The sequence below is a fragment of the Sphingobacterium sp. MYb388 genome (assembly GCF_037479535.1).
Classification (GTDB): Bacteria; Bacteroidota; Bacteroidia; order Sphingobacteriales; family Sphingobacteriaceae; genus Sphingobacterium; species Sphingobacterium anhuiense.
The window spans coordinates 403,700-461,370 of the sequence record NZ_JBBGYV010000004.1 but is presented as its reverse complement, the minus strand read 5'-3'; the positions used below and the strand labels follow the sequence as shown (position 1 = coordinate 461,370).

Sequence of the window (57,671 nt, the reverse complement as noted above, 5' to 3'; positions counted from 1 at the left end):
ATAGTTTTATAAAATATTTTCATGTAGGGGGTGCTGAATGGTTAGGCTTAATTACATGCTGTTGAAAGAAGCGGTATTGACCGGGCTATATCGATTCATGATTTTTGAAGGAGCCTCGCCAAATGCTTTTTTAAAGGCAAATGAAAAATGGGAAAGGTCTTCGAATCCCAATTCCAAATAAATGTCTGAGGCTGCCTTACCTTTTTCTTTTAAAAGGTAATATGCTTCTTGTAGTCTTTTGTGCAGCAACCAGCGTCCAGGTGTGGTATTGAATGTTTTTTCAAAATCTCTTTTAAAGGTTGCCAGACTTCTACCTGTTAAATAGGCAAATCGTTCTAAATGAACATTAAAATGGTAATTTTTGTTCATAAAGTTTTCTAAGTCTATTTTATGCGGTTCGGTAAAATCAAACAATACATTTTTGAGTTCAGGAATGATCTGTAGGAGGAGTAATATCGCTTCTTTCATTTTAATCTGAACGAGTTTGGGATTGTCAAAACTGTGGGTCTGGTGATACGTCATCAAAGATTGAAAATAGCTATGCAACAGTACATGATCTTCGATATCCAAGACAGGTTGATCATATTGTTTTTGTTCCGCATTAATGCCGTATTCGAGACTGAAATCTTTTAATGTCTGCTGGTCAAGAAAAATAGTCAAAGATCGGAACTCGCCATTTTCAGGCGGTTCCTTTATAAATTTTAACAATTGATTTCTCCTTACCAGACGAAATGCTCCCGCATTGGAAATGTAGGTTTGATTTCCATCATTCAGCACCAGGGAACCAGCTATCTGATAGGTGAAGGTGCATTCTTGGACGAAGTGTTCTCCTTCTCTGCTTTTTGTCGCATAACACGAATAAGCAATGCCCGATGCCTGAATGTTGTCTTTTTTTGTTTCCATCTCTGATGCAAATTTAAGATAAGGATGTTGAATTTTAGCTATTTAGCTTAAAATTGCTTTGGGTTCTAAATATGCGTCTAATCCATAAGTTCCGAACTCTCGGCCGATACCTGACTGCTTGAATCCTCCGAAAGGAGCCTGTGGATCATGTTTAAAGCCATTGATACAGATTCTTCCTGCATCAATCTGTGATGCTATGCGATTGGCACGTGCAAGATCTGGTGAGCTGATATATGCCGCTAGACCGTAAGTGGTGTCATTTGCAATGGAAATAGCGTCTTCGTCATTCTGGTACGGAATGATGGAGAGGACGGGACCGAATATTTCTTCTTGTGCGATACGCATATCATTACGAACGTTTGTAAAGATGGTGGCTTGAACAAAGTTACCTTTTTCCAAACCTGCTGGCTTACCCAGACCTCCTGTTAGTAACGTTGCTCCTTCATCAAGTCCAATCTGAATGAACTGTTGAACTCTTTCATATTGCTTATGGCTTACCATAGGTCCTACATGGGTATCTGGATCTGCAGGATTACCGACTTTTACATGTGCGATGGTGGCTTGTGCTAAAGCATTGGTCTGATCTAGTTTGCTCGCAGGGACTAGCAGTCGGGTAGGAGCAATACAGGCTTGACCACTATTCATATAAGCGCCATAGATAGCCATGGGGATAACGGTTTCTAAATCGGCATCTTCTAAAATAATATTCGGGGATTTACCACCAAGCTCCAAAGTGACACGTTTCATTGTATCTACTGCGCCTTTAGCAATTGTTTTGCCAACCGCAGTTGAACCTGTGAAGGATATTTTGGCAATATCGGGGTGATTGGTTATTGCGGCGCCTACAACATTTCCTAGACCATTTACGATATTGAATAAGCCTTTAGGTAAACCCGCCTCATGGAAACATGTGGCAATAAGCTGTGTCTGTTGGGCACTCATTTCGCTGGGCTTGATGACGACGGTACATCCGGCAGCAATAGCTGTGGCAAGCTTACTGCAGATAAAACCATTGCTGGCGTTCCAGGGGGTGATGATGCCGACAACCCCTAATGACTCCATACGAACCTGTGATTGTCCAACAGTTTTTTCAAAGTCATAGTTTTGAAGTGTTTCGATCATTGTTGGGAATGTCGCGATCGCAATCTGCACACTGGCTTGGCAAAATTGGTAAGTTCCGCCGTATTCTTCGACCATAATAGCAATCAGTTCTTCTTCGCGCTTACTGACAGCATGATGTAGTTTTTCCAGATAAGCAATACGTTCTTCTTTACTTGTTTTAGAGAATGTTTTGAATGCTTCTTTTGCGGCCTGGACCGCAATATGGGTATCCATTTCGTCCCCAAGGGTAACTTCACCCAATTTTTCATTAGTAGTGGGGCTGATGAGATCAAAAGTTTCTGTCCCATGTGGTGTGATAAAGGCACCGTTTACATAAATCTGATTTATCTTTTTCATGTTCTGCTGATTTGTTTATTCAAAGTTAGCGGGATTATAAAGAGGCTGTTTTGCTAAAAAGCTCAATGTTGCTTTGTTGAAAAGCTCATTAATAAATGTATCAAGATGACATAAAGACAACAAATATGGAGCGCTTAATTGTTATGTTTGTTTCGAGATTATTAGATATATAGATATGGTTGATATTTTTAAGATTTTAGCAAATGAACATCGGTTACAGATATTGCAGTGGTTGAAAAATCCGCATGCTAATTTTATCGCCGAAGATATTGAACCGGAGGTAACGGATTATGGTGTTTGTATGAGCGTCATCCAAAAGAAGGCAGGTTTGTCCCAATCAACGATATCATCTTATTTGACATCGATGGTGAATTGTGGTTTGTTGAAATCTGTACGGGAGGGACAGTGGACTTATTATAAGAGAAATGAGGAAAAACTTCAGGAATTGGCTTCTTATATCAAGAATACGCTGTAGTTACTCATTATTTATTTGATGGATGGAGATATAAATATCTTCATTTTTTTTACTCAAGTATATCTATAAATCTAGATATATCGAAATATTTTATCGATTTTAGGGATCAATTTTTAATGCAGTTACGGTGCTGTAAGGAAATCCGGATCTGAACACAATCTCTAAATAAGCTATTGACCATATTAATGTCTATACATACAACTCATTTTATTTGATAATTCATTTCAGAAGGTAAGAAGCCTTCCTTTTTTTAATTAGGTACATCTATAAATCTAGATATATCGAAATCATATAAGGCTTTTATATTAAATTTTTAGAACATGATAAGAAACTTTGAAAATCACCATGCATTTAACCGTGTATTTGCTCCAGATGTGTTGACTATTGGCTTATTTCTTCCCTTAGAAGTATATAGCGGAAAGCTTCCCCTAGTTGAGGAGCATATGGCATATATAAAACAGATCGATCGCTTAGATTTTGCGTCGATATGGGTTCGTGATATTCCGATGTTTGATCCGAGTTTTGGTGATGCTGGTCAAGTGTATGATGCTTTTAGTTATTTATCTTTTATCGCCGGACAGACAAGCAGGGTTGCATTAGGAACAGGAAGTATTGTTTTACCTTTCTGGCACCCGATTTCTTTAGCAAAGACAGCCGCTTCTTTAGATCAGCTATCCAATAACAGATTATTGCTAGGAGTAGGATCGGGGGATAGATCGATTGAATTTCCTGCATTTGGATTAGATTTTGAGCATCGAGGTGAACGTTTTAGACAGGTTTTACAGGATTTTCGACGCTTAAATAAGGAACATTATCCAAAAATTAAGTCTGAGCTGACCCACATTGACGGATTGGATCTTATCCCTAAACCCGTTCAAGAATATATTCCGAGTTTAATAACCGGTGGCAGTCAACAGCCTCTTTCTTGGATTGCTGAACATGGGGATGGCTGGATTACTTATCCGGGAGCAACAACGTCGAAATTACATGTTAGGCCGTTGAGAGAAAAGATAAAAGCTTGGCGTGACTTAATTCCCGATCAGATTTTTAAGCCTCATATGACCAATGAATGGATTGAACTAACGGAAGATCCCAATTTTCCGCGAACGCCATTGCAGGGTGGATTTGTGCTTAAAACAGGAAGGAATGGTTTATTGGAACTGTTACATGAATGGCAGGAAGCGGGTGTCAATCATGCTGCCTTAGGGATTCAATTCAGTAAGAGACCTATTGTCGATGTTATTGATGAGCTGGGAGCAGAAGTGTTGCCGTATTTTCCTTCCTTAGTGAAGGCAAGTCATATTAATATGATCCCATAGTTTAATTTCAGGAGAATAATTCTATTTTAGCCGATAATGAAGTTATCGTTAAGTTTTCTAATGGAGTTATGCAAAAAGTGACAAGTAGAAAAAAGTTTTATATCGCTTATATGCTGATCTCACTGATCATGTTGGTCGATATTACGGTTATACTGATGTGGCAGATCAGTTTGGTGGGGTATTGGAGTGACCGCTTGGTCTTTTGGATATGGTTACTCACTACGCTTCCATTTCTAATTATTTTCTGGAAAAGTATTTATACGAAAATATACTGTATCGTATTAGTATTGGGGCTATTGTTTAGCATAGCCGCGATGATGTTGCCTTTTTTTGGTATTCTATTTTCAAGTACGGGCATGGAAAGACGATCGTACTATACACCAGATACCGGGAAATATAGAGTACAGCTTATTCAAAGTGTGATGGCCCGTCCGCGGTTACAGATTATTGAAAATAAAGGAATTGTTGAGAAGGTGATTTTGTTTACCGATGCTGATTTCCTGAAAAATGATAATCTTAAGGTGGGATATGAAAGTGTGATCGGCCTGGATGTCGTAAAGGATACGCCAGATAGTCTGGTTTTGGAGTTTCATATGCCTGGTCAGAAAATTGTAAAAGGTTTTAAACTAAGCGACGAAAAGGATTAGTTTTCGTGGCACGTTTTGTCTTGAAAGAACAGTTAATATTAATCCCATAGCAGATCTATCATTGGGTAGGTCTGGTATGGGATTAATTTGTTCTGTCATTTTAGTTTTGTAACTGATCTGCATGAAAAATTTCGCTCTACTGCGGCATGACTTGCGTTTACATCTTTTTGCTGTCTTCGTAAGTAGGACCATACAGTCCAGGCACTTTATTTCCGGTTGCTCTAAGGTAGACAATCAATTCTCCGCGATGATGATAAATATGATTAAAAAGGAATCCTCGTACCACAATGCCTCTTTCCATTGGGCCTAAGAGTATGCGTTCACCTGCTTTCATTGTCCAGTGATCGCGTAGTTTTTCTTCTGTAAGTGTTGATAGAGCGGTTCTGGCTCGTGCTACATTTTTTTCAAAAAGTTCGAGCGTGGCTTTGATATCATCAGGTGCACCGCGCTCAAGATGATCGGTGGCCATATCATATACATCTTCTGTAAATGTGCCTACGTACCAATAATAAATGGTTGCGATATGTTGTGCCAGTTCTCCCATTGTCCAGGAAATATCTGCAGGCTTGTAGTGTATGTCTTTTTCAGGCACTGCCTGCAGTAATTTACGGGTGTTGTTGACCTCTTGTTCGAATTCGGTTGTCAAATATTGAATGATCATGTCTTTGGGTTTAATGTTTTTTTATCGGCTATAAAAACAGATGCATGCATGAATATGTTTGGTGTTTAGGAGGTTTTTCTGGGGTAAATAAAACAAATTTATTTAAGTTTGAAGACGCTATAAATGAAAATTCATGTTAGAAGTATTATTTTCTCATATTGAAAAAAAAGTGACGCTCTCTCGTGGTGACAAAGAGGCGATAGCTTCTTTTTTTACATTCAAAAAAATCAGAAAGAAGCAATATATCTTGGAAGAAGGGGCTGTTTGTACGCATCTTTCATTTGTGAAAAAAGGTCTTATCAAATCGTACCGTTTGGATGAGAAAGGAAATGAGCATATCAGCCTGTTTGGCTGGGAAGGCTGGTGGGTGTCTGATTTTAAAAGTTTTATTAATCAGCAACCGGCAATTCTCTATATAGATGCTATTGAAGATACAGAGTTACTGCTTTTATCGCGGGCAGATTATGAACAATTGATGGAAGAGGTCCCGGTGATGGAGCGGTATTTTAGAATGCTCTATCAAAATAGTTTGGTTACAAAAGATGAACGCCTGATCAGTTCGAACAGCTATACTGCTGAAGAAAAATTTCAGCGTATGCTACAGGCTAGTCCTGAAATTATGCAACGTGTGCCGCAACATCTGGTGGCATCTTATCTGGGATTGGCTCCTGAAACCCTGAGTAGAATCCGTAAGAAAATTGCATCTACAGATTAATTCCATTGATCTGGATCAATGGAATTTCTTGATCTGTATCATCTCTTTCAGTTTTTAATGCGGCGAACTTTGTTGTAGAAATTTAAAGAGATATAACAATGGATAAAATTGCATTAGTAGTTGGCGCAACAGGGATCACGGGAAGTCGTTTGGCTGAGGAGCTTGTTGGTCATGGATGGCAAACTTATGGTCTGGCACGTCATCCCGGTCAAACTGATAACGGCGTAATTCCGGTAAAAGCTGATCTTATGGATGTTGAAAATCTGAAGATCGCACTTGAAAATGTTTACCCAACACATGTGTTTTTTACAACATGGATGCGGAAAGACAATGAGGCAGAAAATATTATTGTAAATCGTGCTCTTGTCCGTAATCTTCTCGATGTTCTGTCTGAAAAGAAAACTGTTGCACATGTGGCTTTGGTAACGGGGTTAAAGCATTATTTAGGTCCTTTTGAGTCATACGTAGCTACGGGTGTGTTTCCTGATACACCTATTCGGGAAGAACAGCCTAGACTAAGTCATCCCAATTTTTACTACGCTCAGGAAGATGCGGTATATGAAGCTTCGGCTAGAGATGGATTTACGTGGAGTATACATAGGCCGCATACGGTTATCGGGCATGCGATCGGTAATTTGATGAATCTTGGGGTGACGCTTGCCGTATATGCCAGTATTTGTAAACAAAAAGGGGCGAAATTGATCTGGCCGGGCTCGGAAGCGCAATGGAACGGAATTTCGGATGTAACGGATACTGGTGTTCTGGCGAAGCAGTTAATCTGGGCTTCGACGACTGAGGAAGCTAAAAATATGGCTTTTAATATTGTGAACGGCGATGTCTTTCGTTGGAGTTGGTTATGGGAGCGCATCGCGTCATATTTCGGCATTGAGGCTGAAGGATTTCATGGAGAGCCGAGGCCTCTTGCCGAACAACTTAAAAATGATGGTCAATTGTGGTCTGATATGGTAAAGGAGTATGGACTGGAACAGCATGAACTTTTTCAATTGGCTTCACCATGGCATACAGATCTTGATCTGGGCAGACCTATCGAAGTGATGGTGGATATGGCCAATAGCCGAAAACTGGGATTTACGGCTTACCAGAATACCGAAGAAGCATTTATCCACTTGTTTGAACGTCTTCGGGCAGAGAATGTGATACCCCAATAATTAGATTGATGTGGTGGTAAGGGATAGTAAAACCGGGCTTCTTTATTTTGTGATAGAGGGCTCGGTTTTACTGGCCTTTAATCATCAATCCCTTTGCCGTCAAGGATCTGCTGATAATATTTTTCAATTCGATTTTGCCGTGTTTTGGATTGTTTCGCCTGATTAAAATAAAATAGATATCCCTTTTGTCGTCCAGGTGCTAGGGAATAGAATGCTGTATTTAATTCTTGATCTTGTGCCAGTGCCTGCTGGAATTCTTCAGGAATAGGGTAGTCGTTCACTTTTTTCATTTCCACTTTTAATCCTGCTTTTTCGATCTCAATGGCTTCCCGTATGTAAGCTTGGATAACTGGTCTTAGCGTGATAATCTCTGCTATATGTTTAAATCTGATCTGTCTGCCTGCCTGTACATTTTCTGTTTGCTGGATCAATATACCTTCAGGATCTTTGAGTAAAGCTCCCTTATGAAACAGGAGCGCGCAATATTCTTTAAATCCATGAATAAGAACGATGTTTTTTCCATCGAGCGTGTAGCATGGATGCATCCATTTGTATTCTTCTTCTAAGGATTTGTTTTCAGTAATGATATCGCGAAGTAAATTGAACTCTTCGGACCATTGTTGTGTTTTTTCAAAGAAATGTTCTACCTGTGTGTTCATAATGGTTGTTTTTTAGGTATAAGACCTGATTTATTGTCTGGAACAGCTAGAAGTAATTCATAGACAAAGAAACGGTCTGTTAATAGATTGAGTTGTCCTAATCTTGTTTCTGTGTATTTAAGATCTCCTGTAACCGGTTGTGCGCCATATTGATGCCTTGTGCAAAAGGCATCTTGAGCAGCTGGTCTCTAAAAGCAACAGATTTAAAAATAATCTGGATAGTAAGTTTACTGCTTGCATCTGTATAGGGTTCAAATGTGAGGTATTCAAGCTGAACAGGGAATGGACTATCTTCCATCTCGAATGTTCTTGTGATTTTTTCGTTTGGTACAAATTCATGGATTGTTCCGTTTGCCCGAAACACAACAGTGCCATCGTGTGATGTTTCAAATGCATAGGCACCATGTTTCTTGTTTTCCAGTTTCAGTACTTTTGTACCCATCCATTGTTCAAAGAGATCGGCATCTTCATATGCCTTAAAAAGCAATTCTAGAGGAAGATCAAATTCGCGTGTGATGATGATTTCTTGTTTGTCATGTTCGGCACTGATTTTTGTTTTCTGTTCCATGATTATTTGGCTATATAGTTTTTCATTACGGCTTCTAATTTATTGAATCTGTCATCCCACATCTGGCGGAACGGTTCGATAAAATCTGCAATTTCTTTCATTTTTTGCGGATTGAGATGGTAATAGATTTCCCGGCCATTTTGCTCAGGTTTTAGGAGTTCACATTCGGTCAAAATCTGCAGGTGCTTAGAAACGGTGGGCCTGGATGTGTCAAAATTGGAAGCAATGGCTCCAGCAGGCATCGCATGTGAGGCAACCAGTAGCAATATTGCTCTTCTTGTCGGATCGGCAAGGGCTTGAAAAACGTCTCTTCTTAAGTTCATTGTTATGGTCTTTTTCGCTTTAACACTTCAATCTATTATGATCTGTCCTGTCATTGCTTGATGTGTTTATGATCATGTTTTATTAACGCTATTTGGAACTGTATTTATCGTTTAATCCTATACCGTTTATAATTTGTTGTCGGTATTTTTCAATTCTTCCAATTCTTGTCTGTGCTACTTTGGGTTGTGAAAAATAAATGATGTATCCTCTTTGCCGCCCCGGTGTCAATGCGTAAAATGCTGTTTTTAACTTAGAGTCTTGTTCGAATAGCTGTAGGAGTTCTTCGGGGATAGGTTCTGGATTTTTTTGAAATGTTACCTTTTGACCACTTTCTTCTATCGCTATGGCCTCGGATATATACGATTTTAAGGTATTTTCTAATCTTTTGATTTCTGCTATATTAGTAAATTTGATGATCCTGTCCGATTGTAAATTACCTTGTTGGGTTAAGATTTTATGATCGTCGGATAATAATACACCTTTAAAAAAACCGATATTGGCGGATTGTTTTAATGCAGCAACGGAAACTATATTTTTTCCTTTGGAGGTATATACGGGTGCACCCCATTTTATTTCTTCCTTCAAACCCGCTTCCAGTACAATTTGGCGGAGCATTTCTAATTCTTCCCTCCAGTTATTGACTTTGCATAATGGTGTACCGCCATATTTGCAACGCATACAGCCATCTATCAAATATTTGTCAACTCCTGGATTCAGTTCTATTTTCATCTGGTCTAGACTTTACGTTCAACTGGTCTGAAATACCACGAAATAATCGTGAGCAGGAGTAACAGCGCAGGACCAAAATAGGTGACTGCTTTATCAGCAACTGCAAGGTGGGTGAAAATTGCGCCCGACATTAGAAAGAAAAATCCTGCATATGCCCATTCTTTTACTACTGGGAGTTTTGGAAGGAGAATGGCAATTACTCCTAGTAGCTTCCAAATACCGATAATGGTGAGAAAATAGGAGGGATAGCCTAGATCTTTCATTTTATTAACTTCTTCATCCATGTGGATGATCTGAACAATTCCAGTTGACACCATTCCTAAACTTAGCCAAATGGTAGAAAACCAATAGATGATTTTATCTCTCTTTTTCATAATGTGTTTTTTTAATCGGTACAATTCGTATGTTGATCTGTTTATACTTGAGCGGTTACTTAATACCTTATTTATCGCATGTTAGTTTTCGATCCATTGTTTGATCTTTACGGTTCGGGTATTAAAAAAGTACAACGCTATACGATTTCTTCAATTATATATCGGTTTTTTATGTTCCAAATCTCCATAGTACTGGTTAGTTTTAAATTATGAAGTCATTTGACTACAAATGTAAGTGTAGTTATTTGACTACGCAAATTTTTTCCAAGAATTTTAGATTATTTTGATCACGTGCGGTTGGATATTGGTGAATTTTTATTAATTAATGGTGTTGATCACGAGGTTGGTAGTTTTTTGAGGTTATGAAATGTTTAATAATTAACGAATAGGGTTTAAAGTTGTTTTCTTTGGTCCGAAAGCTAAAAAGCCCAATCTTTCGATTGGGCTTTGCTGTTTATTCCTGATGATTATTTTTGAACCAACTTTTGGGCTGTTGTTTTTAAATTTAGCTTGCTTGTATATCAATCAATATCTTAACTTCAGTAGGATCGTTAACTAAGGCTTCAAATCCGTTCGTGACGATTTCATCTAAAACAATCTTGCGTGTAACCAATTTCTCTACCGGCATCCTACCGCTATCGATCAGTGCAATGACTTGCGGGAAAATATTGCGATAGGCAATAATTCCTTTAATGGTGATTTCACGAAGTACTTGATCGAGCGCATCAGTTGTAACAGGTTTTCCAAATAGTGCTACTAATACAGCGGTTCCTCCATTTTTTAAACTCGTGATACCCGTTGTATAGGAGGCTTGTACACCTGCGCAATCAAGGAAAACATCTACTCCGAGACCTGTTATGGTCTTAATTTTTTCGGGTATACCTTCATCTTTCGCATTGATAATATGGGTAGCACCTATAGATTTTGCTTTTTCAAGACGTTTGTCAGCGATATCGGTTACGATAACTGTACTAGCTCCGGCTGCCAGGGCCGCCTGAACACATAATAAACCAATTGGACCGGCTCCGGAAACTAGAACAGTCCCGCCGATTTTTAGATTACTTTGCATGACCGCATAAACTGCTACTGCTGCGGGTTCTACCAATGCACCTTTCTCGAAGGACATAGTGTCTGGTATTTTGTGCACCATATAATCCTCTACTACAACGTAAGAAGCAAATCCGCCATTGCTAGATAGGCCAACAAAGCCTAATGGTTCTGACAGGTTGTATTCTCCGTTTGCAATAAAGGGGCTATCAAATTTTTTAAAGATTGGTTCTACGACTACCCGGTCGCCAACTTTTAAATGATGTACACCTTCGCCCACGGTATCAATAATTCCGGAGAATTCATGTCCTAATGTGGTTGTACCCTGGTGTCCATTGAGCGGATAGGGTGCGGCCACCGGGATGAGCTGTGGACCATGGACGTATTCATGTAAGTCGGAGCCGCAGATTCCTGCAAACTGAACTGAAATTTTAACTTGTTTCGCTTTTGGAGCTGGGATCTCCGTTGATTCTACCCTGATATCTTTTGCGGCATACCATCGTGCTGCTTTCATTGTATTATCCATATTGTTATGCTTTTTAATTTCATACTAAGTTACTTAAATACTGCCGGCGTGCCAAGATGTTTGAGGTGATAGATGTCACATAAATTGATGAATGTCATCATTTTCATTTGTTGAATAATAACTTATTAATCTGTGGCATCAGATATGCTCGGTAACATGATGATAATCTAAAAGCGATGATACTTAAAGAAACATTTGTGGGGCTATTGAAAAATTATACGAAAGATGAGCAATTGATCGCTTCCTTATGGAGGGAGGTAGAAGCCTATTATGGTGATACTCTCAGACATTACCATACTTTAGATCATCTTGAAAATCTGCTGCTTGAACTTACGGCTGTAAAAGAGAAAATCAAGAATTGGGAAGCTTTATTGTTTACACTTTATTATCATGATATTATCTACGATGCGTCAAAACAGAATAATGAAGATGAAAGTGCTCATTTTGCCGTAAAACGGATGAAAGAGATTGCTGTTTCCGAAGCAATTATCTTGACATGCACCGAACAGATCCTGGCGACAAAATCGCACTTAATTTCTAACGATCAGGACACAAATTATTTTACTGATGCTGATCTTTCTATTTTGGGACAACCATGGGAGAAATATGCAAAATACTATACAAATATCCGCTTGGAATATCAGATTTATCCAGATGTACAGTACCACTCTGGTCGCAAGAAAGCATTAACTCATTTTCTGTCCATGGACCGGATTTTTAAAACAGATTATTTTTATAACCGTTTTGAAGTACGGGCAAAAGAAAACCTGAAAAGAGAAATGGAATTGCTGCAGGACTAGGTATTGATGATAACGACCAGCATATACGGCGTTGTTCCTCCGTAGTGCCGTGATAAAAGGTTGACTGGCTTTCGTTGAAAGCTGGTTTATTGGTGTTTGTTAGTTATTGATCATATTACCGATTCTAGGGTCTTTATTACGAAGGTCGAGACCTCCTTCGTATACTGATTTCAAATTATGTAAATAGAATGCCCAACCATTAGAGCATCCCAGACGAATGTATTGCTTTGAGTGATCGTCCTGTGGAATATGGTGATGCCGTAATTCTACGATAACATACTCATGAAGTGTACTTAATGTCACATCAACCATACTGGTACCTTCAAATGTAAACTGGAGAAAATCTTTACCATTTGCTTTAAGGATTTCTCCATGCATGGGCGTCGGATCCAGGTACCAATACCAATCGTACTGCATGCCGCTTTCTTCTGGGTTGATCTGTTCAAGCTGATTTCCTGCCGCATCACGAAAAATGACACGTTCCAAAAACCATCTTTCTAAATTCGCCGCAACAGACCAAGCTTCATAAATCTCGGAAAGAGAGGCTTTAATCGCGATACGTTTTGTAAATGATGTCCAATCGAAATTATTCATGGTAATCAATTTAGATTTTGAGTGACGATATGATGTCGATAATAAAGATAAAATAATATATCCGTTTATTTTAACGGATTTTCATTGATTTTATTTCTTTTAGTTTATGGTCGATTTGTTTCTATAACTTATTTCTTATTCGATTGACATAAAAAAAGCGCTATCGGGAGATAGCGCTTTTGTGATATTGTTCGTATGTAGGATAGATCGTTCTTAATTATTCTTCGATCTGTTGTTTCGTTTTACTGAAAATAGTAGCGCCCATACTTGCACTTATAACGCAAGCAACGGAAATCCATTGTAATGGTGTAAGACGTTCTGATAAGAATATCATACCTGATAGGGCGGCAAATGCCGGTTGCAAACTTGTTAAAATACTAAATGTTTTTGCTGGAAGTCTTTTTAAAGCCACTAAATCTAGTGAAAATGGTACTGCGCTAGAAAGTACAGCGACGCCCAGTCCTTTTAAAAACAGCATTGGGGTAAGACTAAAAATACCACCATCCCATAGGGCAAAGGGGATAATAATTAGGGTTGCAAATAGCATTCCCGTGCTTACAGCGTCTTTTCCTGGCATAATGCCGGTCACTTTGCTTCCCATAACAATGTAAACTGCCCAAAATATACCCGCTAGAAATGCGAGAAGAAGTCCGATTAAGTCAATGTTGTTACTTTGCCATGGAACGATAAATAGAATACCAGCACAAGCGATTAATCCCCAAAGGACGTCTAGCCATTTTCGGGATAAAGATAAGGCTAGAAAAAGTGGACCTATAAATTCTACCGTTACAGCCAGCCCTAAGGGGATGCGTTGGATGGCTAAATAAAAAATAAGATTCATTGCGGCAATTCCTATTCCATAAATAGCGCAATATAACCATTGTTGTTTCGTGAATTGAAAGAATTTAGGACGATTTATAATATTTAGCAATACGGTAGACAGGCCAATTCTCAACATACTTGTTCCTGTTGCTCCTATGGCAGGAAAAAGCTGTTTAGCGATAGAGGCACCACCTTGGACACTGACCATAGATAGTAATGCCGCTGATATGGCCTTATTTGATTTTTTCATTAGAATAAATTATTTGTCAGGAAAGTTTTCACTTGTACTTAATGAATTCTTTACGCTTCGTTTGTTTTAATAATGAGCATTGGAATTACTCGTATGATTATGCACTCTTGATATTTATATCTTATTTCTACATAACAGCAGTCAACAGATGACTGCATCAAGTTCATTTTTATTGTAAATGGTATAGCTGATGATCGTATCATTTATAGCATTACAAGTTCCAATGATTGATTGATAGAAGCAGGGAGTGATATTCGAATTTAACCGTTTTATACAAAAGAAAAGCTAATCATAAGATTAGCTTTTCTTTTGTGATCCCGCTGGGATTCGAACCCAGGACCCATACATTAAAAGTGTATTGCTCTACCAGCTGAGCTACGGAATCTTACTCTTATGAAGTTTCCTTCGTTGTTTGGAGTGATGCAAAGCTAGAAAAATCTAGCAAAGGGAACAAATATATTTGCTAATTTTTTTGAAATATGTTGTAACGTATTCTTTTTTAAAATCTTATTTTTTCTATTTTCTGTACTGGAGAGGGGCGGGACAAAATAAAAGGGACACTTTTTATTAAAGCGCCCCTTTTATTTTGTTGTGAATGGTAGTGCTATTCAACTACTACACCCATTTTGCTAAATTTCGCTATACGTTCGTCCACCAAAACATCTTCGTCTTTGGCGATCAAAATCGCTAAATCTTCAACCAATTTTGCTTTTAATAACTCGGCCGCTAATTCAGGGTTTTGATGTGCTCCACCTAATGGTTCTTTAATGATACCATCAATAAGACCATTACCTAACATGTCTTTAGAGGTTAATTTTAGTGCCTCTGCCGCCTTTTCTTTGTGGTCCCAGCTTCTCCATAGGATAGAGGAACAAGATTCAGGAGAGATGACAGAATACCAGGTATGCTCTAGCATGTATACACGATCGCCGATACCGATACCCAATGCACCACCAGAAGCACCTTCACCGATTACTACACAGATAATAGGCACCTTTAGTACCGACATTTCCAGTAAGTTACGTGCAATGGCTTCTCCTTGACCTCTTTCTTCAGCTTCCAAACCTGGGTATGCACCCATTGTATCGATCAATGTAACGACAGGTTTGTTGAATTTTTCTGCCATTTTCATTAAGCGAAGAGCTTTACGGTATCCTTCAGGGTTAGCCATACCAAAGTTGCGGTATTGACGCTCTTTGGTGTTTTTTCCTTTTTGATGCCCGATAACCATAACTGATTGACCTCCGATCGATGCAAATCCACCAATGATGGCTTTATCATCTCTTACAGTACGATCTCCGTGTAATTCAATAAAATCATCACAGATCATGTTAATGTAATCCAATGTTTGGGGTCTCTCCGGATGACGCGACATCTGCACATTCTCCCAACCAGACAAATTACCGTATATCTCTTTTTCAGCGTTCGCTAGTTTTTCTTGTAGCTCTAACACAGTTGCACTCATATCGACTTTCGTCTTTACGGCAACTTGTTCCACTTTTTCTATCTGCAATTGCAAATCTGCAATTGGCTTTTCAAATTCAAATGTAGTTTTCATATAAAGTTGTTATGAAAAAATCAGATGGCTAAATTAGTGCATTTTTTCCGAAATTAAAATTACGTATGACATTTACATTGGAAATCCTTTATTACTTTTGTGATTCATTAAAGTATAGATGGCTTACTTTTTGTTTGATGTTTATTATCAATTTATGCGCATGTCAAAAAAATTACTATTCATAATCGGTTTATCTATTTCTACTGCAACAGCCTTGTCTGCACAAACTTATCCTGAAGTTGTGTTTGAGAACAGTCTCTTGTCAGGTAACTATGCCAAAAGCTTGGTGGAATATTCGGGAGACAGTTGGGTACAGAATGTAAAGAAAAATTTACCGACTACAGATTCTTTATTTTTTACTCCAGGAAATTCACTTTCACTCCGTTATTTGTCATCAAATGCTGGAAATTGGAAGGTTGCTTTACTAAATGATCGCCATAAGATCAATTATCAGGTCCTGGCCAGTGATGTGCTGACAATTAAAATGTATGTGCAAACACCGCATACGAAAGAAAAAACTCTTCCGAAAATTCAATTGCTTCAAAATGGTTCTGAAACTAATATTTTAGAACTTTCCCCATTTATAGATGACTTTGATCATGATACTTGGCTTAATATAGAGATACCCTTGTCAAAATTTGGAAATTTAAAAGCAGGGGAAGCAGTTTCTGAAGTGGTTTTTCATCAAAACGGAACTGATGAGATGACGCATCAGTTGTTTTTAGATCAATTGGAGTTTTTGCCTAAAAATCCTTCTCGTGTCAAATTGTCTTCAGGAGCTATTCTGTCACAGGTCTCCAGTATTGATAAGCAGGTGGAGCTTCAATGGCAACTGCCGTTAACACCAAGTATCCGGTATATAAAAATTTACAGATCAACGGATAACGTTGATTTTAAGCCGATTGCCATACGACCGGTATTTATGCAAAAATGTTATGATCTTGTAGAAGAATATAATAAGAAATACTATTATAAGATCGCATGGGTAGATTTTGATTATCTGGAATCTCCATTCTCTACTGTAAAAGAAATTCAAACCAAACCTGCTAGTGATATAGAGCTTTCGAACTTAATCAAATTGACAAATGTCAATTATTTTATTGAGAACTATGATATCAACAGTGGTCTTTTTCTACCAAATAAATCAAATAAGAAGGCTATAGTTTCTATAGAAGAATCGGGTTATGCAATTCTTTCGTTATTGGTTGGTGCTGAAAACAATGTTATTTCGCGTCAAGCTTTATTGTTGCGTTTGAGTAGGATGATCAAGTTTTTAAACAAGGCTCAGCATCATGAGGGTGTATTTACGGCATTTTATGATGGAAGGGAAGGCGTGCCATTTTATACTGATGGCGTACAGATGTATGATGTTAAAGCGACGGCGAAACTTATGGAAGGATTGCTTGTTGCTCGGGAATATTTTTCAAAGGATGTTGCTGATGAACACAATTTTAGAGAGGATGTAACGAAATTATGGAAGCGGGTGAATTGGCAAAAGCTAACATCAAAGTCAAATCCTGATGCACTGATGGATCGGTGGTCAGCTGTAGATAGCACCTATCAGTCTAAAGTTTTAAACGGCCTGAATGATGGTTTAAGTGCTTATTTATTAGCGATGTCTTCTCCGACTTATCCATTGACGGAAGCGAGTTACCTGAATGGATATGCTAAAAAATTACCTCTAGCGGATAGTTTACTTCGTTTATCTCCATCGACAGTTGATCAAGGAGCTGCTTCACATATGAATGGTGGGCTTATCATACCGCAGGTACAACCAGCTACCCCCGTATCCTTTGAAGATAGTTTGATCTTTGAAAAACATATGCTGTATGGTAAAAAAATTGCAATTGGCGATTTAAATAAAAGTTTGATTGAGTTTTATAAACCATTTTTAACCTTAGATCCGAGCGGAAAATACGATGGTTATGTCGATTATGGTGAGCTAGCAAGTAATTATATTTTAGCTTATAAAAGAAGGGATAATGAATTAAACTTGGGATCTAGTTATACAGATATTTGGGGAGTACAGAATCCGAGCGATAGCGTGGGGCATTATTTAGTGAATCCAGCAATCGCAATTTCGGCTGTTGCTTTCGAACAGGAGATCGGTCAAAAATCTTTGCGCAAATTTTATGATCAATATGCTAAGGTGCTGTTTACCCAATATGGTTTTAGATCTTGGATTGATTTGAAAAATAATGATGTTTCCGATGGTTTTAATGCGAAAAATCAGGCGAGTGTGGCTGTTTTAATGGAGAATGCAAAATCTGGATTGATCTGGAAATTGTATAACCAGATACCGGAGATTAATGCAACTATTAAAAAGATCTATCATAAGAAATAAGCGAAACTGCTGAACGAATTAAAGGGATACAAGATCTTGTAGCGTTATGTCTAAGATCTGTATCCCTTTCTGTTTTTCTTGAGTTCACTTTTTTTTATATCTTTACAGTTAGTTTTTGCTTTCATAAATAATCTAAACATTCGATGATTAAAAAAATAAATAGTATTGCTGTTGCTTTGCTTTGTTCAATTTCTTTGTTTTCATGTAAACAACAAGCTGTAATTGTTAATCCAGGTGCTGTTGTTAGTATTGATGGTACTGATGATGGATTGAAAAACGTTAAACGTGATTTTGAAGATGCTACTCGTACAGATGAAGGAATTAAATTTACGATTTCATCAGATTTGCTATTTCCGACAAACTCTTCTTATTTAACAGAAAAAGCTAAAGCGGAATTGAGTAAATTGGCAACACTTTTAAAAGAAAATAAAAGTAAGATCCGTGTTGATGGGCATACAGATGCGACAGGTACTGTGGAGTATAATCAATGGTTAGCTGAAAAGAGAGCTAACTCGGTTAAAAAGTTTTTGGTAGATGCTGGAATTGCAGAGTCTAGAATCGCGGCAAAGGGTATTGGTCAGACTAAACCTGTAGCAGATAATAAAACTCCAGAAGGTCGTCAAAAGAATAGACGAGTTGAGGTTATTATTTTGGACGCAAAATAATTCTTAATTATAACAGGATATAAAGGGCTTTCATTGGAAAGCCTTTTTTGTGATATTAGTTTTTACTTTCGTCCCAATAGTGGGAGTCTGGATATATCCGCTTTCCAAATACTGCTGTCCCTATGCGTACAATTGTTGCTCCTTCGGCAATAGCAATTTCATAATCGCCACTCATACCCATGGACAATTCTCTCATTTCGACGCCAGGGATTTCAGCTTTGATAATGTCTTGCTGGAGGTTTTTCAATAATCCGAAACAGGCACGAATTTTATCTTCTTCTGCGCTGAATAGACCAATGGTCATGAGCCCTTTAATTTTTACATTTTCTAATATGGCTATCTGTCGTATCAGATCAATGGCTTTATCAGGTGATATGCCAAATTTACTTTCTTCCATGGAAGTATTCACCTGGATTAAAATGTCTATCGTTCGATTTTCAAGTTGTAATCTTTGATTTATTTTTTTGGCTAGATCAAACCGGTCTATAGATTGCACACAAGTGACATCATGCTGGAGTATGTATTTGATTTTATTGGTTTGTAAATGGCCTATAAAATGATTGGTATGCGGGATATTTTTTAAATCGTCATATTTGTCCCTTAATTCTTGAACTTTATTTTCTGCAATTAATGTATATCCTGCGAGTAAAGCCGTTTTTATACGATTTGCCGGAACTGTTTTAGTCGCTAACAATAGTTTGACTTCTTTGGGGTCACGATTGTATAGTAGGCAACATGCTTTGATTTTAACTTCAATTACTTTCAGATTCTCTAAGATTGTGTTAGTCATATCATCGTGATTTATTGTTTTTCCAATTTTGCTATCAGACTTGCTTTAACTTGTGTGAAAGCATGATCGCGAGCTTCTGCGTAGGATATCTCGTATTTTCTTTGAAACAGTTTAATATCTGCAGGGAATTTTTCGATAAGCGTATCATAATACTTGTCTAATTCTAACTGTGATGGTAAATCATAGCTGATCTGTAATTGAAATCGACGCAGCAATGCTTTATCAATAATGGATACATGGTTCGTTGCAGCGATCAGTAATACGGTCTGTGGTAAATAATCGATGAGTTGAATCAGTGTATTGACCAGGCGTCTCATCTCCCCAACATCTTTGTCGTCATTACCTCTTGCTTTTGCAATTTGATCAAACTCATCTAGGAATAGGACAGCCTTTTCGCGGGCCGCTTTATCAAATATTTGCTTTATATTTTGTGATGTTTCGCCAATACGGGAACAGACGATTGTACTGAGGTTTAGTGTTAAAATAGGTTTTCCCAGTGTTTGCGCGATTGCTTTGGCGGTTGTTGTTTTACCACATCCGGAACTTCCATGCAAGAGGATTTTATTGTTTACAGGTAGTCCGTATTGAAGGAGCTCTTCGCTGTAGGTATATTCTTTTATTAACTGCTGTATGGAAGCATTGTTCTCTTTATTAAGAAAAATATTAGCCAGTTCAGTCTGCTCGTTCTTAGTAATAATCAGATCGGAAATATTCATGGTGGCAATTTATTAATTTTTGAATAAAGCTTGAGTTTAATTTTTGAAGAATGACGAACGTTTTACGTTCGCCATTCTAGTATACTTATTTCCACCAATGATAATAATTGTGTAATCCATCATATTCAAATCCGCATTTCGGATATAACTTATTGCCGACTACGTTTGTTTTTTCTGTTTCCAGCATTAGTCCACAAGCATTTGTTTCTTCGCACCATAATTTACTTCGATCAATAAGCGCGATAGATAAACCTTGGCCCCGATAGTCCGGGTGTACATATAAGTCGCTTAATAACCATTGTTTAGCTAGTTTGGTATAATGGAAAAGTTTATAAAGCTGTACAAATCCTACTGCTTGATTATCTACATAGATTAAGAAGATCGTCGATTCGCTATTTACAAATCTTTCTTTAAGAAAAGCTTTTCCTTTTTCAAGATCTGGTTGCTGACGATAAAAAACACGGTATAAATCAAATAATACTGCTGTTTCGTCAAGGTTTGCTAATGTTGCTTGTCTAATTTCTGATTTCATATTTTCTTTTTTTAATTGTTATGACAAAATTACTCTTAAATAGGACTACCTTTGTGCTCCAGTTTTAAGTAATTAAGTAGTCCAGTATGCTTCCTTTTGAACATATTATAACCATTGATAAATCGAGTAATATTGCCCTATACAGGCAGATTTCGATTTCAATCATTAATGCGATCAGCGATGGGGTTTTAAAACCTGGGGCACATCTACCCAGCAGTCGTGAATTGGCAAAAAATCTTGCTGTTCACCGTAAAACAGTGATCGCTGCTTACGAAGAGCTCCAGTCTCAGGACTGGATTATTGTGGAGCCGCGTAAATATGTTGCTGTTTCAAACTTTATCCCAATTTTGAAGGCCCAAAAATGGAATAGGCCATTCGTGCGTACGGGGTACGGAAAAGATCTTCCCATTTCGTATAAAAAATCTCAGCCAGAAGTGTCGGTTGAAATCGCGGAAAGATTTGATAAGGTGCTTATTGATGACGGATATCCTGATATACGATTGTCACCAATTGATGATTTATTGAAGACCTATCGGACTTTTACAAACCGGAAAACAATTTCGAAGATTGCAAATATTGGTACGGGGCAAGGTGTGCGCAAGCTTCGCGAGCAATTGGCGAATCATCTGATCGAATCTCGAGGTCTCACTATGGGGGTGGAACATGTGCTGATTACTCATGGAGCGCAAATGAGTATATATTTGGCAGCACAACTTTTACTGGATAATAGTTCGCATGTGCTTGTTGGTGAACCCAACTATCCATTGGCAAATCAGGTTTTTAAAGATACCGGTGCATCGGTTATTTCTGTATCGGTTGATGAGGATGGTATTGATACGGATGCCGTGGAAGCTTGGTGTAAGTTGAAAAAAATCAGCTTGATATATGTTATACCACATCATCATTATCCCACCACAGTTACGCTTTCGGTAGAGCGTAGAATGAAATTATTAGCATTAGCTGAACAGTATGGATTTGTGATTATTGAAGATGATTATGACTATGATTATCATTATACCTCATCTCCTTATTTACCATTGGCCAGTAGTAATCATCAGGGGCATGTTATCTATATCGGTTCTTTTTCCAAAATCTTAGATCCTTCGATCCGTATTGGTTTTATGGTTGCTCCAGAAAAATTCATTGCGCAGTGTACTGCCTATAGAAAGATCATTGATGTGGGAGGAGATGGTTATATGCAACATGCTTTAGCCGAGTTGATTAAAGAGGGGGAGTTGAACAGATACTTAAAAAAAGCACGACGTTGCTATAAAATACGAAGGGATTATTTGGATCAGCTTTTACGGGATCGATTAGGTAATTATATTTATTTCTCCTTGCCTGCTGGTGGAATGGCCATTTGGGTGCGGTTAAAGCCTCCTTTTTTGGTGAATGATTTACTTTTGAACTGTTCGCTTGAAATTGTTCGTATCGATGAAACTCAAAATGCATTTCGATTTGGCTTTGCATCCTTGTCTGAAAATGAATTAGATCAGGCTGTTAGTGAATTAGTAAAAGCTTTTAAAAAGATGGCTTAAGTTCATTGCTTTTTTTGCACAACGCAGTTTTTGTTTGAACAGGATAAGGGCAGGCGAAAAGATGAAAAATGAGCTTATTTTTTTTAGTAAAATGACTTGTTTTTCAGCTTTAGTGAGGAATAAATTTGTAAATTAGTAAACTTTTAAACAGGTCTGTTTTAATCTGTTTGAAAGTCTTTTAGTTGTTGATATTTAGCTGTTTAGGAAAGAATAAAGAATTAAGGTATGTACATTATATTTGATACGGAAACAACAGGATTACCCAAACGTTGGGATGCGCCGATTACAGATACTGATAATTGGCCCAGATGTATTCAAATAGCTTGGCAGTTACATGATGAAATGGGTAATCTGCTTGAGCATGAGGATTATCTGATCAAACCGGATGGTTACAATATTCCTTATGACTCCGAGAAAATTCATGGTATTTCCACCGAGTTAGCGACAGAACAGGGTGTTCCCATTCAAGATGTTCTGGTTAAGTTTAATGAAGCATTAGCTAAAGCCAAATTTATTGTAGGTCAAAATATTGGTTTTGATTTGAATATTATGGGTAGCGAGTTCTATCGTTATGATGTTCAATCTCCTATGGGTGAAATGCCTATCTTGGATACCTGTACTGAGGTTACAGCTGCTTTACTGCAATTGCCTGGTGGACGTGGAGGTCGTTTTAAATTACCAAATTTAACTGAACTTCATTCGTATCTATTTGGAGTTCCCTTTGCTGAAGCACATAATGCAACTGCCGATGTGGAAGCAACTACACGTTGTTTTTTTGAATTAGTTAGAAGGGAAGTTTTTACTGTTGATCAGTTACAGACTGATACAGGGTATTTTGTAGATTTTAAACAACAGAACCCATCAGTAATTCCAACTGTTGGTTTAAAGCACGTGAATCTGAAGGCGGCTTCGGATGAAATTAGAAAGCGCAGTCAGCCAAGTGGTGGTCAAGAAGTTGTGATTGATCATGATGTGCTGAATGATTTTGAAAATGCCGATTTTGCACATCTACATAATCATTCTCAGTTTTCGGTCCTGCAATCAACAATTTCTATTGCTAATTTGGTTGATACTGCTGCGAAGTATCGTATGCCAGCTGTTGCATTGACCGATCACGGTAATATGATGGGGGCTTTTCATTTTGTTTCTAAAGTAGGCGATCATAATAAAGCGGCGAAAGCAAAAAATGAAGAATTAGAAGCTGCTGGAGAAAGTCCTACGGAGAAAATAATCAAACCTATTGTGGGTTGTGAGTTTTTCGTATGTGATGATCATTTTGATAAGAAAAGAAAAGATAATGGTTATCAGATTGTCTTTTTAGCGAAAAATAAAAAAGGTTATCATAACCTGGCTAAAATGGCCTCAGTAGCCTATACGGAAGGGTTTTATTATGTACCTCGTATTGACAGAAAGGTTGTTGAGCAATATAAAGAGGATTTAATTGTCCTGTCTGGTAATCTTCAAGGAGAGGTGCCCAATAAAGTGCTTAATATCGGTGAAAATCAGGCTGAAGAAGCTTTGATCTGGTGGAAAGATCAGTTTGGGGATGATTTTTATATTGAAATGATGCGCCATGGTCAGGAGGATGAAGACCGCGTAAATACGACGCTAGTCAGTTTGGCTCGTAAACATGATGTAAAGCTGATTGCGACGAATAATACCTATTATATCAATAAGCCTGATGCTCACGCCCATGATATTTTGTTGTGTGTGAAGGATGGTGAAAAGTTGAGCACACCGAAAGGACGGGGGCGAGGTTTTAGGTTTGGATTACCTAATCAGGAATATTACTTCAAACCTGCTTCAGAAATGAAGAAGCTATTTAAGGATATACCAGATGCGATTATCAATATTCAGGAGATCGTCGATAAAATTGAAATCTTTACTTTATACCGTGACGTTCTTTTACCGGCTTTTGATATCCCTGAGGAATTTCAGGTTGCAGAAGATCAGGAAGATCATGGTAAGAGGGGTGAAAATAAGTATTTAAGACATCTAACAATAGAAGGAGCTAAGCGTCGTTACAAGCAGGGTGTAACAGACGATATCATGGAGCGCCTGGATTTTGAGTTAACTACCATTGAGAAGACCGGTTATCCAGGATATTTTTTGATTGTACAGGATTTTATTGCTGAAGCTCGTAAAATGGGCGTTTCTGTTGGTCCTGGTCGTGGTTCTGCCGCTGGATCTGCCGTAGCATACTGTTTAGGGATTACAAATTTGGATCCGATACAATACGATTTGCTATTTGAGCGTTTCTTAAATCCCGATCGTGTATCGATGCCCGATATTGATATTGACTTTGACGATGAGGGTCGTGGTCGCGTAATGCAGTATGTAATTGATAAATATGGAGCTTCGCAAGTAGCCCAGATTATTACATATGGTACTATGGCTGCCAAATCGTCTATTAAAGATACGGCTCGTGTACTGGATCTGCCTTTGCAGGAAGCCAATGAAATTGCAAAACTGATTCCAAATTTGAAGCTGGCAAAGATCTTCAATATGGATGAAAAAGCGTTGAAAGAGACTTTGCGCGCAGATGAACTGGAAGCTGTTAATCGTCTGATCGCCATATCGGAAGGTGCGGGTCTTGAAGCGGAAACGATTAAGCAGGCACGCGTATTGGAAGGTTCCATGCGTAATACAGGTATCCATGCTTGTGGGGTAATTATTACTCCTGACGATATCACTAATTTTGTTCCTGTATCATTAGCAAAAGATTCAGATCTGTATGTGACACAGTTTGATAACTCTGTTGTTGAATCTGCAGGTTTGTTGAAAATGGACTTTTTAGGGTTAAAAACATTGACCTTAATAAAGGATACGGTCGCTAACGTGAAGTTGAGTAATGGCCTGGAGTTAGATCCCGATGAATTTCCTATTGATGATCAATTGACTTACGAGTTATTCCAAAGAGGGGAAACGGTTGGGGTATTCCAATATGAATCTCCGGGTATGCAGAAGCATATGAAAGATCTGAAACCAACGGTTTTTGCGGATTTAATTGCTATGAATGCCCTTTATAGACCTGGACCAATGGAGTATATCCCCAGTTTTATCAAGCGTAAGCACGGGACAGAGCCTATTATTTATGATCTAGATGCTTGTGAGGAGTATTTGCAGGAAACATATGGTATTACTGTATATCAAGAGCAGGTAATGCTTCTTTCGCAGAAATTGGCAGGGTTCTCCAAAGGTGATGCCGATGTGTTGCGTAAAGCTATGGGTAAGAAGCAAAAAGCGGTTTTGGATAAGATGAAACCTAAGTTTGTTGCTCAGGCTGCTGAAAAGGGACATAACCCGAAAGTATTAGAAAAAATTTGGACAGATTGGGAGGCTTTTGCAAGTTATGCCTTTAATAAATCGCACTCGACCTGTTATGCTTGGATTGCTTATCAAACTGCTTATCTGAAAGCGCATTTTCCAGCGGAATACATGGCAGCTGTACTTTCAAATAACATGAATGATATCAAACAGGTCACTTTCTTTATGGAGGAGTGTAAGCGCATGGGACTTGAAGTATTGGCTCCAGATGTGAATGAGTCACATTATAAATTTACTGTGAATGATCGTGGTGCGATCCGATTTGGAATGGGAGCTGTTAAAGGTGTGGGAGCAGGAGCGGTTGATACGATTGTACAGACACGTGCAAAGGGACCCTATAAATCGGTTTTTGATTTGGCAAAACGGATTGATCTGCGTGCCGCTAATAAAAAAGCTTTTGAAAGTTTAGCTTATGCAGGTGGATTTGATGGTTTTCAAAATATGCATCGTGCTCAATATTTTCACAGTGAAGATAATTCGACTGGTTTAGAAAAAGCGATTAAGTTTGCACAGCGATTCAAGGAAAATGAAAATTCGGCTCAGGTAAGTTTATTTGGCGGAGATGGCGCAGCTGAGCTTCCAGAACCTGTATTGGCTTCTTGCCCACAATGGGGTTTGATCGAAAAATTAAAGTACGAGAAAGAGGTAATCGGTATTTATCTGACTAGTCATCCCTTGGATAACTATAAGTTTGAGATTAAGCATTTCTGTCAAAACAAAGTGAGTGATCTGCAGTTAATCAATAAGGTTAAGGCTTCTGAAGTTGAAGAAGATGTTTTGTTGGATTTTAATCGGATAAAAAATAAGGAGGTTGTTATCGGTGGTATTATTGCTCTTGCCAACCATCGTATTGCAAAATCGGGTAAGCCTTTTGGTTCTTTCATTATTGAGGATTATTCAGATTCTTATGAAATAATGGTTTTTGGTGAAGATTATGTGAAGTTCAAGGGGTATCTTGAAGAAGGCTATTTTGTGCAGCTCCGAGGTTTGGTGCAGGAAAGGTTTAAACAAGTTGGGAACTGGGGTTTTGAGATCAAGGGTATTCAGCTATTGTCGGATTTGAGAGAGAAAATGGCTAAAATTTTCACCATTAATATTGCATTGCCAGCATTAAATGATCTATTTTTGGAGGAGATGAAGCAAGTGCTGGATTCAAATGAGATCGAAGGGGTGGTTCCGAATTGTCAACTGCGTTTCAAAATTTGGGATCCGCAGGATGAAATTTCTATTGAGATGCCTGCGAAATTAAAGCGTATCAACTTGACAAATGAGTTCTTAGAGGCTATAGAGCAGTTTGAAGGTGTAAATTACCGATTGAATTAAATGGTGTCAATTTAATATTACACTTATATTACGGACATCTTTATTATATTTGTTCTTATAAATGAGTAAATAATAATTATCAAATAACTTCGGTTAAAAAAATAAAAATATGGCTTTAGAAATTACAGATAGCAACTTTGAAGAAGTTGTGTTGAAATCAGACAAACCAGTTTTAATTGACTTTTGGGCAGAGTGGTGTGGTCCATGTCGTATGGTAGGTCCAATTGTAGAAGAGTTGGCTAAGGATTATGCTGATACAGCGGTAATCGGAAAAGTAAATGTAGATGAAAACCCAGAAATTTCAGTTCGTTTTGGAATTCGTAATATTCCTGCGTTATTATTCTTCAAAAATGGTGAGATTGTCGATAAACAAATCGGTGCTGTGCCAAAATCAGTGCTAAGTGAGAAACTGGATAAGCAAATTGGTGCTTAAGCAAGTATTATTAAGATAATATCAAGTAGACAAATGTAGTTTTTTGTTATATAAGTCTTGTTAAAGGGGGTAGAATTAAGTTTCTACCCCCTTTTTCTGTTTTATATTTAGTAAAATGCATTATATATCTGTTGTTGTTTGTGTTTTTGTAGAATTTTGATGTTTTATTTGAAAATATTTGAAATAAATATTGTTTTTACTGTAATTTTTGCCTTAATTTGGATATTGATTAACAAAACAATTAAAAATGATTAAAAAAACAGCGATTCCTTTCTATTTTATGGTAATAATAGTTTTAATGGCACTATTTTTTCCTTCTTTACCTAAAAATGATGGAAATTATGAATATAATGGAGCTGATGTAGCATGGATGTTGACTTCAACGGCATTAGTGCTAATTATGACACCGGGTTTAGCATATTTTTATGGTGGAATGGTTAGAAAGAAGAATGTTATTTCAACGATGCTTCAAAGTTTCATCTGTATGGCTGTTGTTAGTGTTATTTGGGTTGTTTTTGGTTTTAGTTTAGTATTTGGAGATAGTATCGGAGGTTTCATCGGTAATCCGATGACGTATTTTATGTTTGATCATGTAATTGATGGTAAACCTTGGGTGGGTGCTCCAACGATTCCATTTGCACTGTTTGCTATGTTTCAATTGAAATTTGCGATCATTACACCGGCGCTTATTACGGGGGCTTTTGCAGAGCGTATCCGTTTTACATCTTATATTTTGTTCATCTGTTTATTTTTCGTCTTCATATATGCTCCTTTGGCACATGCTACCTGGCATCCTGATGGCTTATTGTTTAAGCTGGGTGTTTTGGATTTTGCCGGAGGAACTGTCGTACATATGTCAGCGGGCTTAACAGCACTGGCTTCAGCGATTTACTTAAAACAGGGTAGAGAGCCTGGTCATCATACACCTGCACGTGTAACCTATGTATTGCTCGGTACCGGTATGCTGTGGTTTGGCTGGTTTGGTTTTAATGCCGGTTCTGCCTTTTCTGCTTCTAGCCTTGCTTCGACGGCACTATCAACAACAATGACGGCTTCGGCAGCAGCTGCACTTACCTGGATTTTCTTTGATGCTATCCGTGGTACTAAACCATCTGCAATGGGAACCTGTATTGGTCTAGTAGTGGGTCTGGTTGCGATTACGCCGGCTGCCGGATTTGTAACTGTTCCGCATTCATTAGTAATTGGTGCTGTAGCCGCAATTGTAAGTCGCCTTGTGGTCGATTGGCGTACCCGTTCAAAGGTCGATGATACGTTAGATGTTTTTCCTTGTCATGGTGTTGGAGGTATTGTAGGGATGATTTTGACGGGTGTATTTGCTCATAAACAAATTAATGGTGTTGTTGAGCATAACGGTTTATTTTTTGGTGAAATAACCCTATTTAAGGCGCATATAATTGGTTTGTTTGCGTCCGCTGCTTTTATTTTAATTGTTGCTTTCTTATTGTTGAAAATAACAGATCTGATTTCACCCCTTCGTGCATCTGAGGAGGAGGAGTTATTAGGTATGGATATTTCACAACATGCAGAGAAATTATAAAGATTCCTTTCAATTCCCTTTCAATTAGAAACGCACACCATCGCTCGATGGGTGCGTTTTCTTTTTAAATGGGCATTTTGTAACAAGGCTTCGCTTTTAGAACGATATGCTATTTGATTTTTTTGTATTGATCCAGAAAGGGTCTGTAGCCAGTACAAATTTTTTGGTTAATGTATAAGGCCGGAAATAATATTTATTGTTAATGCAACAACAAATGTATTTAAAGCGAAAGCGAGTAATCCATGAAACAGAACCACTCTTCTAATTTTTCGTGACGAAACTTCAATATCAGAAACTTGAAATGTACAACCGAGCACAAATGAAAAGTATGCAAAGTCCATATAATCAGGTTTTTCATTTCCTGGGAAATCCAATCCTTTACCAGTGGCACCGTCTGCATAGTACAGATGTGCGTAATGGAAGACATAGGTCGTATGTACCAAAAACCAAGAGCTCATCATACTTAATACACAGATGCTGATGCTTGCGCCCTTGGGCATATCGGTCGTACTATCTGTGATAATAATGAGAAGTACAGCGAACAAACAGGCAAAACTTGCCATTAAAATAAAAATGGATACAAATAGACGGCTTCCGTCTTCGGATGCCGCTTTTCTAACAATTCGGTTTACGGGCATCTGGTAAAAGATAAACCACGACACAGCGCTGTAACTCAAACTAAAGGTAATCCAAAAAAGTATAGCACTCATTAAGAGGTTTATATTTAGACAATAGCAAATAACAGCTGTTAGGATGCTAAAGGAAAATGAAAATATACATTTTTGAACCGGATTGAAATCCTGTATGATCGCCTTTATTTTCATCGTTAACAATCAAATTGGACATCTTGCTTATAGCTGCTTTTCTCCATATCGTTATCTCTTATTTGAGATGAAAGGATAAGCATAATGCTGTTTTCTTCGTAATCGGTCGGGGTTGAAATAATAAAATCAAGTTTTCCATCACGATCAATATCTCCTACAAATAATGTTTTGATAAAAGTGTCATTAAATTGGTCAGCTTTGAACATGTTTATTTCTGAGTTTCCGTTGAATGAACATGTTAATTTATAATTTTTAACATCATGAAAGACTTCTTCATGGTTTTGGTCATTTGTTTGAATATTGGTTCCTACAATGTCACCATATCCTTTTAACAAGTATTTCTGGTTGTTAAAATTATACTGAACAGTTTCTTTAGGCCATATTTCAGCTTTGGTGATCTTTAGATTTTCAATTTTTCCTGCTTTTAAAAAAGGGAAATTGAGAAATAGGATGGAATTTCTTTTTGAAATTACTCCTTTCGTGGGTACTCCCGCACACTCACTGAATCCATCTTCTATTTTATAATCGACCTTTGCAAGGTAATATTCTCCTTTTTCCTCATAAAGATCTAGCCATCCATCATTTAAAATTTTGCTCGGATCTTCTGAATCGTCATAAATCCGATAGGTATCTATCATGAAAATGGATGCTTCTTTATTGGTAGAGGTTTTGATGCTAGGCTTGCTCACTGCATTTGTGTCGCTTGTTATTTCACTAGCGGCAGTGTCATTAGGAATTGTCTTATTAACCGGACTCTGATTTTGACAGGACTGAAAAATAAGTGTTATAAATAGTGCTGTAAGGCTTAAATATTTCATCGTGCATTATAATTTGAATAATTAAATATAGAAATTTTAATGCACGATGTAAATAAACTTTCTTAATCTGTTAATGCTTCTTTCAATATACGGAACGAGTCAAGACATTTTTGATCATCATAAATATAAGATATGGCCATAAGTTCATCGATTTGTAGTTTTTCGATGAACGGTTCCAATTCCTTTCTGATGGTCTCTTTGTCTCCTATAAAGCTGCAGGAAAGCATATTGTCTGCGGCTTGTTCAATACTTGGAATCCCTTTGTAAATAACCTCAAATGTTGGAGGTGACAATGGTGCTCTTGTATTGGTTAGAATCCCCGCAAATAAATTTTTCACACTTGTTGACTGTAATTCGGCTTCTTCTACTGTTTTCGCGGCAATTACATTGACACAAACAATAAAATATGGTGCTGAAAGACTAGCTGACGGTTTGAAGTTCTGGTGGTAGATGGCACTTGCTTGAGCCAGTTGTGCCGGTGCAAAATGTGCGGCAAATGCATAGGGTAGTCCAAGGCTGGCGGCTAAATAGGCACTGTCTGTACTGGATCCTAAAATATATAAAGGAACGTTTAGACCTTCGGCCGGAAAAGCTCTTACTTTGGAGTCAACATTACTGTCACTAAAATATTGTTGCAGTGCCGCAACATCCTGTGGAAATTGGTATGCTGTATTAAAATTATTGCGACGTAATGCCATTGCTGTTTCTTGATCCGTTCCAGGAGCTCTGCCTAATCCAAGATCAATACGATTTGGATAAAGAGTCTCTAAGGTACCGAATTGCTCTGCAATGACAAGGGGCGAATGGTTCGGTAGCATAATACCTCCAGATCCAACACGAATGGTTTTGGTGTTTGCTGCAATGTGCTGAATAACGAGCGAGGTTGCTGAACTGGCAATGTATTCCATATTGTGATGTTCTGCTACCCAGATTCTTTTATATCCTAACTGCTCAATATGTTGCGCTATTTTTATGGTTCTGTTATATGCTTCTGACGTTGTGCAACCTTTTTTGATTGGCGCAAGATCTAAAGCTGATAAAGCAATATTTCTCATATAATAAAATTATGCTTTATTTTAGGAAAATATGTAATGGTATTGTCGCTTTACTATTTTCGTGTCGCGTGGATGACAATCAGTTCTCCTGTATGATCTGTAGTAAAAAAACTATGTAATTCACCGCCGTCCATAATTTTAAATTTCTTTTTTAGTACTTCTGTTTTTAAAGGGAAATTTCTAGCTACAGCGTTTGTTCTTAATTTTTCTTTTGATTTTTTGAAGATGGAAAACGGAATAACTTCGATGATTTCATAAATTTTTCCTAAAAAATCTTCTTGGTAAATTTCTGAACTATATAGGTGCGTATGTTGGTGCAGTTTTTTAAGATCAAATGCTTTGGTTATACTCTTAAAAGCACCAGCTTTAGTAAGACATACATCCGGTTCATAAAGATAACGCAGCGGTGCTGAAAATGAAGTGACCGTTTCAGTTTCTTCTGCCTGTGTGAATGTGAATTGTTGTGTTTTGTCACCAAAAATACGGACAGCGGTAATCTCTGGTTGACCAGAAAAATCTCTTTCTTGAATGAAAAGTAGCTCTTTACAGTCATTTTGCAGACTAATGACATAGATTTGCTTGACATGGTTTAGCTCAGACAATGCTGCTGTGATGTCCAGAAGAGGAGCAACTTTTATCATGATATGGGCTGCTCTTTGTAGAAAGTTTTCCTGTAAGGAAACGATGTTGGGTTCGCAATCACTCAACATAAAAACTTTTTGCTGCGCCACCCTGCGGGAAGGATCTATGTATATATACCCTATGTTAAGATCTTTATTTTTAGCAATATAGTCTACTCCATCTGAAGCGATAACTTCTATGTTTTTAGCTTGTAATTGCTTGGCATTGTATTGAGATATGAGTGCAAGTTGCGGATTGATCTCACAGGAAATTACTTTTTTAGCTCTTTTTGAAAAGTAAAAATCATCAATACCAAAGCCGCTCGTGATATCGATTAAAGTGACGTTTTCCGGAATTAGTGATGCTTTGAATATCGCTGTTTTTTCCGAAGAACATTGTTCTAAGTTTAATTTATCGGGGTAATATATGTTCGCTGTTTCTGCCCAAAGCGGAATTTTTTTGCGACATCGCTGTCTGCCATCTATTTGTGTCGCAAGTTCAGACGAGGTAATTCCTTCAAAAGGAGATTTTTTTAGCGCTAATTTAGCGGAAAATTCTGATTCATTTTGATTAATAAAATCTTGAACCTCCTTTTGAAGGATAAGTGTATTCATTTATATTTTTTTTACAAGAAGCTGGCAAGTATAGGTATCTTTCAGTTCGCTGATCACCTGTTTATCCACTAAAACTCTATTGATTGTTTCTTGGTTATAGTAACGGATGGTGATAAGCTCTAGACCAGTTTCAATATTGACTTTGAATTTTTTCTTTAATTCGTCCAGTACCTCCAGGATGTTTTGACCGGTATCGTCTACAGCAACTGAAAAATTGATAGCACTGTTGTGCATCATATTGATTTTAATGCGGAATTGGTGAAACAAATTGAAAATATCGCGCAGATTATCTTCTACAATAAATGAAAAGTCACGCGGTGAAATGGATACCAAAATTTGATTGACCTTAAAAATAAACGATGGTACAGGTAAAGATATATTTGTGCTCTTGATCTTAGTTCCTGGCACTTCCGGATTTAGAAACGACCGCACATTTAACTGGATATTTTTATTCTGAAGTGGCTTAATTGTTTTCGGATGAATAACGGTTGCTCCATAATAGGTCAATTCAATTGCATCTGTATAAGATAATTCAGGTATCAATTCAGTTTTTTCAAACCATTTTGGATCGGCATTGAGTACACCTGGTACATCCTTCCAGATTGTCACGTGTTCAGCATTTAAACATGCTGCAAAGATTGCAGCCGAATAGTCTGATCCTTCACGACCTAATGTTGTCGTGAAATTTTCGGATGTCGAGCCTATAAATCCTTGTGTGACACCGATATATTCGCTAAGGATTTTTGGGATCTCAGCTTGAATAATAGCTTCTGTCTTTTCCCAGTTAACCTGCGCTTCGGTATAGGTGTTATCGGTCATGATGTAGTTGCGGGCATCTAACCATTGGGATTTTACACCAATGTGATTGAGATAAGCCGCTAGAATTTTGGAAGAAACGATTTCACCCGTAGAAACGATTTGATCAAATAAATAATCAAAAGAATCTTGTGGTTCTTCTTCTAATATCCATTCGATTTCGACAAAACAATTGGCGATTTCATCAAATATAGGATGATTGGAATCTTCGAATAAACCGGATAATATGTTATAATGAAATGCTTTGGCTTTTTCAAGTATTTCAAATGCTTCACCTGTATTTTGGTGATATGCTTTTGTTACGTCTTCTAATAAGTTGGTGGTTTTACCCATGGCCGATACGACGACCAATAAAGCGTCCACTTTATATTTAGAGATAATATGTGCTGAATTTTTTACACTTTCAGCATCTTTGACTGATGCGCCACCAAATTTAAAAACTTGCATCGGATAGGATTACGTTGAGGTTGATTGCTAATTAATACTATTGATATATTCTAGACCCTTGTTTGAAATCAAGTGTTTTATATCCTTATATGGCACTTTTAGTGCTGTGTTTCCCCCAGAATAGGGTTTAATTTCATATACATTGTAATAGAAAAGTAGATCTTCTTTGTCTAAAGCAAAATTGTTTGCAAGGGCAAAATTGCCAGCTTCAAAAAAGAACTTGTCATTTAAAGATTCTTTGTCAGATAGATTTTCCAGTTTGCGAAAGTATTTTTCTGCAATTTTAATCAATTCTTTCTGATTTTCTTCATTTATGATATCGTTTAATGTTATTTTTTGATCTGAATTGATATCATAATGTGTAAAAAGAGTAAAATGGTCACCATGAGCACCACCGGTATATTCGGTTTGGTTGGTTTCTATGCTGATAAACTTAGGGGTATTTTGATATACTTTTGCCTGTAAATCCCGAAACCAGGCTGCAGAAGAACTGCCACTATTTTCTTCTACATATTCATCATATGCATCGACGAATCTTTTGGCTGAAATACTGATTTCAGAATCACCTTCTAAATTAATCGATTGATTGAGTAATGTGTTGATGACGGTATCCTTGAATTGTGGATATTTAGCTCTGAAGAATGTTGTGTCTATTTTTTCACCTTCTTTCACAAAAAAGTTGCTATACCGATGCACTTCTTTCATGTCATAATGAAGCGTATCACCACTAGCTTTTTTTTGTTCTTTTGCCGTATCGTTACCAGTACATGAAGTAATGGCAATTAATGCAAAAATGATCGAGGGGTTGAAATAGTATTTTGGTTTCATGTAATTTAACCGTCCTTTTCTGTTCTAATATGTTATCGATACATTAATCCATTCGGCATCGAAGTCCGCTTTATACTTTCGGTAGAATTGAATAGCAGGTTCATTCCAGTCCAAAACCTGCCAAACCATGCCTTGATATCCTTTAGATTTGCCGTAATTGATAGTTTCTTCGAAAAGTTGTTTGCCAATTCCATAGCCACGCATACTTTCTGTCACAATTAAATCCTCAAGATAGAGCCTTCTTCCTTTCCAAGTGGAATAACGAATGTAATATAGTGAAATTCCGACGATTTTCCCATCAAATTCTGCAATAAAAGCTCCCCATATTGGGTTTTGTCCAAATCCGGCGTCAATAAACTCTTCCATAGAGACCGTTACCTCATTGGGTGCTTTTTCTAATATGGCAAGTTCTTTAATTAATTCCAGCATTGCAGGACAATCTGCTTCAACAGCAGTTCTAATAATTGCTTTAGTCATTGTTTTTAAAATGTTTGATGACGCGTTTTCCAAAAATAGTACTTCCCACCCGGATCATATTAGATCCCTTTTCTATTGCTAATTTGTAATCAGAAGACATACCCATCGACAGCGTATTGAAACTTTCGTTTTTACGATAGAAACTTGCCTTGATACCATCATATAATGATTTTAGCTCATAAAACTCCTCTTTGATCTCTTTTTCATTCTCTGTATTGGTTGCAATACCCATTAAGCCACGGATGTTGACATGTTTTAAAGCTAAAAATTCCTCATCGCGTAACATTTCGATTAATTCTGCATGGTCAAAACCAAATTTAGTATCTTCTTCAGCAATGTGTACCTGAAGTAAGCAGTCGATCACACGCTTGTTTTTAGCGGCTTGTTTATCGATTTCTTTCAGGAGTTTGAAAGAATCAACAGCATGGATTAAGGTCACAAAGGGAGCTACGTATTTAACTTTATTTGTTTGCAAGTGACCAATAAGATGCCATTCGATATCTTTTGGTAAAGATTCATATTTTTCAACAAGTTCTTGAACAAGGTTTTCACCAAAAACACGTTGCCCAGCTTCATAGGCTTCCATGATATCTTCATTCGGTTTTGTTTTTGATACAGCGACTAGTTGAACGCCGAGCGCTTTAACTTCTAAATTAATCGCTTCTAGGTTGCTTGCAATACTCATGATAATTGTATATTTAAGAATTCAAAGGGTGACAAATGTCAGGCCTTTTTATAAATTTGTACAAAATTACGAAATGCAACGATTAATACTGAATGTACTTGCTCTGATTTTTTTATTTGTTTCTTGTAAAAGTACAAATGAGAAAGATATTATTCCAAAAAAGGATTTTGTGAAGGTCCTAACGGAGATTTATATAACTGATGCTTATCTATCAACATTAAACTCGGATAGTGCAAAGCGCGTTATATTTCCGTTATATGACAATACGTTCAAAAAGTATGATTTAGATTCCACTTCTTTTAAGAAAAATCTTTCTTTTTATGGTAGTGATGCCGAAGTGATGAACAAGATATATGAGGAGGTCGGTAAGAATCTGAAAAATATGAATGACGGTTATATCAAAACTGACCAGGTCAGAATGGATTCTATTCGACGAAAAGATTCTATACAGAATGCACATTTTCAAGATAGTTTAACTCGCATTAATGATTTTAAAGAACTTTATGAGTCGCAGAAAAAACTGATCCTAAATTATAAACAAGATAGTGTAAAATGGGATTACAAAAAGGCAGCGCAAGAATTTTATAATAAATCGGGTTTAAAAGGTAATTTGAATCTAGGTACATTTTTACTTAAAAATATGTCTGTACCAGCTACTTCCAAAAGCGATTCGACTGTTACTAAGAAAGTTGAGGCCAAATCCATACGAAATGGCCAGGGACCTAAACTTGAATCGGTCAAGGCTTCTGAAGATATACCTCTTAAAACTGATGTAAAGGAGGTGAGAAATCCGGTCAAACAACCTCTTTTACTGGACCGAAAGGTCAAACAAAAAACGGAGATTCTTTCTCCAGAACCGGTTAAATAAATAGTAATAGAAACATGATTTATCCTAATAACGCAAGTGATAAGCTCGGTTTTGCCGAGATTAAGGAATTGATAAAACAAAAATGTATCAGTGAGTCGGGGCGTAATTTGGTTGATAAGATACAGCCACAAACCCGATTTGATCAGATAGACAAGTTTTTACGTCAAACAAATGAATTTAAAGATTTATTAACAACTGATGATGCTTTGCCAGTTGATCATTTATATCCTATTCGTGCTTTAGTTGAAAAAGCTAAAGTCGAAGGAGCCTTTTTAATGGAGGAGGAGTTTCATCGTGTGCTTCTTTCGTTGAAAACTGTTTATGCTATCATCCGATATTTCAATGATCGGGAAGGGCAGTACCCTAATTTAGAATTACTGTTTGAACATCTTCCTATTGAAAAGCAGATTATCCGTGATATTGAAATGATCATTGATGATCGGGGTAAAATGAAGCACAATGCTTCACGCCTGTTGCTTGATCTCTCTCAAAGCATCTTGAAAGCAGAACAGGAAGCACGTAAAAGAATTGATATCATTTTTAAAAGCGCGCAGAACAGCGGATGGACAGCTGACGGTAATTTGACTATTCGAGACGGCCGTCTTTGTATTCCTATCTTAGCTGAGAATAAGCGTAAGGTGAAAGGACTGATTCATGATGAATCTGCTACGGGACAAACTGCCTACATAGAGCCTGAAGAAGTATTTCACCTGAACAATAAGGTTAGAGATTTGGAGTTTGAAAGACGACGTGAGATTATACGTATTTTAGTCGAGTTAACAACCAAATTGAGACCGCATATACCGTTGATGCTTTCGTATGATGGCTTACTTACTAAGGTAGATTTTGTTCGATCGAAAGCACTTTTTGCGTTAGATATTGAGGCGGAAATGCCTGAATTATCCAAAGAGGCTGAAATAAATTTAGTGAATGCGCGGCATCCTTTACTGACACTAAATGCTGGGCACGACCGCGGGACAATCGTTCCTCTAAATATCAAGATCGACGATGTACAGCGTGTTATAGTGGTGTCAGGACCTAATGCTGGAGGTAAATCTGTCTGTATGAAAACAGTAGGATTGATGCAGCTCATGTTGCAATCCGGATTATTAATACCCGCTGATGCGCACTCCAAAATGGGGATTTATAAGCAAATTTTTGCAGATATTGGTGATGATCAGTCGATAGAGAGTGATTTAAGTACTTATAGCGCTCATCTTTCTAAGATGAAGTATTTTACAGAGTTTGCGAATGCTCGAACGCTTATTTTAATTGATGAGTTTGGTACGGGTACTGATCCATTATTTGGAGGACCAATTGCTGAGGCTGTTTTGGAAACTTTAAATAAAAAGAACATTCGCGGTGTGGTGACGACGCACTATTCGAACCTGAAAGTATTTGCAAATCAAACACCTGGTTTAGAAAATGCTTCGATGCTATTTGATAATGTCGCCATGAAACCGCTTTATATCTTGCAGATCGGAAAACCGGGGAGTTCTTACGCCTTTGAAATTGCGCAAAAAATTGGATTGAATAAAGAGATTATTCATTTAGCAAAACAGAAGGTTGGAAACCATCAGAAAAAAGTAGATACACTTTTGGTAGATCTGGAGCGCGAGAAGAAGGAAATATTTGATACAAAAGCTGCTATAACAAGACGAGAAAAGGAATTGATCCGCATAAAATCTGAATACGAGGATTTACAATCTTATTTGGAGGAGAATAAAAAGACAATTCTCAAAAAAGCAAAGGAAGAAGCCCAGATACTCTTAAAAAACTCTAATAAATTAATTGAAAATACAGTAGCAGAGATTAAGTCTGCTCAGGCTGATAAAGAAAAGACTAAGGAAATTCGTGCCAATTTGGATCGTTCATTCTCGACCATACTACCTAAGGATAAAAAGATCGAGAAGAAACCTATTGCTACCGCTGATTTAACAGAGGAAATTGCTGTTGGCGATTGGGTAAAGATTATCGATTCGGAAAATGAGGCTGTTGTATTAGAGGTTGCAAAAAACAATCTTATTCTAGCGATGGGTGAACTGAGAACTGTGCAGAAGCGCAAAAATGTTATCAAGTTAGCGGGTAAAGATTTGAAGAAAGCAGCAAAAGCTGGATCTAAGACACTTTCTGTACATGCTGTAGCTGATTTCAATCCTGAGATTGATCTTCGCGGTATGCGCACCGAAGATGCGCTATATGAGCTGGAGAAAGTATTGGATAGAGCAGTAATGATCGGTTACCCTTCTTTAAAAATTATTCATGGTAAAGGGGATGGTATTTTACGCAAGTTTATACGTGATTATTTAAGAAAATACAGCCATATTTCCCGATTTGAAGACGAACATCAGGACCGCGGTGGTGATGGTATTACTTATGCATATTTATAATACGTTCGTCAATTATGGACTCTTTGTTGAATTTCTTTGATAATCAATACATCTGGAATGTGCTGGTTGCCATATTTTGTGGCGCTATAATAGGTTTTGAGCGGGAATATAGAAATAAAGCAGCTGGATTTAGAACGATTGTTTTGATCTGTTTTGGTTCAGCTGTTTTTACTGTTGTTTCAAAAATGATGGGTGGCAATGGGAGTGATGATCGTATTGCCGCTAATATCGTTACTGGTATTGGTTTTATCGGTGCGGGTGTTATTTTTAAAGGAAAACTGTCGGTAAAAGGTTTAACGACTTCCGCCGTGATATGGTCAACAGCAGGGTTAGGTATGATCTCGGGAATAGGAGAAACAAAATTAGCAATGTTTTTTACTTTCTTCATGGTTATTATCTTATCCTTATTTCAGGAAATTGAATTGATGCTATCGCGGTATTATTTAATTCGTACCGTGCATGTACGATTTATGGATTGTGACTTTGAACAGGTTACGAATTTCGAAAATGAGGCTCTAAAATTTAAGGTGAAATTCAATCGGAAAACTATTGAAAAGCTAGGTGGTGAATTGGCTGTGATCTATGACTTATCTGGTAAGATGGAGAACATTAATAAATTCAATGAAAGACTCATCCATTTTGAGCCGATTAAGGAATTTTATTATAATTAATCTTAATTTTTTATTTACAAATATATCTTTAATTTGTTGATATATAGGTGGTATTAGATGTGCTGTGTTGAGGGTTTTTTATTGTAGCCGAACGGATTAATTATCGTTGTAGTGAAGGGACTTTGGTTGCAAGTATTTAGGGAATGTCCTATTGAGCCATTTTCTAAATTCTGCTTCATTAAATGCCGAATCTTTTTTTAAGGTAAGTTCTAAATTCAATTCGCTTATCATCATTTCATTTTTAGATACGAGAATTCTAGTTTTGGCAACAGATTCATAACTGTTTATTTTTTCTTCTAATTCACTAAAATGAATAATTTCTCCGCCAATATTAAATGAAGAGTTTGTTCTGCCAAGATAATATAAAAATCCGTTTTTATCCTGGTGTATGCGATCTCCAGTACTTACATATTGATTTTTAGACAGATCGTGTATCCAGGGACATCTTATTTTGAGCTGCTGATCTGCTTGCAAGTGGTATTCGATACCTTTTAGAAATCGGCCAATCGTATTGTTGTTGTTTGTTAAATCCGTGTGGGTAGCAATGCTGCAGATTCCCAATTCTGTGGTTCCATAGAGATTATATATGTTCGTCTCGGTATATTGATTTAGAATAAATGATACCCATGTTGCTTCTAGTTTATCTGCTCCGGAAATAATGCATCGGAACAGGCCCAGTGCATTTTGATCTATTTCAAGGAATTTGGGAATCATAGAAGGTAAAAGAACCAAACAGTCTATTCTGTTGTTCGTGAATTGAGTAATGCATTTAGCGCTAAATTTTGTGGTGAAGTGTAGGTTGTGCTTTAAAAATAGTGCTAAAATCAAACTTGCAAGACCATAACCGTGATAAAATGGAACTGTAATGAAAGTAGAGGAATAGTTAAGTAGCCCAAGTTTTGAAATTAATTCTGTAAATGGACTCCATATTTTTGAGATATTGAGTTTACGTTCAATGGGTTTTGGAATATTTGAAGAACCTGTACTTAAAATTGTTATTTTACCATTGTTTCGTCTTATTTTATGAGAGACTTTATTGATGACGCATGCATTAATTTCCGCAAAAGAATAGATCAAAGACTTTGTACGTAGATTTGCTAATCGGTCTTTGTTATCTGTTAGCATTAGAACCTGAGGATAATTTTCCAAAATTTTCTCTAATTGGAGATCGGATAATTGGGAACTCATGATAATTACCTCTTTTGAAAGTGCGGAAAGGGCAAATAGATAGCTAATAAAATTGAAACTGTTGTCTGCGATGAGAATGACTCGGGAAGATAGCTTGTTTTTGGGTACTATTTTTAATTTTTCAATCGTAAGACAGGTTTCATCATACAGCGCTGCGTAAGTTATGGTACGATTACCATCATTTAAGTAGGAATCTTTTGCTTTCCGAATTGATTTCAATAAAGTAAATAAATTAATACCTGATTGAAGCGTATATAGGAGGGATTTAAATACTTGAATAGCGAAATCAATTTTTTGTCGTAATCTCATAGGAATATGGTTAAAATTTATCCCATATTTTTCGAATAAAAAATCCGATTGTTATAGGAAAGGGAGACCACCATGGCCTAGAATAACTACCAGTACCTAAGATGAGCTTTATAATACGCAAGGCTGCTTCACTACTTTGCATGGCAGGAAAGTTTTTATAAAGATCGTTAGGCGCTATCATTTCTGTTTTTACCAATGGTAAGTAGACTGTTTTTAGCTTTACATTCATTTTTTTCCATTCAGATTGGTTTGATCGGCAATATTGATCAAATGCTGTTTTTGATGCTTGGTATGCAGCCCAATGTGGTGCAGGTGGGAGCAGAACATTGAGCGCAGAAATATTGATAATCTGACCTTTTTGCTGTGATAGAAGAGGAGTAAGTGCTAATGTCAATTTCACTGGAGCCAAATAATTCAGCATGTTTGTTCTTGTAAAATCATGGTAGCGCGGCAAGGATTTTGTCAAACTGCGATGAATCGATTTACCTGCGTTAGAAATAAGGATATCTATCGTCATCTGTCTTGCATGAATATATTCAATAAGTTGATCTATTTGTTGTTCTTGATATAGATCTGTCACGTAGATGGACGCAGTGGAATTGTTTTGGATGGCAATTGCTTTTACTTCTTCTAATTTTTCTTGTGATCGAGCCACTAAAATGAGGTGTACCTGGAATTTGGAAAGAAGTGTTGCACAGGCTTTTCCAATACCTTCACTTGCTCCGGTGATTAAAATAGTTTTTCCTTGGAAATACTTTGTTGCTTTCCGTCTATTTAAAAAAACTTTCGGGTATAAGATATTTTCGATCCAGTTTATTTTCACAATTCCTTCATAATAAAAAAAGGTATACAATAAGCCTGCCTATTGTATACCTTTCTAATTAAGTGAGTGTAATTAATCTTCCAATTCCATAATTTCTTCAGCTAAATCTTCCCAATTTTTTTGCAATTGTTCTAATTCTGCTTTAGAGGAATTATAATTACGCGTGTGTTCTTGTAATTTGATTGCGTTGGAATAGATCTCTTCTTTTGCTAATTCTGTCTCCAGTGCTTTTAGAAGAACTTCTTTTTCAGCTACTTTAACCTCTAATGCCGCTAGTTCTTTATTCTTTTTGCTGATCAGTTTGAATTTATCTTCAGAAGGAGCAGCTTTGACTTTTTTAGGTTCTTCTGCTACAACTTTTTTCTCGACCTTTTTTTCTTCAGGTTTGATCACACGTTTTGAATTCCACTCTTCAAATTCTTGGTATGTACCTGGGTATTCTTTAATTTCTTTATCTTCAATATACCATATTTTGTTGGCAACATTATCCAGAAAGTAACGATCGTGAGAAACGACAATCAGGGTACCTTCAAATTGCTGAAGCGCTTGAATCAAAATATTAACCGATTGCATATCCAAGTGATTGGTAGGCTCATCTAGTGCCAAGAAGTTAGCATCAGCTGTTAATGCTTTTGCTAGTGCAACACGTGATTTTTCGCCTCCAGATAGAACTTTGATCTTTTTGAATGCGTCATCACCGGAAAATAGAAAACAGCCTAAGATTGAACGTAACTCCGTTTCTGTATGTTTGGGCGCAAAAGCTTGCATCTCTGCTATTATGCTGTTTTCCAGATGCAGGGCTTCCAATTGATGCTGTGCAAAGAACGTTTGCAATACATTGTGGCCATGTTCAGATTTCCCTTCATACTCCGTATCTGCACCTGCCACAATACGCAACAAGGTCGATTTACCTTTACCATTGGCACCGATCAAGGCTATTTTATCACCTTTTTCAATGATCCCCTCCGTATTTCTTAAAATTTCGAGGTTTGGATAAGATTTCGATACATTTTCTAAGGTAACAACATGTCTTCCCGATGGTTTTGAAAACTTAAAGCTAAAGTTTACCGTTGGGTTATCATCATCAACATCTTCCACTCTTTCCATTCGATCCAAAGCCTTAATACGGGATTGTGCCATCTTTGCTTTTGAGGCTTTCGCACGGAAACGTTCGATCAAACGTTCTTCTTGTTTGATTTTAGCTTGCTGATTTTTGAATTGACCAGCTTGAATTTCACCTCTTAGTGCTTTCTCTTCCAAATAAAAACTGTAATTACCAGCGTACAGCGTTAATTTACCTTTGCGGGATTCTACCGTTTTTTTAATAATACGGTCTAAGAAGTACCTGTCGTGTGAGACGATAACGATAGCACCTTCAAAGCCTTGCAAGTAATTTTCCAGCCATTTAATAGAAGGTAAATCCATATGGTTGGTAGGCTCATCCAGCAATAAAATGTCTGGAGTCTGCAATAAGATTCTAGCCAGCATGACACGCATGCGCCATCCACCGGAGAAGGTCGCTAACGGACGTTTCTGCTCATCTTCTGAAAAACCTAAACCCGCTAAAATTTCGTGAGCCCTAAATTCGATACTATAGCCATCTAAAGCTTCGAATTCCATCTGCTTGTCACTTAATTTATTTAGAATATCGTCAGAATAGTCTGTTTCTAATTTTTGGAGTAAGTTTTCTATTTCAGTATGTAATTGATTTTGGCGCTCAAACGCCTCCATTGCTACATGTAAAATACTTTTATCAGAATGATAAGATAATAAATCTTGATTTAGGTAACCAATTTTTAAGTCCTTTGCCATCGATATACTTCCTGAAGTAGGCGTATACTGTCCTACGATCAATCGCAACAAAGTAGATTTACCGGTACCGTTGGCTCCAATTAGACCTACCTTATCTCCAGGTTTAATATGCCAGTTGGCCTCATCATACAATGCGCGAGAGCCTATTTCGAATGTTAAGTTATTTATTGATATCATTTCGATTGCAAAAGTAATGAAATTTCTTCTTCTTTGCCTACCTTTGTGCATATGTACAAGTTGGTAAAACCTATTTTCTTTTCAATGGATCCTGAATCTGCTCATCATACGGTGACTGGGGGATTAAAAATGTTTTCAAAAATCTGGGGTGCTAAAAAATTATTAAGCAGTCTGTATACCTATGAAAATCCGAATTTGGCTCGCGAAGTATTTGGCCTTAAATTTAAAAATCCTGTAGGATTGGCTGCAGGCTTTGATAAAAATGCCGAATACATTACTGATATGGCCAATTTTGGTTTTGGTTTTATTGAAATTGGTACTGTAACGCCACGACCTCAACCAGGAAATGATCAACCACGGATGTTTCGTTTAATTCCTGATAAGGCATTAATCAATCGTATGGGTTTTAATAACCAAGGTGCTGACGTTGCGGCTAATCGTCTTAAACATTTAGCTACTGAAGATCGTAAAGGACTTTTAATCGGTGGAAATATCGGTAAAAATAAAATCACTCCAAATGAACAGGCGGTAGATGATTATATTTATTGTTTCAATGCACTTTTTGATTATGTTGATTATTTCGTTGTCAATGTCAGTTCTCCAAATACTCCTGGACTTCGTGATCTGCAGGAAAAGGAGCCTCTGAAACATATTTTAAATACGCTCGAGGAATTGAATAAACGAAAATTAAATAAGAAACCTATTCTTCTTAAAATTGCTCCAGATTTGACAAATAGTCAATTGGATGATATTGTTGAAATTGTTCAAGAAACTGGTATTGCTGGTGTCATTGCAACAAATACTACGATATCTAGAGAGGGCCTTCAAAGTGATGAAAATTTGGTTAAAGAAATGGGAGGGGTGAGTGGAGCTCCCTTGACCAAGCGCTCGACAGAAGTCATTCGCTATCTTTCAGAAAAATCAAACCGATCTTTTCCTATTATAGGTGTTGGCGGGATTCATTCTGCGGCAGATGCAATTGAAAAACTTGATGCTGGGGCTAGCCTTGTTCAAATTTATACAGGATTTATTTATGAGGGACCAGCTTTGATATCGGATATCTGTAAAGGAATTGTTCAAGCAGGAAAGTAGAAACTAAAAATAAAAAAAGAGAGGGTCTTAACATATGTTAAGACCCTCTCTTTTTTATCCTAAATTATACTAAAGGAGCTGGTGCTTCTTCTTCAAATAAAGGTAAATCTTTAATGATATTGTACCATGTAAAGATTTTTTTAATATCTGACGAATAGACGCGAGATTCATCGTGACCTGGTGCAATTTCGCGGAAAGCATCACGTAATGCTTGACCATCTGCTTTAGGATCTACAGTTAATCCTTTTTCTTTGATTGTTTCAAAAACATTCAATAAGCGAATTTCCTCTTCTTCGCCATAAATTGTAATGTCTTCTAATGTTGCCATTTTCGTAGAAGATAAATTTACTACCGATTTAATTTTAGCGCTGTCGAGAGTCTCTAAAATAAATCCGCCTTTATTTTGTCCAACTAATTTGAACAATCCTGGTTTTCCTGTTACAGAAACTAATGCTCTTAAATTCATAATACACTTTTTCTTGTTGAGAACTAGTCTTCGATAACTTCAATACTTAAAATACGGTCACCTTGACGGATATCATCTACAATATCAACGTTTTCAATAACTTTTCCAAAACAAGTATGATTTCTATCCAAATGAGCAGTGTTGTTACGGCTGTGGCAGATAAAAAATTGAGATCCGCCAGTGTTACGGCCTGCATGTGCCATTGATAATACGCCTCTATCATGAAATTGGTTTTCACCGGTTAACTCACAGTCGATTTTGTAACCTGGGCCACCTGTTCCAGGCATACCAGAAGCACCTTCACGTGAATTTGGACATCCACCTTGAATAACAAAGTCAGGTAGCACACGGTGGAAACTTAATCCATCGTAATATCCTTCTTTAGCTAATTTGATGAAATTTGCAACGGTATTTGGAGCATCTGCTGTATAAAATTGTACAGTCATGTCGCCCTTTTCTGTTTTAATAATCGCTTTACTCATTTTATTAAAATAAATGTTCAATTACAAATATAAGATTTCAAAACGATTTGAAAAAAAGAAAGCATGCTCATGTATGCTCTGAAATGCTAAAATTTATTTAAATAATTGATACTAATTATTTTAAGTTTTTAAATTTATGATTAAATTAGTAGATTATATAAACCTTTTTTACACCTTATTATTGTGATATGAGCAAACTGGTCATTCGAGATTGGGCGGAGGCAGATCGTCCTAGAGAGAAATTATTGGAGCAAGGTCGTCGTTCACTGTCTGATGCAGAGTTGCTTGCTATTCTTATTGGTTCGGGCTCAAGGCAAGAAACTGCAGTTGAATTGTGCAGACGTATTTTATCCAGTGTTCAAAACAATCTGGATAGTCTTTCCAAAATGGAGGTATTGCGGCTTTGTGAGTTTAAAGGTATAGGTGAAGCTAAAGCGATTACGATTGTCGCCGCACTTGAACTAGGACGTAGACGCAAGGAATCTGAATATATTGAAAAACCTTTGTTAAATAGTAGTCTGCGGGTCTATGAATATTTTCGGTACCAGTTACAAGATCTTCCTCACGAAGAATTTTGGGTTTTGTATTTAAATACAGCTTGTAAAGTGCTGGATAAACAATTAATAGGCCGTGGAGGCAATGATTTTACTCCAGTTGATGTTCGCATTGTTCTACGAAATGCTCTTAATTGTAAAGCTCATTCTATGATATTAATTCATAATCATCCATCGGGTTCACGTGAAGCAAGTAAAGCGGATAAAATTCTGACAAAAAAGATTGCGGAGGCTTCGAAAATAATGGATATCCGGGTTAATGATCACATTATTTTTACAGACAATGGGTATTATAGTTTTCGTGATGAAGGTCTTTTAGAATGACCTATGATTGGCGGGAGGATGATATTAGATATGGAAACACTAAGGCATAAAGGGAAGTTTCACTTCCCCTTTATGCCCTTAATCGTTAAATTTTCTTTTTTGTCTTCTATATAGAATATAGATTATTGCCAATAAAGCAACAACCGCAAGAATTATATAACTAGAATTCGAGTGTTCTTGTGCATTAATTGTATTGGTATCTGCAAAAACCAAGTTGCCTACCATTATCAGTAGAATTGTTAACCACTTAGCCATAATTTATAATATTTTTAGTAACATCACAATATAGTGATATTAACGATATTAAGCAAATTTTCTGCCACATATTTATTATAGTTCTAAATATGCTATTTTTTAACAAAAAATAGCAGTTTAAATGGTTTTGAACCTGATTATGTGGTAAGTAATGCCATTAATTAAAGATCTGAATTGTTAAATATAAGTCATGATTTGTAGTAGCTGCAGCACGGGGTTTATAGAAGTGAATTGGGGTGATGATAAATAAAAAAACGTTGAACCTACAAGTAGATCCAACGTTTTTCACTTGTGATTAGCAAGTGTTAGGGTTGGTTGGTATTCGGTACTTTTTATTAATTTAGGCAATTTCAGCTATAAAATTTCCTGTTTTGTTTATTTCAGATTTAAGATCTGTGATTTTCTTCAAATTTATTGTTCCAATAACGTACTTAAAATCAGGAGCATAATATCTTTCAATAATTTTTGTGAAACCTAATTTTTCAACTAGGCAGTCATCTTCATATCTCAAGTACACCTTGATTTCATGATCGGTACTGTATGATAATGCATCTGTATTTAAATGCTTCTTGTACTCATATCTGTAGTCATAACGTAGCGCTGTAATATCAGATAATACTGCAGATCCGGTAGGATGACCTCCAGCACCTTTACCGTAGAAAAATTGTTCATCTGCAAATGCTGCTTTTACAAGGACGCCGTTATTTTCATTTTCAACATTGAATAAAATGTTTTCCGAACTGATAAACTTAGGAATAACATAAAGAACCACTTTATTTTGATCTATTTCTCGAGCAGTAGGGATCAATTTGATCTTGAAATTTTTCTCTTTTGCAAAGCGAATATCTTGTGCTCCTAATTTATCAATACCGATATTGAAAACATCGTCAGGATTTACATTGATACCATAAGCATGAGCAGCGACGATCGTTAATTTGTATTTAGGGTCAAAACCACCGACATCTAAGGTAGGATCAGTTTCAGCAAAACCTAGGTCCTGCGCTTCTTTTAACGCATCTGCATAAGGTTGATTTTCATTGAAGACTTTAGACAATATAAAATTAGAGGAGCCATTAAAAATACCGGTCACGGCATGTAATAATTCATTGTCATAATACTCTTCTAAATTGCGGATAATTGGAATACTTCCGCATACTGCACCTTCATATAGTAGACTTGTGCCGTATTCTTGTTGTATTGCCGCTAATTCTTCTAAATGCGTGGCAATCATTTTCTTATTTGCAGAAACAACGTTTTTTCCAGATTTTAATGCACGAACAGTCAGTGCGTAAGCTGCATCAGCATCATCGATCAATTCTACTACGGTATTGATTTCAGAGTCACCAAGAATAGCCTCAGCATCTGTTGTGAATAATTCAGCAGGTAATGATCTTTTTTTGTCAGCGTTCTTGATGACAAATTTTTTAATTTCTAAATTTAAGTTTTTAGTCTTGATAATGTCGTACAATCCTTGTCCTACAACCCCAAATCCAAACATTCCAATCGTTAATTTCTTACTCATAGTTTTTTTTACGCTTTTATATAATAGTGCTATCTGAAATTATTTAATTTTATCGAAGGCCTGTTGTAAATCTGCTTTGATATCGTCAATATGTTCGATACCGACAGATAGGCGTAATAATCCTACAAATACACCTGCAGCTTTTTGAGCTTCTTCACTCAGTTGTTGATGTGTAGTCGCCGCAGGGTGTATGATCAATGACTTCGTATCACCCACATTTGCGAGATGACTTATTAGCTCTAAGCTATCGATAAAAGCATCGGCTTTTGTCACGTCACCTTTTATTTGAAATGAAAGAACAGCACCATATCCATTTTTTAAATACTTTTGCGCATTTGCAAAGCTAGGAGAGCTTTTTAACCCTGGATAATTCACTTTTTCCACTTGCGGATGGGCTTCTAACCATTTCGCAATTTCTAATGTGTTGTCTACATGACGCTGAACACGAAGCGATAATGTTTCTAAGCCCTGGATCAATTGGAATGAATTGAAGGGTGAAATAGCTGGTCCAAAATCACGTAGTCCTTCAACACGTGCGCGGATTGCAAATTGAATGTTTCCAAATGGGCCATTAACGCCAAAAACATCTGAAAAAACTAATCCATGGTATCCTTCTGAAGGTTCAGAAAACTGTTTGAATTTACCATTTCCCCAGTTGTAAGTACCACCATCTACGATGACACCACCAATACTTGTACCGTGACCACCAATCCATTTTGTTGCAGACTCTACAACTACAGAAGCTCCGTGTTCAAGAGGTTTAAATAGATATCCACCAGCTCCAAAAGTATTGTCTACGATAAGTGGTAAATCATGTTTTCTAGCAACAGCTGCTATCTTATCAAAATCTGGAATATCGTAACTTGGGTTTCCAATTGTTTCTAAGTATAAAGCTTTTGTGTTTTCATCGATTAGTGATTCAAACTCCTCGGCGGTTGTTTCTTTAGTAAAACGTACTTCAATACCAATTCTTTTAAATGCTACTTTAAATTGATTATATGTACCACCGTATACATTACTGCTGGAAACAAAATTTTCACCAGCTTCTACGATATTATTTAATGCAATGAATTGCGCAGCCTGTCCAGAAGCGACTGCTACAGCGGCGATACCGCCTTCCAATGCAGCAATACGTTTCTCAAATACATCTGTTGTTGGATTCATCAGACGTGTATAGATGTTTCCAAATTGTTTTAATGCAAATAAGTTCGCTCCATGTTCTGCATTTTCAAATACGTATGAACTGGTTTGGTATATAGGTACTGCACGCGCTCCAGTTGTTGGATCGGCAACTTGGCCAGCATGCACTTGAAGTGTTTCGAATTTTAAATTTTTATTTGTAGACATTGTAGTTATAATTAATTAGTTGAAGATTCGTTAATAAAAAATAGGGGTGAGATTGGGCACATGGATATGTACTTGAAATCAATAAATTTTAAAAAAGATTGATTAACAAGAAAACGTAAACATGTGCAAAAGCATTCGCATCTGTTTTGATGGAATATTTGTATCTGTTACGTTGGTGCTAGAATTTACCTTCTTGTTTTGTTGTAATGTTATTATCATTTGTCGTTTCATTTATATCCTCCAAAGCAATATTACTTTGGACAGGAATTGGCACCTTTTCAAACGTATTTTGAAGGTTGCCAGTGGGTCATTGAGCCAGTCTCTCGCCACTTCTTTATAAATCAAGACCTGATTAAGAGGTGTTGATTAGATGTATTTCTATTTGAACTACGTTGCAAATATATGCCTTGCTTTTTACAAACCAAAATATTTTATGCTATTTCTTAGAAAATACTTCTAATTCTACTCGTAATTGATCGTAAGCTCTCACTATTATGTAAGTATTGGTAGTTGATGGGGCAGCATTTATTTATTCCGATATGTTTATACGTCGTGGATGAAATCCATATCAGTAATTGAAAGCAATATAACTGAAGCATACGGTGTTAAACAGACAACAGCAGAGCGATGATCCTGTGATCTTTTTTAATAAAAAAAAAATAGGAACCTTGCGAGTTCCTATGCTTTCTTCTCATTACTTTGTATGAAACAATAATTCGCCTTTGCCAGTTGGAGCAAGTGGGTTTTATTTAATAATACGTTTAATCTTATTTGATTTTTTAATCAATTTGTGTAATTGAGTGTAATTTTCATCTTGGATGGCATCTTTTAAAGCCTGCAGCTGCTTGATGTTTTCCTCTAACACTTCGAGTACATTAACTCTGTTCTGTTTGAAAATAGGTGTCCACATATCCGGTGAGCTTTTTGCTAAGCGTACCGTTGATTCAAAACCAGATCCTGCCAATTCAAATATTCGACCCTGCGATTTCTCTTTCTCTAAAACAGTTAACGCTAGAGCAAAAGAAGTCAGGTGAGAAATATGGGAAACATAGGCTGTGTGTGTATCATGCTCCTCTGCAGTCATAAATGACGTCCGCATTTCCAGTTGTTCGGTAATGGAATCTGTTAATTCGAATGCATCTTCATCAGATTTAAATGCCTCAACGTAAACCATCATTTTATCTTTAAACAAATTTGGTAATGCTGCTTCGGGGCCTGAATATTCGGTACCAGCCATTGGATGGGCGGCAACATAGCGGCCACGATTAGGGTGTTCCGAGATTAACTGTAAAATATTTAGTTTGGTAGAGCCCATGTCAATGATGACTTGATCTTTTACGAGATCCAATAATTTGGGCGCTAATGTGATTATCGCATCAACTGGAGCTGTGAGAATGATCACTTTACATTTTTCTAAAGCTTCCTCTAATGTTGCCTTTTGATCAATGAAGCCTATTTGCAATGCTTTTGTTAGATTAGCATCACTTTTGTCAACACCAAAAACCTGATCACAGAATTTTTTTTCTTTTAGTTTCATGGCGACGGAGCCACCAATTAAACCGACGCCAATAATGGCTATATTCATCATGTTATTTCAATCTTAATTCGTTTGTTTTGCTTGTTCTATTCTAGCAATTGCTTCTTTTAATACTTCAACTGAGGCACATAAACTTATTCTAATATAGGTGTTTCCAGCACTTCCGAATATACCTCCGGGAGTAATAAAGACACGTGATAGATCTAACACCTCATCACTTAACGTGTAGCCTGATTCGTAATTATCTGGAATTTTGGCCCACACAAATAAACCGACCTGATTCTTTTTATATGTACAGCCCAACAGGTTCATGATTTCGAAAACCAACTGCCTTCTTTCGTGATAGATTGCATTTAAATCTTGATACCATGTTTGATCCAACTGCAATGCCTTGGCCGCTGCTAATTGAGCTGGTAAGAACATTCCCGAATCCATGTTGCTTTTAAAACGTAATACTTCATTGATCCGTGCCTCTGCGCCCACTAACATACCGATTCGCCATCCGGCCATATTGGAGGATTTGCTTAATGAATTAAGTTCCAAGGCAACATCCTTTGCACCTTCAATAGACATAATGCTTTTAGGGCTGTCTGTCAAGATAAAACTATAAGGATTGTCGTGGCAGATTAAAATATGGTTTGCCTCTGCAAAAGCAATCAATTCAAGATAAAATCCTTCGTTTGCACTCGAACCAGTTGGCATATGAGGGTAGTTGATCCACATTAATTTTACTTTTGATAAATCGTTTTCAGAAAGTTTTTTAAGATCAGGTAACCAATCTGTTTCTTCAGATAAATCATAGGTAATTGCCGTGGCTCCACTTAACCGTACTGCTGCCGCATACGCTGGATATCCCGGATTTGGTATTAAAACTTCATCACCTTCTTGTAAGTAAGTCATGCAAATGTGAACAATACCTTCCTTAGAGCCTATTAAAGGTAAAATTTCTGTATTTGGATTGAATGTTGCCTGATAATAACGTTGATACCAATCTGCAATTGCTTGCCTCAAAACAGGTGAACCTTTATAGTTCTGATAGCCATGTACATTGGTTTTAGCCGCTTCTGTCGTCAAGGTCTGAATAACTTCAGGGTGAGGAGGTAAGTCGGGGCTTCCGATGCCTAAATTAATCACGCGAGCACCTGCTTTATTGAGCTCATCAATCTCTCTTAATTTTTTTGAGAAATAATATTCTTCGGTTTGTTGCAACCTTTTGGCAACTTCTATTTGCATTATGTTCTGGTATTTTACAATTTACAAGGACTAAATTAGGCTTTTTCTATTAAAATACTAGTATAATGTCGTTTAAATTGGTGTTTATTGAATTAAATTTTTAATATCATCCAAGTGCAAGATTTCATTCCTTTAAACTATTCCTTATATATTGCGCGTAATTTTAGTATTTTTGCTACCTTAATATCATAAATGAAAACATACTTTAGATTACTTTCTTTTGCCAAACCCATTGAGAAATATGCTATTCCGTATATTATCTTTACATTAATTACAGTTGTATTCAGTACGTTAAACTTGGCGATGTTGGCTCCTTTGCTTCATGTATTGTTCAATACAGAACAGGTTTCAAGCGATGTCGTGTTAGTCAAGCCAGAAGGTCTTGGTCAATTACCGGCTTATTTTACTTATTATGCAAATTTGGCCAATCAACAGTATGGTCCTTATGGTGCATTGAAGTTTGTTTGCGTCGCAATTATTATATCTGTCTTTATCAGTAATTTATTCCGTTATCTATCTCAGAGAATCATGGAAAACTTACGTATTCATACTTTATTGAATTTACGTAAAACTGTTTTTAATAATGTAATGGATCTGCATTTAGGTTATTTTAATGGGCAAAGAAAAGGAGATATTATTTCAAAAGTAGCTTCCGACGTTCAGGTTGTGCAGTTTTCTGTAACAGGAACTTTGCAGGTAGTCTTTAAAGAGCCATTACAATTGATTGCTTTTTTAGTTACGTTATTTGCTATCTCAACAAAGTTGACTCTTTTTGCGATGTTAGTTATCCCAATTTCTGCATTTTTTATATCGAAGATCGTTAAGACATTAAAGGCGCAAGCTATCGCGGGACAAACTTCGTATGCAAATATGATTTCCTTTTTAGATGAGGCTTTATCAGGAGTTCGTATTGTTAAGGCGTTTAATGGAACAAATTTTGTCAAAAAACGCTTCAATGATGAGAATGATCGTTATGCCGGTATTATGCGTGCCATGGCAAGGCGGCAACAGATGGGTTCGCCAGTATCCGAATTGTTAGGTGTAATCATGGTGGCGATTATTTTATTATATGGTGGAAATTTAGTTTTGTCAGGTAGTGATGAATTTGGTGCGTCGGAATTTATTGCATATATCGCGATATTCTCCCAGGTTATGCGTCCTGCAAAAGCATTAACTGATGCCTTTAGCAATATTCATAATGGTATTGCTGCTGGAGAGCGTGTACTGGAATTGATTGATACCAAAAGTGAAGTTACTGATAAGCCTAATGCTAAGGAAGTTACTGATTTTAAAGAAGCGATTGAATTTCAACAGGTGGATTTTTCTTATGGTGAAAAGAACATCTTGAAGAATATCAATTTGACTATTGAAAAAGGTAAGACAATTGCGCTAGTAGGCCCATCCGGGGGCGGTAAATCTACACTGGTAGATTTGATACCACGGTTTATGGATGTTACCGGCGGTCAGATTCTTTTTGACGGAATAGACTTAAGAGATCTCGATCAAGAGTCTTTGCGCACGATGATTGGAGTAGTTAATCAAGAATCCATTTTGTTTAATGACACGATTTTTAATAATATTACTTTCTCTAATACTTCTGCTAAGCAGGAAGAGGTTGAAGCTGCTGCAAAAATCGCGAATGCTCATGAATTTATTTTAAAAACAGAATTGGGTTATGAAACAAATATCGGTGATCGAGGGGCTAAACTTTCTGGAGGACAGCGCCAACGTATATGTATTGCCCGTGCTGTTTTAAAAAATCCTCCCATTATGTTGCTTGATGAAGCAACATCAGCTTTGGATACTGAATCTGAGAAATTGGTTCAGGATTCCTTATATAAGTTGATGGAAAATCGTACTACAGTTGTTATTGCACACCGTCTAAGTACGATTCAGAGCGCCGACACAATTGTCGTAATTGATGCTGGTCAAATTGTGGAATCAGGTAGCCATAGTGAATTGATTCAGCAGGAGGGTTTATACCGGAAATTAATAGATATGCAACAGTTCACAGATTAATTGTTGTTCAACATATATTGCAGTACCAAAAACAAGGCTAGATTCTACGAATTTAGCCTTGTTTTTGGTACATTTGTTATAGACTAGGAGACATGCTAATGGATGCTAAAGAAAAATTAAATTTCTTAATTTCTAATCCGCTTTTGGATAGTGAGTTAAGAAATATAGCGAATAAAGTGTTGCAAGAGGAACGCATCACATTTGATGAAGGGGTATACCTTTATGAAAAAGCCGAATTGGGTTATTTAGGTGTTTTGGCGAATTTTATTCGTGAGAAAAGACACGGGGATATCACATTTTTTAATCGTAATTTTCATATTGAGCCTACTAATGTATGTGTTTACGATTGTAAATTCTGTTCATATTCCCGTATGATCAAGGAACGTTCTGAAGGATGGGAAATGGATGTGGAAGGCATGATGGATATCGTGAAGAAGTATGATGATGAAGCTGTAACGGAAGTACATATTACAGGTGGTGTGGTGCCGAAGCAAAATCTTGATTTTTATGCGGAGTTCTTTAAAAAATGTAAAGCACATCGTCCGGAATTGCATATTAAAGGATTGACTCCTGTGGAATATTATTATATTTTCAAAAAGGCTAAATTGAGTCATTATGAAGGTATGAAGTATTTGCAATCTTGTGGTTTGGATTCGATGCCAGGTGGTGGGGCTGAAATTTTCCATCCGGAGATCAGAGAGCAGATTGCCCATGATAAATGTACTGCTGAACAGTGGTTGGATATCCACGAACAGGCACATAAGTTGGGAATGCATACCAATGCAACCATGCTTTATGGTCATATCGAGCAATTTTGGCATCGTGTAGATCATATGGAAAGACTTCGTCAGTTGCAAGATAAGACTGGCGGTTTTCAAACCTTTATTCCATTGAAATTTAGAAATAAAGAAAATCAAATGTCACATATTTCTGAGGTTTCTGTGATTGAAGATTTAAGAAATTATGCGATAGCACGTATTTATCTAGATAATTTTGATCATATAAAAGCGTATTGGGCAATGATTTCAAGGGATACTGCACAAATGTCCTTAGCATTTGGTGTTGATGATATCGATGGAACACTGGATGATACGACGAAGATTTACAGTATGGCAGGAGCGGAGGAACAGAATCCCGGTATGTCGACGCAACAGTTGGTTGAGTTGATTAGAAAGGTAGGACGTCATCCAATAGAGCGTGATACCTTATATCATGTTGTCACAGATTACAAGGATGTGGTTTTTGAAGACGATAGCAAGAAGAAGAATTATTATGCACTTCCTGTTGTAAATAATTAAGATATATTTTGAAAAAGACTTTTTATTTTATTCGCCATGGACAAACTGATCTGAATTTGAAAGGTATTGTTCAGGGACGTGGCGTGAATTCTCCTCTAAATGAAACGGGATTGGCACAGGCTCAAGCTTTTTATGATGCTTATAAAGATATCCCGTTTGATAAAATTTATACCTCAACCTTGTTGAGAACACATCAAACAGTAGAATCTTTTATTAAAGATGGTATTTCTTGGCAAGAGCTCGAGGGCTTAGATGAAATTAGTTGGGGAATCTACGAAGGTAAAGAGCAAGACGAATCTATCATGAGTGGATTCAATGCGCTGGTATCAGCATGGAAAAATGGTGAATTGGATGTCAGTGTAGATGAGGGGGAATCTCCTAATGCATTGATGTTACGTCAAAGTGATGCCATAGCACATATGGTTAAACAAGAGCATGAAGAAACCGTACTTGTCTGTATGCACGGTCGTGCCTTACGTATTATTCTTTGCCTATTGACAGGTGTAGATGCCTCAAAAATGGATGAATTTCCTCATACAAACACTGCCTTATATAAATTAACGTATGATAATGATCAATTTGAAATCATTGACTATTATAATACGAAACATCTAGAGGTATTGACAAATGGATAAAGTGAGAGTATCGGCAGTTTCGTATACGAATACATTGCCGTTTTTAAATGGGATTAGACAATCTGCAGTTTTAGATCAGATCGAATTGAGCTTGGATAATCCGAGTGTATGTGCCCAGAAAGTAATTGATGATAAAGCTGATTTGGGGATTATTCCCATAGCGGCGTTATTAAGTCTTCCTCAAGCGCATATCATCACCGACTACTGTATCGGTACAGAGGGGGCTGTTGATTCGGTTTTTATTTTTTCCCATAAACCGATTGAAGAAATCCAGACATTATATCTGGATCAGCAATCACGCACTTCTAATGGTTTAGCACGCGTGTTGTTAAAGCATCACTGGAAGCGTCAAGTTAAACTTGTTGCCAATATAGATGAGGCGGATGCTTATGTCTTGATAGGAGACCGAACATTTGGCAAAAAGTATGAAGTCCCTTATGTTTACGATCTTGGACTTACCTGGAAAGAATTTACAGGTCTTCCTTTTGCGTTCGCAGTTTGGGTCAGTAAAAAGCTGTTACCGGAAGCATTTATCACTTCATTTAATGAAGCTTTAAAACTGGGAGTTTCGCATCCTGAAGCTGTGATTCCAGGATTGCCTGAATATAAAGATTTTGATTACCATCATTATCTTACATCAAGTTTGAACTATCATCTTAC

The 57,671-nt window shown here is 37.0% G+C and carries 54 protein-coding genes, 1 tRNA gene and 1 riboswitch (2 of these 56 running past the window's edge); of the genes, 21 read left to right on the top strand and 34 right to left on the bottom strand.

The features are described 5' to 3' along the window. The 3 genes in view from WH188_RS15750 to WH188_RS15740 are tightly spaced (at most 42 nt apart) and all read right to left on the bottom strand, a layout consistent with a single transcriptional unit that may run on beyond the window. Nucleotides 1-23, bottom strand: partial view of an MBL fold metallo-hydrolase gene (locus tag WH188_RS15750; RefSeq protein WP_339424316.1) — the 5' portion only. Its footprint begins 1,096 nt before the window's first position; 23 of the gene's 1,119 nt are visible here — the first part of the coding sequence; its start codon is at nucleotides 21-23; its stop codon lies beyond the left edge, outside the window. Between the two features lie 28 nt (nucleotides 24-51). Further along, nucleotides 52-903: a helix-turn-helix domain-containing protein gene (locus WH188_RS15745; protein ID WP_132768536.1), complete on the bottom strand. Its 852-nt coding sequence runs from the start codon at nucleotides 901-903 to the stop codon at nucleotides 52-54. A 42-nt stretch (nucleotides 904-945) separates the two neighbouring features. Further along, nucleotides 946-2,361, bottom strand: coding sequence for an aldehyde dehydrogenase family protein (locus tag WH188_RS15740; protein ID WP_339424315.1), 1,416 nt, complete (start codon nucleotides 2,359-2,361; stop codon nucleotides 946-948). A 175-nt stretch (nucleotides 2,362-2,536) separates the two neighbouring features. On the opposite strand from WH188_RS15740, the gene WH188_RS15735 reads away from it, so the two are divergent. From WH188_RS15735 to WH188_RS15725, 3 genes are all read left to right on the top strand, one after another. Then, entirely contained in the window at nucleotides 2,537-2,836 is a 300-nt protein-coding gene (locus WH188_RS15735) for an ArsR/SmtB family transcription factor (protein WP_132768533.1), read from the top strand. 320 nt (nucleotides 2,837-3,156) lie between these two features. Beyond that, nucleotides 3,157-4,155, top strand: a complete 999-nt coding sequence (locus WH188_RS15730) for an LLM class oxidoreductase (RefSeq protein ID WP_132768532.1) — start codon at nucleotides 3,157-3,159, stop codon at nucleotides 4,153-4,155. Nucleotides 4,156-4,223: 68 nt separating this feature from the next. Beyond that, nucleotides 4,224-4,802, top strand: a complete 579-nt coding sequence (locus tag WH188_RS15725) for a hypothetical protein (protein WP_132768530.1) — start codon at nucleotides 4,224-4,226, stop codon at nucleotides 4,800-4,802. Between the two features lie 157 nt (nucleotides 4,803-4,959). On the opposite strand, the gene WH188_RS15720 is transcribed toward WH188_RS15725, so the two are convergent. Continuing rightward, nucleotides 4,960-5,463: a DinB family protein gene (locus WH188_RS15720; RefSeq protein WP_132768529.1), complete on the bottom strand. Its 504-nt coding sequence runs from the start codon at nucleotides 5,461-5,463 to the stop codon at nucleotides 4,960-4,962. Nucleotides 5,464-5,596: 133 nt separating this feature from the next. Between WH188_RS15720 and WH188_RS15715 the strand changes: the two genes are divergently transcribed. Both WH188_RS15715 and WH188_RS15710 read left to right on the top strand, forming a co-directional pair. Next, nucleotides 5,597-6,178: a Crp/Fnr family transcriptional regulator gene (locus WH188_RS15715; protein ID WP_132768527.1), complete on the top strand. Its 582-nt coding sequence runs from the start codon at nucleotides 5,597-5,599 to the stop codon at nucleotides 6,176-6,178. Between the two features lie 98 nt (nucleotides 6,179-6,276). Then, the gene (locus tag WH188_RS15710; protein ID WP_132768525.1) at nucleotides 6,277-7,347 is read left to right on the top strand and encodes an SDR family oxidoreductase; all 1,071 of its coding nucleotides are present in this window, start codon (nucleotides 6,277-6,279) and stop codon (nucleotides 7,345-7,347) included. 77 nt (nucleotides 7,348-7,424) lie between these two features. On the opposite strand, the gene WH188_RS15705 is transcribed toward WH188_RS15710, so the two are convergent. The 6 genes from WH188_RS15705 to WH188_RS15680 form a co-directional block, all read right to left on the bottom strand. Beyond that, entirely contained in the window at nucleotides 7,425-8,006 is a 582-nt protein-coding gene (locus tag WH188_RS15705; RefSeq protein WP_132768523.1) for a YdeI/OmpD-associated family protein, read from the bottom strand. Between the two features lie 97 nt (nucleotides 8,007-8,103). Next, nucleotides 8,104-8,574, bottom strand: coding sequence for an SRPBCC family protein (locus WH188_RS15700; protein WP_132768521.1), 471 nt, complete (start codon nucleotides 8,572-8,574; stop codon nucleotides 8,104-8,106). A 2-nt stretch (nucleotides 8,575-8,576) separates the two neighbouring features. Next, on the bottom strand, nucleotides 8,577-8,897 hold the full coding sequence (locus WH188_RS15695) for an ArsR/SmtB family transcription factor (RefSeq protein ID WP_132768519.1): 321 nt from the start codon (nucleotides 8,895-8,897) through the stop codon (nucleotides 8,577-8,579). Between the two features lie 88 nt (nucleotides 8,898-8,985). Continuing rightward, nucleotides 8,986-9,627, bottom strand: coding sequence for a YdeI/OmpD-associated family protein (locus WH188_RS15690; RefSeq protein WP_132768517.1), 642 nt, complete (start codon nucleotides 9,625-9,627; stop codon nucleotides 8,986-8,988). A gap of 5 nt (nucleotides 9,628-9,632) precedes the next feature. Then, on the bottom strand, nucleotides 9,633-10,001 hold the full coding sequence (locus WH188_RS15685) for a DoxX family protein (protein ID WP_021191581.1): 369 nt from the start codon (nucleotides 9,999-10,001) through the stop codon (nucleotides 9,633-9,635). 505 nt (nucleotides 10,002-10,506) lie between these two features. Beyond that, nucleotides 10,507-11,574, bottom strand: coding sequence for a 2,3-butanediol dehydrogenase (locus tag WH188_RS15680; RefSeq protein ID WP_132768515.1), 1,068 nt, complete (start codon nucleotides 11,572-11,574; stop codon nucleotides 10,507-10,509). A 176-nt stretch (nucleotides 11,575-11,750) separates the two neighbouring features. Between WH188_RS15680 and WH188_RS15675 the strand changes: the two genes are divergently transcribed. Next, nucleotides 11,751-12,374, top strand: coding sequence for an HD domain-containing protein (locus tag WH188_RS15675; RefSeq protein WP_132768513.1), 624 nt, complete (start codon nucleotides 11,751-11,753; stop codon nucleotides 12,372-12,374). Between the two features lie 99 nt (nucleotides 12,375-12,473). On the opposite strand, the gene WH188_RS15670 is transcribed toward WH188_RS15675, so the two are convergent. The 4 genes from WH188_RS15670 to WH188_RS15655 all read right to left on the bottom strand — a co-directional run bounded on the left by WH188_RS15670 (nucleotide 12,474) and on the right by WH188_RS15655 (nucleotide 15,598). Continuing rightward, entirely contained in the window at nucleotides 12,474-12,968 is a 495-nt protein-coding gene (locus WH188_RS15670; protein WP_132768511.1) for an SRPBCC family protein, read from the bottom strand. Nucleotides 12,969-13,185: 217 nt separating this feature from the next. Beyond that, on the bottom strand, nucleotides 13,186-14,040 hold the full coding sequence (locus tag WH188_RS15665) for an EamA family transporter (RefSeq protein ID WP_132768509.1): 855 nt from the start codon (nucleotides 14,038-14,040) through the stop codon (nucleotides 13,186-13,188). A 312-nt stretch (nucleotides 14,041-14,352) separates the two neighbouring features. Then, nucleotides 14,353-14,425: transfer RNA gene (locus WH188_RS15660), tRNA-Lys, on the bottom strand. Between the two features lie 219 nt (nucleotides 14,426-14,644). Beyond that, entirely contained in the window at nucleotides 14,645-15,598 is a 954-nt protein-coding gene (locus tag WH188_RS15655) for an acetyl-CoA carboxylase carboxyltransferase subunit alpha (RefSeq protein WP_132768507.1), read from the bottom strand. Nucleotides 15,599-15,758: 160 nt separating this feature from the next. On the opposite strand from WH188_RS15655, the gene WH188_RS15650 reads away from it, so the two are divergent. Both WH188_RS15650 and WH188_RS15645 read left to right on the top strand, forming a co-directional pair. Then, nucleotides 15,759-17,942: a glucoamylase family protein gene (locus WH188_RS15650; protein WP_168126689.1), complete on the top strand. Its 2,184-nt coding sequence runs from the start codon at nucleotides 15,759-15,761 to the stop codon at nucleotides 17,940-17,942. A gap of 143 nt (nucleotides 17,943-18,085) precedes the next feature. Continuing rightward, nucleotides 18,086-18,607: an OmpA family protein gene (locus WH188_RS15645; protein ID WP_206368298.1), complete on the top strand. Its 522-nt coding sequence runs from the start codon at nucleotides 18,086-18,088 to the stop codon at nucleotides 18,605-18,607. Nucleotides 18,608-18,662: 55 nt separating this feature from the next. Here WH188_RS15645 and WH188_RS15640 read toward each other — a convergent pair whose 3' ends face one another. The 3 genes from WH188_RS15640 to WH188_RS15630 all read right to left on the bottom strand — a co-directional run bounded on the left by WH188_RS15640 (nucleotide 18,663) and on the right by WH188_RS15630 (nucleotide 20,645). After that, nucleotides 18,663-19,397, bottom strand: coding sequence for a YggS family pyridoxal phosphate-dependent enzyme (locus tag WH188_RS15640; RefSeq protein WP_339424314.1), 735 nt, complete (start codon nucleotides 19,395-19,397; stop codon nucleotides 18,663-18,665). A gap of 11 nt (nucleotides 19,398-19,408) precedes the next feature. Beyond that, nucleotides 19,409-20,113, bottom strand: a complete 705-nt coding sequence (locus tag WH188_RS15635) for an AAA family ATPase (RefSeq protein WP_132768501.1) — start codon at nucleotides 20,111-20,113, stop codon at nucleotides 19,409-19,411. Between the two features lie 85 nt (nucleotides 20,114-20,198). Next, complete coding sequence (locus WH188_RS15630) at nucleotides 20,199-20,645, bottom strand: GNAT family N-acetyltransferase (protein WP_132768499.1); 447 nt, start codon at nucleotides 20,643-20,645, stop codon at nucleotides 20,199-20,201. Nucleotides 20,646-20,731: 86 nt separating this feature from the next. Between WH188_RS15630 and pdxR the strand changes: the two genes are divergently transcribed. From pdxR to WH188_RS15610, 4 genes are all read left to right on the top strand, one after another. Next, a complete protein-coding gene (gene pdxR / locus WH188_RS15625) occupies nucleotides 20,732-22,183 on the top strand; it encodes a MocR-like pyridoxine biosynthesis transcription factor PdxR (RefSeq protein WP_132768497.1) in 1,452 nt (483 codons plus the stop codon). A gap of 225 nt (nucleotides 22,184-22,408) precedes the next feature. Continuing rightward, complete coding sequence (gene dnaE / locus WH188_RS15620) at nucleotides 22,409-26,833, top strand: DNA polymerase III subunit alpha (protein ID WP_132768495.1); 4,425 nt, start codon at nucleotides 22,409-22,411, stop codon at nucleotides 26,831-26,833. A 109-nt stretch (nucleotides 26,834-26,942) separates the two neighbouring features. Next, nucleotides 26,943-27,266 carry a thioredoxin gene (trxA, locus tag WH188_RS15615; RefSeq protein ID WP_021190487.1) on the top strand — a complete coding sequence of 108 codons (324 nt, stop codon included), beginning with the start codon at nucleotides 26,943-26,945 and terminating at the stop codon, nucleotides 27,264-27,266. Between the two features lie 247 nt (nucleotides 27,267-27,513). Further along, on the top strand, nucleotides 27,514-28,824 hold the full coding sequence (locus WH188_RS15610; RefSeq protein WP_183912819.1) for an ammonium transporter: 1,311 nt from the start codon (nucleotides 27,514-27,516) through the stop codon (nucleotides 28,822-28,824). Between the two features lie 167 nt (nucleotides 28,825-28,991). Here WH188_RS15610 and WH188_RS15605 read toward each other — a convergent pair whose 3' ends face one another. The 8 genes from WH188_RS15605 to WH188_RS15570 all read right to left on the bottom strand — a co-directional run bounded on the left by WH188_RS15605 (nucleotide 28,992) and on the right by WH188_RS15570 (nucleotide 36,009). Further along, nucleotides 28,992-29,534 carry a DUF1345 domain-containing protein gene (locus tag WH188_RS15605; RefSeq protein ID WP_237682739.1) on the bottom strand — a complete coding sequence of 181 codons (543 nt, stop codon included), beginning with the start codon at nucleotides 29,532-29,534 and terminating at the stop codon, nucleotides 28,992-28,994. A gap of 116 nt (nucleotides 29,535-29,650) precedes the next feature. Then, a complete protein-coding gene (locus tag WH188_RS15600) occupies nucleotides 29,651-30,466 on the bottom strand; it encodes a hypothetical protein (RefSeq protein WP_168126687.1) in 816 nt (271 codons plus the stop codon). Nucleotides 30,467-30,528: 62 nt separating this feature from the next. Further along, nucleotides 30,529-31,521 (bottom strand): LLM class flavin-dependent oxidoreductase, encoded by a 993-nt coding sequence (locus tag WH188_RS15595; protein ID WP_021190491.1) that lies wholly within the window; start codon nucleotides 31,519-31,521, stop codon nucleotides 30,529-30,531. A 53-nt stretch (nucleotides 31,522-31,574) separates the two neighbouring features. Further along, the gene (locus tag WH188_RS15590) at nucleotides 31,575-32,756 is read right to left on the bottom strand and encodes a class I SAM-dependent methyltransferase (RefSeq protein ID WP_339424313.1); all 1,182 of its coding nucleotides are present in this window, start codon (nucleotides 32,754-32,756) and stop codon (nucleotides 31,575-31,577) included. After that, nucleotides 32,757-34,019, bottom strand: coding sequence for an aspartate kinase (locus WH188_RS15585; RefSeq protein WP_339424312.1), 1,263 nt, complete (start codon nucleotides 34,017-34,019; stop codon nucleotides 32,757-32,759). A gap of 27 nt (nucleotides 34,020-34,046) precedes the next feature. Continuing rightward, complete coding sequence (locus WH188_RS15580; RefSeq protein WP_021190494.1) at nucleotides 34,047-34,847, bottom strand: DUF3298 and DUF4163 domain-containing protein; 801 nt, start codon at nucleotides 34,845-34,847, stop codon at nucleotides 34,047-34,049. A gap of 24 nt (nucleotides 34,848-34,871) precedes the next feature. Continuing rightward, nucleotides 34,872-35,324, bottom strand: coding sequence for a GNAT family N-acetyltransferase (locus WH188_RS15575; RefSeq protein ID WP_132845499.1), 453 nt, complete (start codon nucleotides 35,322-35,324; stop codon nucleotides 34,872-34,874). Beyond that, on the bottom strand, nucleotides 35,317-36,009 hold the full coding sequence (locus WH188_RS15570) for a YggS family pyridoxal phosphate-dependent enzyme (RefSeq protein WP_183912827.1): 693 nt from the start codon (nucleotides 36,007-36,009) through the stop codon (nucleotides 35,317-35,319). Before WH188_RS15570 ends, WH188_RS15575 begins: the two co-directional genes overlap by 8 nt. Before the next feature lie 73 nt (nucleotides 36,010-36,082). On the opposite strand from WH188_RS15570, the gene WH188_RS15565 reads away from it, so the two are divergent. From WH188_RS15565 to WH188_RS15555, 3 genes are read left to right on the top strand one after another with little or no spacing between them, the layout of a single operon-like run. Next, on the top strand, nucleotides 36,083-36,877 hold the full coding sequence (locus tag WH188_RS15565) for a DUF4296 domain-containing protein (RefSeq protein WP_339424311.1): 795 nt from the start codon (nucleotides 36,083-36,085) through the stop codon (nucleotides 36,875-36,877). Nucleotides 36,878-36,891: 14 nt separating this feature from the next. Continuing rightward, on the top strand, nucleotides 36,892-39,267 hold the full coding sequence (locus WH188_RS15560; protein WP_339424310.1) for an endonuclease MutS2: 2,376 nt from the start codon (nucleotides 36,892-36,894) through the stop codon (nucleotides 39,265-39,267). 14 nt (nucleotides 39,268-39,281) lie between these two features. Continuing rightward, on the top strand, nucleotides 39,282-39,938 hold the full coding sequence (locus WH188_RS15555; protein ID WP_021190497.1) for an MgtC/SapB family protein: 657 nt from the start codon (nucleotides 39,282-39,284) through the stop codon (nucleotides 39,936-39,938). Between the two features lie 96 nt (nucleotides 39,939-40,034). Here the strand turns inward: WH188_RS15555 and WH188_RS15550 are convergent, their stop codons facing one another. From WH188_RS15550 to WH188_RS15540, 3 genes are all read right to left on the bottom strand, one after another. After that, the gene (locus WH188_RS15550) at nucleotides 40,035-41,435 is read right to left on the bottom strand and encodes an AMP-binding protein (protein ID WP_168126682.1); all 1,401 of its coding nucleotides are present in this window, start codon (nucleotides 41,433-41,435) and stop codon (nucleotides 40,035-40,037) included. 10 nt (nucleotides 41,436-41,445) lie between these two features. After that, the gene (locus WH188_RS15545) at nucleotides 41,446-42,258 is read right to left on the bottom strand and encodes an SDR family NAD(P)-dependent oxidoreductase (RefSeq protein WP_168126681.1); all 813 of its coding nucleotides are present in this window, start codon (nucleotides 42,256-42,258) and stop codon (nucleotides 41,446-41,448) included. A 72-nt stretch (nucleotides 42,259-42,330) separates the two neighbouring features. Next, nucleotides 42,331-44,247, bottom strand: a complete 1,917-nt coding sequence (locus WH188_RS15540; RefSeq protein WP_132845490.1) for an ABC-F family ATP-binding cassette domain-containing protein — start codon at nucleotides 44,245-44,247, stop codon at nucleotides 42,331-42,333. A gap of 51 nt (nucleotides 44,248-44,298) precedes the next feature. Between WH188_RS15540 and WH188_RS15535 the strand changes: the two genes are divergently transcribed. Further along, nucleotides 44,299-45,339: a quinone-dependent dihydroorotate dehydrogenase gene (locus tag WH188_RS15535; RefSeq protein ID WP_132845489.1), complete on the top strand. Its 1,041-nt coding sequence runs from the start codon at nucleotides 44,299-44,301 to the stop codon at nucleotides 45,337-45,339. 64 nt (nucleotides 45,340-45,403) lie between these two features. On the opposite strand, the gene WH188_RS15530 is transcribed toward WH188_RS15535, so the two are convergent. Continuing rightward, complete coding sequence (locus WH188_RS15530; RefSeq protein ID WP_339424309.1) at nucleotides 45,404-45,805, bottom strand: DUF5606 family protein; 402 nt, start codon at nucleotides 45,803-45,805, stop codon at nucleotides 45,404-45,406. A gap of 23 nt (nucleotides 45,806-45,828) precedes the next feature. Beyond that, nucleotides 45,829-46,287, bottom strand: a complete 459-nt coding sequence (locus WH188_RS15525) for a peptidylprolyl isomerase (protein ID WP_021189688.1) — start codon at nucleotides 46,285-46,287, stop codon at nucleotides 45,829-45,831. A gap of 188 nt (nucleotides 46,288-46,475) precedes the next feature. On the opposite strand from WH188_RS15525, the gene radC reads away from it, so the two are divergent. Continuing rightward, nucleotides 46,476-47,165, top strand: coding sequence for a RadC family protein (gene radC, locus WH188_RS15520; RefSeq protein WP_168126680.1), 690 nt, complete (start codon nucleotides 46,476-46,478; stop codon nucleotides 47,163-47,165). A 595-nt stretch (nucleotides 47,166-47,760) separates the two neighbouring features. On the opposite strand, the gene WH188_RS15515 is transcribed toward radC, so the two are convergent. The 4 genes from WH188_RS15515 to WH188_RS15500 form a co-directional block, all read right to left on the bottom strand. After that, on the bottom strand, nucleotides 47,761-48,942 hold the full coding sequence (locus WH188_RS15515; protein ID WP_339424308.1) for a homoserine dehydrogenase: 1,182 nt from the start codon (nucleotides 48,940-48,942) through the stop codon (nucleotides 47,761-47,763). A 39-nt stretch (nucleotides 48,943-48,981) separates the two neighbouring features. Next, on the bottom strand, nucleotides 48,982-50,289 hold the full coding sequence (locus WH188_RS15510; RefSeq protein ID WP_132768462.1) for an O-acetylhomoserine aminocarboxypropyltransferase/cysteine synthase family protein: 1,308 nt from the start codon (nucleotides 50,287-50,289) through the stop codon (nucleotides 48,982-48,984). A 228-nt stretch (nucleotides 50,290-50,517) separates the two neighbouring features. Continuing rightward, nucleotides 50,518-50,632: riboswitch (SAM riboswitch) on the bottom strand. A gap of 402 nt (nucleotides 50,633-51,034) precedes the next feature. Further along, nucleotides 51,035-51,877 (bottom strand): prephenate dehydrogenase, encoded by an 843-nt coding sequence (locus tag WH188_RS15505; RefSeq protein ID WP_232789290.1) that lies wholly within the window; start codon nucleotides 51,875-51,877, stop codon nucleotides 51,035-51,037. Nucleotides 51,878-51,889: 12 nt separating this feature from the next. Next, complete coding sequence (locus WH188_RS15500) at nucleotides 51,890-53,059, bottom strand: pyridoxal phosphate-dependent aminotransferase (protein ID WP_168126678.1); 1,170 nt, start codon at nucleotides 53,057-53,059, stop codon at nucleotides 51,890-51,892. A 192-nt stretch (nucleotides 53,060-53,251) separates the two neighbouring features. Between WH188_RS15500 and WH188_RS15495 the strand changes: the two genes are divergently transcribed. The 4 genes from WH188_RS15495 to WH188_RS15480 form a co-directional block, all read left to right on the top strand. Next, nucleotides 53,252-55,078 carry an ABC transporter ATP-binding protein gene (locus tag WH188_RS15495; protein WP_339424307.1) on the top strand — a complete coding sequence of 609 codons (1,827 nt, stop codon included), beginning with the start codon at nucleotides 53,252-53,254 and terminating at the stop codon, nucleotides 55,076-55,078. Nucleotides 55,079-55,176: 98 nt separating this feature from the next. Further along, on the top strand, nucleotides 55,177-56,376 hold the full coding sequence (gene mqnE, locus WH188_RS15490) for an aminofutalosine synthase MqnE (protein WP_339424306.1): 1,200 nt from the start codon (nucleotides 55,177-55,179) through the stop codon (nucleotides 56,374-56,376). An 8-nt stretch (nucleotides 56,377-56,384) separates the two neighbouring features. Continuing rightward, on the top strand, nucleotides 56,385-57,011 hold the full coding sequence (locus WH188_RS15485; protein WP_021189679.1) for a histidine phosphatase family protein: 627 nt from the start codon (nucleotides 56,385-56,387) through the stop codon (nucleotides 57,009-57,011). Next, nucleotides 57,004-57,671, top strand: partial view of a menaquinone biosynthetic enzyme MqnA/MqnD family protein gene (locus WH188_RS15480; protein WP_339424305.1) — the 5' portion only. It continues 61 nt past the right edge of the window; the window shows 668 of its 729 coding nt (coding positions 1-668); the start codon lies at nucleotides 57,004-57,006; the stop codon falls past the right edge of the window. The genes WH188_RS15485 and WH188_RS15480 overlap by 8 nt, the downstream gene beginning before the upstream one ends.

Coding starts and splice junctions, on each gene's coding strand:
- WH188_RS15560 (WP_339424310.1), top strand. CDS start 36,892: ATGATTTATCCTAATAACGCAAGTGATAAGCTCGGTTTTGCCGAGATT.
- WH188_RS15700 (WP_132768521.1), bottom strand. CDS start 8,574: ATGGAACAGAAAACAAAAATCAGTGCCGAACATGACAAACAAGAAATC.
- radC (WP_168126680.1), top strand. CDS start 46,476: ATGAGCAAACTGGTCATTCGAGATTGGGCGGAGGCAGATCGTCCTAGA.
- WH188_RS15740 (WP_339424315.1), bottom strand. CDS start 2,361: ATGAAAAAGATAAATCAGATTTATGTAAACGGTGCCTTTATCACACCA.
- WH188_RS15710 (WP_132768525.1), top strand. CDS start 6,277: ATGGATAAAATTGCATTAGTAGTTGGCGCAACAGGGATCACGGGAAGT.
- pdxR (WP_132768497.1), top strand. CDS start 20,732: ATGCTTCCTTTTGAACATATTATAACCATTGATAAATCGAGTAATATT.
- WH188_RS15735 (WP_132768533.1), top strand. CDS start 2,537: ATGGTTGATATTTTTAAGATTTTAGCAAATGAACATCGGTTACAGATA.
- trxA (WP_021190487.1), top strand. CDS start 26,943: ATGGCTTTAGAAATTACAGATAGCAACTTTGAAGAAGTTGTGTTGAAA.
- WH188_RS15645 (WP_206368298.1), top strand. CDS start 18,086: ATGATTAAAAAAATAAATAGTATTGCTGTTGCTTTGCTTTGTTCAATT.
- WH188_RS15745 (WP_132768536.1), bottom strand. CDS start 903: ATGGAAACAAAAAAAGACAACATTCAGGCATCGGGCATTGCTTATTCG.
- WH188_RS15540 (WP_132845490.1), bottom strand. CDS start 44,247: ATGATATCAATAAATAACTTAACATTCGAAATAGGCTCTCGCGCATTG.
- WH188_RS15555 (WP_021190497.1), top strand. CDS start 39,282: ATGGACTCTTTGTTGAATTTCTTTGATAATCAATACATCTGGAATGTG.
- WH188_RS15550 (WP_168126682.1), bottom strand. CDS start 41,435: ATGAGATTACGACAAAAAATTGATTTCGCTATTCAAGTATTTAAATCC.
- WH188_RS15635 (WP_132768501.1), bottom strand. CDS start 20,113: ATGAATATTTCCGATCTGATTATTACTAAGAACGAGCAGACTGAACTG.
- WH188_RS15510 (WP_132768462.1), bottom strand. CDS start 50,289: ATGTCTACAAATAAAAATTTAAAATTCGAAACACTTCAAGTGCATGCT.
- WH188_RS15590 (WP_339424313.1), bottom strand. CDS start 32,756: ATGAATACACTTATCCTTCAAAAGGAGGTTCAAGATTTTATTAATCAA.
- WH188_RS15670 (WP_132768511.1), bottom strand. CDS start 12,968: ATGAATAATTTCGATTGGACATCATTTACAAAACGTATCGCGATTAAA.
- WH188_RS15675 (WP_132768513.1), top strand. CDS start 11,751: ATGATACTTAAAGAAACATTTGTGGGGCTATTGAAAAATTATACGAAA.
- WH188_RS15585 (WP_339424312.1), bottom strand. CDS start 34,019: ATGCAAGTTTTTAAATTTGGTGGCGCATCAGTCAAAGATGCTGAAAGT.
- WH188_RS15595 (WP_021190491.1), bottom strand. CDS start 31,521: ATGAGAAATATTGCTTTATCAGCTTTAGATCTTGCGCCAATCAAAAAA.
- WH188_RS15715 (WP_132768527.1), top strand. CDS start 5,597: ATGTTAGAAGTATTATTTTCTCATATTGAAAAAAAAGTGACGCTCTCT.
- WH188_RS15725 (WP_132768530.1), top strand. CDS start 4,224: ATGCAAAAAGTGACAAGTAGAAAAAAGTTTTATATCGCTTATATGCTG.
- mqnE (WP_339424306.1), top strand. CDS start 55,177: ATGGATGCTAAAGAAAAATTAAATTTCTTAATTTCTAATCCGCTTTTG.
- WH188_RS15505 (WP_232789290.1), bottom strand. CDS start 51,877: ATGATGAATATAGCCATTATTGGCGTCGGTTTAATTGGTGGCTCCGTC.
- WH188_RS15650 (WP_168126689.1), top strand. CDS start 15,759: ATGTCAAAAAAATTACTATTCATAATCGGTTTATCTATTTCTACTGCA.
- WH188_RS15525 (WP_021189688.1), bottom strand. CDS start 46,287: ATGAGTAAAGCGATTATTAAAACAGAAAAGGGCGACATGACTGTACAA.
- WH188_RS15535 (WP_132845489.1), top strand. CDS start 44,299: ATGTACAAGTTGGTAAAACCTATTTTCTTTTCAATGGATCCTGAATCT.
- WH188_RS15640 (WP_339424314.1), bottom strand. CDS start 19,397: ATGACTAACACAATCTTAGAGAATCTGAAAGTAATTGAAGTTAAAATC.
- WH188_RS15690 (WP_132768517.1), bottom strand. CDS start 9,627: ATGAAAATAGAACTGAATCCAGGAGTTGACAAATATTTGATAGATGGC.
- WH188_RS15705 (WP_132768523.1), bottom strand. CDS start 8,006: ATGAACACACAGGTAGAACATTTCTTTGAAAAAACACAACAATGGTCC.
- WH188_RS15575 (WP_132845499.1), bottom strand. CDS start 35,324: ATGACTAAAGCAATTATTAGAACTGCTGTTGAAGCAGATTGTCCTGCA.
- WH188_RS15570 (WP_183912827.1), bottom strand. CDS start 36,009: ATGAGTATTGCAAGCAACCTAGAAGCGATTAATTTAGAAGTTAAAGCG.
- WH188_RS15580 (WP_021190494.1), bottom strand. CDS start 34,847: ATGAAACCAAAATACTATTTCAACCCCTCGATCATTTTTGCATTAATT.
- WH188_RS15610 (WP_183912819.1), top strand. CDS start 27,514: ATGATTAAAAAAACAGCGATTCCTTTCTATTTTATGGTAATAATAGTT.
- WH188_RS15630 (WP_132768499.1), bottom strand. CDS start 20,645: ATGAAATCAGAAATTAGACAAGCAACATTAGCAAACCTTGACGAAACA.
- WH188_RS15565 (WP_339424311.1), top strand. CDS start 36,083: ATGCAACGATTAATACTGAATGTACTTGCTCTGATTTTTTTATTTGTT.
- WH188_RS15685 (WP_021191581.1), bottom strand. CDS start 10,001: ATGAAAAAGAGAGATAAAATCATCTATTGGTTTTCTACCATTTGGCTA.
- dnaE (WP_132768495.1), top strand. CDS start 22,409: ATGTACATTATATTTGATACGGAAACAACAGGATTACCCAAACGTTGG.
- WH188_RS15605 (WP_237682739.1), bottom strand. CDS start 29,534: ATGAGTGCTATACTTTTTTGGATTACCTTTAGTTTGAGTTACAGCGCT.
- WH188_RS15600 (WP_168126687.1), bottom strand. CDS start 30,466: ATGAAATATTTAAGCCTTACAGCACTATTTATAACACTTATTTTTCAG.
- WH188_RS15695 (WP_132768519.1), bottom strand. CDS start 8,897: ATGAACTTAAGAAGAGACGTTTTTCAAGCCCTTGCCGATCCGACAAGA.
- WH188_RS15720 (WP_132768529.1), bottom strand. CDS start 5,463: ATGATCATTCAATATTTGACAACCGAATTCGAACAAGAGGTCAACAAC.
- WH188_RS15530 (WP_339424309.1), bottom strand. CDS start 45,805: ATGAATTTAAGAGCATTAGTTTCTGTAACAGGAAAACCAGGATTGTTC.
- WH188_RS15730 (WP_132768532.1), top strand. CDS start 3,157: ATGATAAGAAACTTTGAAAATCACCATGCATTTAACCGTGTATTTGCT.
- WH188_RS15665 (WP_132768509.1), bottom strand. CDS start 14,040: ATGAAAAAATCAAATAAGGCCATATCAGCGGCATTACTATCTATGGTC.
- WH188_RS15680 (WP_132768515.1), bottom strand. CDS start 11,574: ATGGATAATACAATGAAAGCAGCACGATGGTATGCCGCAAAAGATATC.
- WH188_RS15500 (WP_168126678.1), bottom strand. CDS start 53,059: ATGCAAATAGAAGTTGCCAAAAGGTTGCAACAAACCGAAGAATATTAT.
- WH188_RS15655 (WP_132768507.1), bottom strand. CDS start 15,598: ATGAAAACTACATTTGAATTTGAAAAGCCAATTGCAGATTTGCAATTG.
- WH188_RS15495 (WP_339424307.1), top strand. CDS start 53,252: ATGAAAACATACTTTAGATTACTTTCTTTTGCCAAACCCATTGAGAAA.
- WH188_RS15515 (WP_339424308.1), bottom strand. CDS start 48,942: ATGAGTAAGAAATTAACGATTGGAATGTTTGGATTTGGGGTTGTAGGA.